This is a genomic window from Streptomyces sp. NPDC000345 (assembly GCF_042898825.1).
GTDB lineage: Bacteria > Actinomycetota > Actinomycetes > Streptomycetales > Streptomycetaceae > Streptomyces.
On the sequence record NZ_JBIAZE010000004.1, the window covers coordinates 1 to 57,671 of the forward strand.

Below are 57,671 nucleotides of genomic sequence, written 5' to 3' on the forward strand. Positions count from 1 at the left end.
GGGGGCGGGGGGGGGCCGCGCGCGGGGCCCGCGCCGGGCGGGGGGGGGCGGCCGGGGGGGGGGGGGGGGGCCGCGGGGGGGGCGGGGGCGGGGGGGGGGGGGCCCCGCCGGCGCCTCGGCCACCGAGCGTACGAAGCTCCGCCGTGAGCGTCGGCCCGGCCCGTCCCGTCAGAGGCTGTGGGCGGTGATGTCGCCGTAGCCGGTGGTCGCGCGGATGGTCAGGCCGGCGTCGGCGCCGTCGGTGTTCTTCAGCGCGTTGTGGATCCGGCCGTAGCCGGTGCCGGCGTCCAGGAAGGCGGAGACTCCGCGGGCGGCGCCGACCGACACCTCGCCGGACTCGGTGCGCAGTACGACCTTGCCGCTCACGGCCTCGGTGATCCGGATGTCGCCCTTCTGGGTGCTGATCTCCGCGGGGCCGCCCAGGCGGCCGACCGAGATGTCACCGGCGAGGACGGAGAGGCGGGCGCTCGCGGTCTCGTCGAGCTTGACCGGGCCCTGGGCGCCCTCGAAGGCGACGTCGCCGAGCCGTCCGACACCGCGGAACTCGGCGCTGGCCGCCTTCGCCTCCACGTGCGAGCCGGCGGGCAGCTGGACGGTCACCTCGACGGATCCGGAGTTGCCGAGGATCCGGTTCTTCGCCGGTGCGCCCTCGATCCGCAGGACTCCGTCGCCGTACTCCACCCTGGTCTGCTCCGCCGCCTTCACGTCGCGGCTGTTGGAGGCGTCCGCGGGCAGGACCTCGACCGCGGTGTCGGCCCGGTCGGCGGCGATGATCCGGATGCGTCCCGCGGGGATGTCGAGGACGGCGGAGACCGGGGCGGGGGTGTCGAACTTCTGCATCGTGCTCTCCCTCGAGTCGTTGTTTCCGATGTAGGAAAAGCTACGTTGCATTTATGAATCCCTCAATGCTGTCGTTGCGCTTGGGGTGAGTATTCCCAGGTGAAGCCCATGAAATCGTTGCAACGAGTTTGGATTCAATGCAACGAAGAAGGAAGGGTCGTTGCAATGAAGTGGGAGTGAACGCTATCGTGGAGGCAGTCGAGGAGAACGAGGGAGTCCACGATGCCGGGAGGCAGGCTCACCCAGCAGGAACGCCAGCAGATCGCGCTGGGGCTGGCCGACGGCCTCGCCTACGCGGAGATCGCCAGACGTCTGGAACGTCCGACCTCGACGATCACCCGGGAGGTGATGCGCAACGGCGGCCCCACCGACTACCGCGCCGATCTGGCCCACCGCGCCACCGAACGCCGCGCCCACCGGCGCAGGCAGGCCGCGCCCCGGGGAACGCAGGCACCCCCGCAGGCCCACGGACGCGACGCCGAGGCCGTGCGTGAGTACGAGGAGATGTTCACCACCCTCCTCATGCAGCAGGGCCTGCCCAGGATGATGTCCCGGGTGCTCACCTGCCTCTACACCACCGACGCGGGCAGCCTCACCGCGTCCGAACTCGTCCGCCGCCTCCAGGTCAGCCCGGCGTCCGTCTCCAAGGCGGTCGCGTTCCTCGAGAGCCAGGGCCTCATCCGCCGGGAGCGCGACGAACGCCGCCGCGAGCGCTACATCGTCGACGACGACGTCTGGTACCAGTCGATGATCGCCGGCGCCCGGTCCAGTGCCCAGCTCTCCGAGGCCGCGCGGCAGGGTGTCGGCGTCCTCGGCCCCGGGACCCCGGCCGCCGCCCGCCTCGAGAACATCGCCCGCTTCGTCGACTTCGTCACCGAGAGCCTGATCCGCGCCGCGGAGCAGGCCCGCGAGGTCCTTCACACGAAAGCCGGAACGCCCCCGGCCGGCGGTGCCGGACCCGGTTCCGGTTCGGACCACGGATAGCCGGCCGTTCCGACGGCTGCGTCCGGTCGTTGCCGTGCGCCGCGGAGAGAGTGCTCTCACATCCTCCGGTGCCCGGCGCAGCGCCGGTGCCGACGCGCCAGGCAGCCGGCCGCCACACCCAGAGCGCCCATCGTCAGGCCCACCCCGAGGGGTTGTGCGAAGTCGGCCGGATCCGTGCTCCCGCCCACCCCGCCCTGGGTGCCGCGGGTCGGCAGCGGGGACATCGTCGAGCTGATGGCGGTCCGGTGGGGCAGCACCTCGCACGCGATGCCGTCGTCGGGCCCCCGGTCCTCGTCCAGCCGGTTCGGATCGCTGAGATCGCGGTTCAGCTCCGCCTGGGCGTCTTCCTGGAAGGCGAAGTCGCTGCAGTCCAGATCGGTCTGGGCGTGCGCGGTGCCCGCAAACGGTCCGACGGCGAGGGCCACCATGACCGCGGCGGCGAATCCGGCATGTATGCGCATGAGCCGTTCCCTTCGAAGCGGTGGCCTCACGGGCCGTCACCGCGACCCTAAGGATCCTCCCGCCGCCCGGCCCTGTTCTGTTACGCCGTACGGAGGACGGGGCGGGGTGGGGCGGGGCGGAAAGCCGACGACTTCCGAAGCCCTGAACAGGGATGGGCGGGCCGGTGTGTCCGGCCCGCCCGCAAAACCGCTCCGGCAGCGGCCGCGGGACAGCCGCGCTGGTGCTGCCGCCCGGCCGGACGCCGTCGCGCCCACCCGTATCCGGACGCCGTCGCGCCCACCCGCCGCCTGAGGGACTACTCGCCCTTCGGCGCCGCCTGCTGCACCACCTCGAAGGACCAGAGGGTGGCCCCCGAAGCGGCGGGCTTCGCCTGCTCGCCCTCCGCGCCGCCTCGGTGCGCCGCCCTCATCGGGCCTTCCAGCCACGCCTGGAACGACTCCTCGTCCCGCCACCGCGTGTAGACGAGGTAGGTGTCGGTGCCCTCGACCGGGCGGAGCAGCTCGAACCACTCGAAGCCGTCGGAGTTCTCGACGGCGTGGGCCCGAGCGGCGAACCGCTTCTCGAGGGTCTCCCGCTGCTCCGCCGGGACGGTCAATACGTTGATCTTGACTACGCTCATGCCCCCATCCTGCCTCCCACGGCCTCCGGGGCGGCGGACCACCCCCACCCCAGCAGCCGGCACCTTTGCCGTGGCGCTACCTCACGGGGGACCGTTCGAGCCGCTCCACCTCCCGGGTGGCCTGCCGGGCGTCCCGCTCCGCGCGGGCGAGCGCCTCGGCGGCGGTGCGGTGGCGCTCCTCGGCCTGCCGCTCATCCCGGGTCGCCGCCCGGAGTGCCTCGCGTGTCCGCCGCAGGCGCTGCTCGGCCTCGTCGACCTCCTGCCGGGCCCGCTCCCTTTCCTCCCGCGCCCGCTCCGCGGAGCCCTCCGCACCGGCGTGTTCCGTGCGACGGTCGTGCAGCTCCCGGGCGGCGGCCTCCGCCGTCCGCCGGGCCCGCGCGAGCCGTTCCCGGTGTTCCCGCCGGCGCCGGGCGAGCTCGTCCTCCTGAGCGGGACGTACGGGCGGCGCGGGCGCCGGCGAACGCGGTGGACCGCGCCGGGCCGCGCTCTGCGGGGCGAGGCCCGACGGGAAGTCCGACGGCGGGGTGAGGGCGCCGTCCAGGCGGCCGGTGGCCCACTGGTCGGCCGCCTCCGGGTCGGCCAGCACGGCCTGCAGGGTGGCCGTGACCTCGCTCTGCACCGCGTCCGACAGACGGTGCCCGGCGTCCAGCGCGAGTTCCGCCGCCTGGCGGGACAGGGCGGCGACGATGTGGCGCCGTTGCGTGGACAGTTCCCTGACCGCGGCCGGGTCCAGTTCCCGGTGGGCCTTGCGCAGCGCCTGCCCGAGCTCCAGGAACTGCCCGCTCTCGCGGGGCCGCGACCGCAGCAGCAGGTTCGCGGCCCAGGCCGCGAGGGTGGGACGGCGGGCGGCATGGATGCGGCGGGCGTCCTCGTCCCGGCCCGCGGTCCTGGCGGCCGCCGCCAGTTCCTCGCGGCGCGCGACGAAATCGGAGGGCGGGGTGGTGAAGAGCCCGTCGAGCACCGCCTCCACGTCGTCCGTCCCGCCGCCACCGCGCGCGCCCTTACGCTGCATGGTCCACAGCCTCCACCGGGCCGCGCCACCGCGCACGCCGGGCTCCGCCCTGGGCGGGCGGCGACACGGCTCGTCCTTGGGCCGGCGACACGGTTCGCCCTGGGCGGGCGGCGACACGGTTCGTCCTGGGCGGGCGGCGACGCCGTTCGCTGGTTCCCGGGGGACGAGTCCGAGGCTCCGGGACGACGCCGAGGCCCGCCGAGGTCCATGTCCCTCCGGCGTCCCGGTGTTACGGCTCTTAGGCGTCCCGGCGTCCCGGCGTCCCGGCGTCCCGGCGTTCCGGCCTCCCGGTCTTCCGGCGTCCTGGCCTCCCGGTCTTCCGGCGTCCCGGCGTCCCGGCGTCCTGGCCTCCCGGCGTCCTGGCCTCCCGGCGTCCTGGCCTCCCGGCCTCCCGGCGTCCTGGCCTCCCGGCGTCCCGGCCTCCCGGTCCTCCGGCCCGCCCATGCCATTCGGGTGTCCGGCGAGAGGCCGTCGCCCGCCCCCGAAACGAACCCGGTTCCTCATCCGAGGCCGCGCGGCGCGGTCCGATGCAGGGTCCCCGAGGGGGCCGGCCGAGCGCGTACCCAGCCGAACAGCATCACCGAGCACCCGGCCGCGAGTGCGCACCAGGTCGAGACGAACTCCAGGCGCCACACAGCCCAGCAGGCCACTGCTCCCCCCGCGACGAGCACCCCCAGCAGCGACAGCCGCCGGTCGCCGGACAGCAGCAGGGAGCCCACGGTGGCCAGGAGGTATCCGATGACGAGCGGCACCGGGTGGGACAGGCCGAACGCGTAACCGACCGTCCGGCCGTGGATGTCGGCCGTCACCGGTCCGGTGGCCAGCGCGTACGCGAGCCCCGCGGCGGTGGCGACGCCCACGGCGAGCGGGACGGCCAGCCGCCGCCGGGCGTGCGGCGGGGCGGCCCACCGCACTCCGGCCGGCACCCACACCGCCAGCAGCGGCAGCGCGATGACGGCCCACACCACGGTGGCTGGCCCGCCGCCCCCACCCGACGCCCAGACCACCGACTCGACGATCTGGTGGGCGCCGAGCAGGAGCGGCAGCGCGGCGAGCGGCAGATCCCGGATCTCGCGCACCCGTGCCACACAGGCCACGCCGACGGCCGCGACACCGGCGCCCGCCACCAGATCGGCCGTCGCACTCCAGCACATCACGCCACCACGGGGTCGGCCTTCACGGGCGTCCACCTTGCCATTCGGCGACGCCCCTCGCGCCCCGGGTTTCCGTCGGCGTGTCTCGCTCTGGCCGTTGAGGCGGCGGGGCGAGGTGGACTGCGTACCGGGGGTGGGCTACACACCGGGGCAGCGGGCGCCCGACCCCTCGAAACGCCGGCCGTCGGCGCCGGTCACGGTCACCGTGACCGTCGCGGGCTCCGCGTCCCGGAGGCCGAGGAGGTACGCCCGGGCGGCGGTGCAGATCACCTGGTCCGCCGCCAGTTCGGTCAACTTCGACGTGTGTGACGGCAATCGGATCGCCACGTGGTCGTCGTGCGCCGTGACCCGCACGACGTCCGGCGAGGGCCCGGAGGGATCGCCGGTGGCCGTCGGGCCGGGGCTGCCGCCGTCCCGTGTCTCCGCGGGCCCGGCGGTCGGGAAGAGGGTGGTCCGCTCCGGCAGCCGCACCAGCCGGGTGGTCAGATGCTTGAGCCGCTCCCGCGCGGTCGGGCCCTGGAGCAGTGCCTCGACGGCCATCCCGACGTCACCGGCCTCGGGGACCGCGCGGGGCACGGCCACCAGCGTCCCGTTGCCCACGAAGTAGAGCGCAGTGGTCGCCGGGATCCCGCTCGCGGGCCCGCCCGCCTCCACCACACCGGTCGCGGGAATGCCGCAGGCGGACAGCGCGAGCGCCGCCGGGACGACCAGCAGCGCGACACGGCGTACGGATCTCATGCGGGGTCCTCCCACGACGGCTCGTCCCGCCGCAGCGGGAGTTCCACGGTGAAGACGGCGCCGCCCGCGGGACGGTTGGCCGCGCGGACGGTGCCACCGTGCATCCGTACGTTCTCCTCGGTGATCGCGAGGCCCAGCCCGCTGCCCTCGGTCCGGGTGCGCGCGCTGTCGGACTTGTAGAAACGCTCGAAGACGTACGGCAGCACGTCGTCCGGGATGCCGGGTCCACTGTCCGCCACCTCGATGACCGCCAGCGGCCGCGCACCGTGCCGGCCCCGCTCCGACAGCGCGACGCTCACCGGACGGGCTCCGTGCCGCAGGGCGTTGCCGACCAGGTTGGCCACGACCACGTCCAGCCGGCGGGGGTCGACCCGCCCGCGGAGTGCGTCGGGCCCGGGCAGCGCGGTCTCCACCAGGTCCGACCAGCCTCGGGAGGAGATCGTGCGCCGGACCGACTCGGCGAGGTCGATCTCGTCCAGGTGCAGGACCGCCGCCCCGGCGTCGAAGCGGGAGATCTCCATCAGGTCCTCGACCAGCCGGGCGAGTTTCACGGTCTCCTCACTGATGAGCCGTACGGCGGTGGCCGTGTCCGGGTCGAGGAGGGCGGCCTCCTCGTCCAGGACGTCGGTGACCGCCGACATGGCGGCCAGCGGGGTGCGCAGCTCGTGGGAGACGTCCGCGGCGAAGCGGCGGGCCCGCGCCTCCATGCCGCGCAGCTCGGCGACGGACTGCTCCAGGGCCGCCGCGGTCTCGTTGAACGTGTGGGACAGATCGGCGAGTTCGTCGGAGCCGTTGACGTCGAGCCGGGTGTCGAGGCGCCCCTCGGCGATGCTGCGGGTCGCCCGGCGCAGTGCGCGGACCGGCCGCAGCACCCCGCGAGCGGCGAACAGGGCGAGCAGCACGGCGACGCCGAGGGCCGGTACGGTCGCCCGTTCGACGGCCGTCACCAGCGCGTCGACGGCCCTCTGCTCGTCGGCCTGCGGCACGGTCAGGAAGACCTGGACGCCGGAGGGCGTGGGAAGCCGGGCGGGGGAGGCGAAGGTGACCGACATGCCGACGACCAGGGAGGTGCGCCCACCGCTGCGCACCCGCTGGAACACGGTGGCCACACTCGAACCGACCGCCTCGCGCACGGCGGGCGTCAGTTCGTCGAAGGGGTCGTCGGGGACCGAGGTCGCGCTGAACCCCCGGTAGGTGACCAGGACGCGCCAGGTGCCCGAGGGTTCGGCGCGGGCCACGTCCGACGCGAACCGCCGCAGCGCCTCCCGGCTCGGGGGGTAGCCGAGTTCGGGGGCGAGCCGGCCGACCTGACCGCGCAGTTGTCCGATCACGGTGTCCTGGCTCTGCTGGAGGACGCCGTTGCGGGCCTCCCGGAAGGTCAGGGCCCCGGTCGTGGTGGTCGCGAGGGCGGCGACCAGCCCGAAGGCCACCAGCAGCCGCATCCGCAGCCCTCGCAGCGCGACCCTCGCCGGCAGCATTCCCTTCGTCGGTCTCCCGTCCGCCGTCCGCCCCGGACGTCTCACCGGGAGGCGAACCGGTAGCCGAAGCCGCGCACGGTCTGGATGTAGCGCGGTTCGCGCGGCGGCTCGCCCATCTTCGCGCGCAGCCGCTTGACGCAGGCGTCCACCAGGCGGGCGTCGCCGTGGTAGCTGTGCTCCCAGACCGCTTCCAGCAACTGCTGTCGGCTGAACACCTGCCCCGGCGAGGCGGAGAGGGTCAGCAGGAGCCGGAGCTCGGACGGGGCGAGCGCGACCGGCGTGCCCCGCACGGTGACGGTCAGCCCGGCCCGGTCGATGGCCAGCTCCCCGTGCGTGTCGATCTTCGGCAGCCCTCCGTCCCCGGCCCCCGCGCCGGCCCGGCGCAGCACGGCCCGGATACGGGCCTCCAGCACCCTGGCCTGCACCGGTTTGACGACGTAGTCGTCGGCGCCCGCCTCCAGGCCGACAACGATGTCCACGTCGTCGCCCCGCGCGGTCGCCATGATGACCGGCAGGGTCTGGTCGACGGAGCGGATGCCGCGGCACACGTCCAGGCCGGTCACGCCGGGCAGCATCAGATCGAGTACCACGACGTCGGGCCGGAAGGACCGCAGCTGTGCCATGCCGTCCTCGCCGGTCGCGGCGGCGGCGACCTCGTGGTTCTGGCGGCGCAGCGCCAGCGCGACCCCTTCCCGGACGGCGCGGTCGTCTTCGATCAGCAGAACTCGTGGCATGGGCTCAGTATCAGGACCGCTCGAACCGGGCCGGGGGTCTGTTACCGGATGATCACAAAGTCACGATGATCATTCGTTATGGTTCCGTGATCGTCCGGGCCAGATCCGATCACATGACGGTCACACTCTGGCTGACCATGACCGCGCACAAAGTACTGTCCTTCACCACCCGCCGCCGTCGGCGCCGCCCCGCGCACGCCTCCGGGCAGCGGCGTGGGAAGGGACCGCTGTGGGCCGGGCTGGCCGCGACGACCGTTCTCGGGGTCGCCGGGTTCGCGGCCGTGGGAGGGGCGCCGCCGTCCGGGAAGGACGCGGGGGCCGAGGCCGGCGCGACCGAGCGCACCGGTCCCACGCCCGGCCGGACCACGCCGCGTCCCAGTGGTTCCCCGACGCCCTCGTCCGGCGCGGCGGGCGCGTCCGGCTCGTCCGGCTCGTCCCCCGGTCCCTCCGGGACCGGCATCTCCCTTCCCGCCACCGGACCGGGCACGTTCGTCACGGCGTCCGGCGGGAGCGAGAAGGCGGGCACGGGCAAGACCCTGCGCTACCGGGTCGACGTCGAGACCGGCCTCGCGCTCTCCGCCGAGGGCGTGGCCGAGGAGGTGGACCGCATCCTGGCCGACCCGCGCGGCTGGACGGCGGACGGCACCTCCGCGTTCCAGCGCGTGCCGGGCGGCACCACCGACTTCGTCGTCCGGGTGGCCACCCCCGGCACCGTGGACAAGATCTGCGCACAGGGCGGCCTCGACACCGGCGGCCGGTTCAACTGCAGCGTGGGCGGCGACGTCATGGTCAACCTCCGGCGCTGGGAGCTGGCGACCCCCGTCTACGCCGAGGACGTCCCCGCCTACCGCGCACTGATCATCAACCACGAGGTCGGACACTTCCTCGGCCACGGCCACGTCGGCTGTCCCGGTGCGGGCGAACCCGCCCCCGCGATGATGCAGCAGATCAAGGGCATGAACGGCTGTGTCCCCAACGTCTGGCCCTACGACTCCGAGGGCAATCTCGTCACCGGCCCCGCCGTGCCCTGACACCGGGGCCCGAGCCCCGCGCGCGGTGCTCACCGCACGGTGAGCGGGGTCTCGGACGCGACGCGGGTCAGTTTCTCCGGGTTGCGGACGTAATAGAGGCCGGTGATGCGGGCGTCCTCGACGTGGAACGCCAGGACGCCGTCGACGTCGCCGTCCAGGCGCATGACGAGCGCCGGGCTGCCGTTGACCACGGTGGGGTCGCTGGTGAGCGTGACCTTCTGCTTGCCGAGGCCGCCGATGATGAAGCGGGCCACCTTGCCGGAGGTGGTGATCGGCCGAGGCGCGGCCTGCTTGACGCCGCCCCCGTCGCTCACCAGGACGACGTGCGGGGCGAGCACGTCGAGGAGGCCCTGAAGGTCCCCGGTCTCGAGCGCGCGGCGGAACGACTCCAGAGCCGCCCGGGTCTCGCTCGCGGAGGCCGTCTTGCGAGGGCGGCGGGCGTCCACGTGCCGGCGGGCGCGGTGGGCGATCTGGCGGACCGCGCCGGGGCTCTTGTCGACGGCGGACGCGATCTCGTCGTAGTCGAGGTCGAAGACCTCACGCAGCACGAACACCGCGCGCTCGGTCGGCGAGAGCGTCTCGAGGACCAGCATGAGCGCCATCGACACACTCTCGGCGAGCTCGACGTCCTCGGCCACGTCCGGCGCGGTGATCAGCGGCTCGGGCAGCCAGGAGCCGACGTAGGCCTCCTTGCGGTGCCGCAGGGTGCGTATCCGGTTCAGCGACTGCCGCGTGGTGATCCGGACCAGGTACGCGCGCGGGTCGCGCACCTGCCCCGGATCGACCTCGACCCACCGCAGCCAGGTCTCCTGCAGCACGTCCTCGGCGTCGGCCGCCGAGCCGAGCATCTCGTAGGCGACGGTGAACAGCAGATTGCGAAGCGCGACGAACGTCTCGGTCGCCGGGTCGGTGCCGTGCTCGCTCATCTCTCGGTCCCTCTTCCTCGTGGTCGGCCCGGGGTGACGCGGATCTTTACCGTCCCACCCGTTCGGCGGCGGCCGGCACCTCGCCGCGCCGGTCCCGCAGCACCAGCCGGCGCTTGTCGTCCTTGCCCCACCATGTGCGTGCTCCGGGCTTGCGCGCCTCGTAGCGCAGCTGCCAGACGGTGCTCCTGCACACGAACTCCTTGAGCCGGGCGCCCGGGCGGCCACCGAGGTGCATCCCTACCGCGACGTCGTCGCGGTGGGCGAACTGGAAGATGCCCGCGCGGCGCCCCAGGCTGATGCACTGGCCGGCGAAGCCCACGCTGACGGGCGCGGGCTGCCTGCCCGCCAGCCGGCTGAGCACGGTCTCGGCGGCCTGCGGGCCCAGCTGGACCGCGGACTGGCAGCCCATCCGGAACGGCAGGTCCGAGGGCGCCGCCGCGTCCCCGGCGGCGACGATGCGCTCGTCGTCCACGCTGGTCAGCGTCTCGTCCGTGAGCAGGCGGCCCAGGGAGTCGGTGCTCAGCCCGCTGCGTGCGGCCAGTTCCGGCACGCCGAACCCGGTGGTCCAGATGGTCACCTGGCTCGGCAGTACCCGGCCGTCGCTGAGCTGCACGCCGTCGCGCGTCACCGCCGTCACCAGGGTGTCGGGGCCCTCGACCACGGTCACCCCCAGCCTGTCCAGCCGCCCGGCGACCGAGCGCCGTCCCCGGGGGTGCAGGTACGGGCCGAGCACGCCGCCGCAGACCAGGGTCACGGCACGGCCCGCCTCCGCCAGCTCGGCGGCGGTCTCGATGCCGGCCGGACCGGCTCCGACCACCGACACCGCGGCCGACGCGGGCGCGGCGTCGAGGACCGGCCGCAGCCGGCGCACCTCCTCCAGGGTGGCGATCGGGTGGGCGAACTCGTCCGCTCCGGGCACCCGGGGGCCGGCGCCGTCGCTGCCCACCGCGTAGATCAGGTAGTCGTAGCCGACCGAGCCGCCCGACGCCAGCGTCACGCGGCGCCCGGCCGCGTCGATCCGGGTCACGGTGTCGACCACCAGCCGGACGCGCTCGCCCAGGACCCTGCCGTAGTCGACGACCGCGTCGTGGGACCCGCCCACCAGCTGGTGCAGGCGGATCCGCTCGACGAAGGTCCGGCGCGGGTTGATCAGCGTCACGCTGACGTCGGCGCGCTGGGTCATACGGTTGGCCGCCATGACCCCGGCGTATCCGCCGCCGATCACGACCACTTCGGTGTTCCCGGCCATGGTGTCTCCTTCGCTTCGAGTGCGCTGCGAGCGGGTTCGGCCTCAAGACACGGCGGAGACGATCGTTGTGACAGCATGTGACGCAGGTCACTCCGCCCTGGCGGGCGGGGACTCGGGGAAGGGGGTGCGCCGGCGGCGGTGGCGCCGGCGAGCCGGGCGGCGCAGGCGCGGGCTCTCCTCGCGGGACACGGCCCGAGTGCGATGATCCCTGTCCGGATGACCTGTCAATGACCTGGTACCGGGAGCAGGCGAGACCCCGTCGGGGCGGGCGCGTCAAAGGGGTGGGTTCAGTGGCAGCATCGGGCAGGCAGCGGCCGACGATGGCGGACGTCGCCGCGAAGGCGGGTGTCTCCCGGGCGCTTGTCTCGATCGTGTTCCGCAACCAGCCGGGAGCGAGCGAGGAGACCCGGCAGCGGGTGCTGCGGGTCGCCGACGAGATCGGCTACCGGCCCGACAGCGCGGCCCGGCTGCTGGCCCGCGGGCGCAGCCGCACCCTCGGCGTGATGTTCACCGTGCACCAGACCTTCCACACCAACCTCATCGAGGGCATCTACCCCGAGGCCGAACGCCTCGGCTACGAGGTCCTGTTGTCGGGCGCGACGCACGGCCGCAGCGAGGAGAAGGCCGTCGAGGCGCTCCTCAGCCACCGCTGCGAGGCGCTGATCCTGCTCGGTTCCTTCGCGCAGCCCGCGTTCCTCGACGAACTCGGGCGCCGCACGGTCGCCGTATCCGTCAGCCGCCGGGTCCCGCACGCCCACGTCGACTTCGTGCACTCAGCCGAAGGCAAGGGCGTACGGCAGGCCATGGATCACCTCGTCGAACTGGGGCACCGCCGGATCGTGCACATCGACGGCGGCAGCGGTCCCGGCTCGGCCGAGCGCCGGCGGGCCTACCGGGCCGCGATGCGCCGCCACGGGCTGGCGGCCGAGGCCCGGGTCGTCCCCGGTGACCACACCGAGGAGTCGGGCATCGAGACCGGCCGTCTGCTCCTGGCGGAACGGGAGAGGGGGCTGCCGGTGCCGACCGCGGTCCTCGCGGGCAACGACCGTTGCGCCATGGGCCTGTTGATGTCCATGACCCGGGCCGGGGTCGAGGTGCCGCGCGACCTGTCCGTCGTCGGCTACGACGACAGTCACCTCTCCCATCTGATGCCGATCGGCCTGACCACCGTCCGCCAGGACGCCGTCCTCATGGCGGAGCACGCCGTGCGGTTCGCGGTGGAGCGGCTGGAGAACCCCGGACTCGAGCCGCGGGAAGCGGTGGTGGAGCCCAAGCTCGTGGTGCGGGGCACCAGTGGGCCGCCGCCCGGAAGCGGCACCTGAGAGGTTCGGCGCCGGGGCGCGGGAGGCAGCCCGGCTTGCGCCGGGCCGCCTACGCCGGGTGTCGGGGCCGAAGCCTGGCGTGCGCCCGCGGCCGGGCCTGCAGCCGGGCTTGCGCCGGGCCGCCTACGCCGGGTGTCGGGGTCGAAGCCTGGCGTGCGCCCGCGGCCGGGCCTGCAGCCGGGCTTGCGCCGGGCCGCCTACGCCGGGTGTCGGGGTCGAAGCCCGACGTGCACCCCCAGCCGGGCCTGCGCCGGACCTGCGCCGGGCCTGCGCCGGGCCTGCGCCGGGTGTCGGGGCCGAAGCCTGGCGTGCACCCGCAGCTGGGCCCGAAGCCAGGCGTGCGCCCGCGGCCGGGCCTGGAGCCGGGCCTGGAGCCGGGCCTGGAGCCGGGCTTGCGCCGGGCCGCCCACGCCGGGCGTCGGGGTCGAAGCCCGGCGTGCGCTCGCAGCCGGGCCTATGCCGGACCTATGCCGGACCTATGCCGGGCCTACGCCGGGCGTCGGGGCCGAAGCCCGGCGTGCACCCGCAGCCGGGGCCGCAGCCGGGTCTGCGCCGGCCCACACCGGGCCAACGCCGGGTCCGCGCCGGGCCCGCACCGGGGCCCCGTACCGGGCCCGCGTCCGTCCGCCCCCGTCTCGCGTGCGGATCATGACGGGGGAGGAACCTGGCGGCCGCTCGCCGGAGACGGACGCGTGTCGCCGGACTTCGGGCCCGGAGCGGCGTCGGCGCTACGAGGGCGGGAGACGGGAGCCTGTCGGCCCGCGAGGGTGGCGCGGTGCCGGGGCTACTGGGGCGGGTCCCCGGCCGCGCCGCCTCGGCTTCGGACGGTTTCCGCCGTGTGCCGCAGTTCGGTGAGCACCGTCCGTACCGCCCGGCGGGCCGCGCGCTCGGGGCGGTGGAGCACGTCGATGTGGCGGTGGGCGTGGATGCCGTCGAGCGGCCGGAGGACCACGGCCGGGTGCGGGCGGGACGTCCAGCGCGGCATCAGGGCCACCCCGCCGCCCGCGGCCACCACCTCCGCGACCACCGCGATCTCGTTGATGCGGTGGGCGATCTCGACCCGGCGCCCGGCGGCGGCGGAGACGGCCTCGATGGTGGCCAGGAGCGGAAAGCCGTCGTGCACCGTGATCCACGGCTGGTCGGCGACATCCCGCGGGGTGAGCCGGGGCTTGGCGGCCAGGGGGTGGTCGACGGGCAGGGCGACGTCGAGGGGTTCCCGCAGCAGGGCGGTGGCCGTCGCGGTCCGGGGCCACGGCGGCGCGTGGTCGAGGCGGTGGGCGATGACGAGGTCGTAGTGGCGGGTCAGGGGCGGGAAGTCGTGCTGCGCCACGTCCTCGTCGTGGAGGGAGAGGACCGGGGACCCCGGCGGGCGCAGGCGCCGCAGCAGAAGGGGGAAGAACGCGGCGGCTCCGCTGTGGAAGGCCGCCACCGACACCGCGCCGTCGGGCCGTTCGACGAACGCGTCGACGGTGTGGCGCGCTCGGGCCAGCGCCGTCTCCACCCCGATCGCCGCGTCCGCCAGGGCCTGCCCGGCGGCCGTGAGGACCAGCCGCCGCCCGTCGCGCTCGGTGAGCGGCACCGGAATCGAACGCTGCAGCAGCCGGAGCTGCTGCGAGATCGCCGAGGGCGTCACCCGCATCGCCTCCGCGACCGCGGTGACACTGCCCAGCTCGCCCAGCTCCCGCAGAACGCGCAGCTGCCTCTCGTCCACCCCGTCAGTGTAGCCTTGCTAAAAGGTTCCTTGAGCAACTCGTCGTTTACTTCAAAGTGCTGGTCGGCAAGGGTGGAACGCATGCCAGCCACCCGCCGTACGGATGTGGTGCTCCTGGCCGTCGCCGTCGTCTGGGGATCCAGTTACCTGACGGCGAAGACGGCCACGGCGACCACACCGGTGTCGATCGTCCTGTTCCTGCGCTACGCCCTCTCCGCCCTCGCCTGCGTCGCGGCCGTCGCCGCTCTCCGCAAGGCCGGTCCCCTCACCTGGGACGAGACCCTCCGCGGCTGCCTGCTCGGTCTCACCCAGGCCGCCGTCCTCGCCCTGGAGACGTACGGCGTCGCCCGCACCAGCGCCGCGAACGCGGGCCTGATCATCAGCCTCACGCTCGTTCTCACGCCGCTGCTGGACCGCGCGGGACGCCCCGGCGGACCGCCGCCGAGGTTCTACCTCGCCGCCGGTCTGTGCGTCGCGGGCGTCGGTCTGCTCGTGTCCGGCAACGGCCTGCGCGCTCCCGGTGCCGGTGATCTGCTGATACTCGCGGCGGCGGTGGTCCGGGCGGGTCATGTGGTGCTCGTCGGGCGGCTCACCGCCGGGCGGACACTGCGCCCGCTGCACCTGACGACCGTGCAGAGCGTCGTCGGTACGGTCCTGTTCCTCCCGTTCGCGGCGGGCGGTCTGCCGGTACTCGCCCGGGCCGGCGCCGTGACCTGGGTCCAGCTCGTGTATCTGGCCCTGTTCTGCGGCCTGTTCGCCTTTCTCGCCCAGACCTGGGCGGTGCAGCGCACCTCCGCGACCCGGGCCAGCCTGCTGCTGGGCACCGAACCGGTCTGGGCCCTCCTGGTCGGCATCGGCTTCGGCGACGAACGGCTCACCGCGCTCTCCGTCCTCGGAGCCGCGCTGATCGTCACCGGGACGTACTGGGGGCAGGCCGTCGAGCGTGGGGCACACCTGCCCCACCCCGTCGACACCGGCCGCCGCCCCGAGCCCGCACCGGCGGCGTCACCCTGAGCGCCGCCTACCCCAGGGCGCGCACCGCGGCGATCCGCTCGTCCAGGAAGCCCCGGCATTCGGCGCGGCGGTCGGCGTCGTAGCCGCGCGGGCCGCACTCCACGACCAGTATCAGGCCCAGGTAGAGGCCGTAGAGCGCCAGCCGGTGACGGAGGGCCGGCGTGAAGTCGAGGCGGCCCCCGGCCTGGAGGTATCCGGCCACGAGATCGCTGTCCGGGCCGGTGTCCCCGCCGAACTCCAGGGAGACCAGCTCGGCGGCCGGGTCGCCCCAGAAGGCCCGCTCGTGGTCGATGATCCCGGTGACCCGGCCGCCCGGACCGTCCGCCGCCGCTCCGTCCGGCTCGGGAACGCCGACGAAGACGTTCCCCGGCCACAGGTCGAAGTGGACCAGACGCGGCTCGGTGACCTCGTCCAGGGCGGTCGCGCCCTCGGCCACCAGGGTCCGTACGACGGCGGGCGCCACACCGAGTTCGGACCGCCAGCGCTCGGCGTCGTCCAGCAGCGCGTCCACCATGGCGGTGAACGCCGTACGCCAGTCGGGAGCGGACAGCGCGGCCTCGGGGGCCGGATATCCGAACCGGCCGTCGCCGGGGGACAGGGTGTGCAGCCGTGCGGTGATCGCGCCCAGCTCACGCCGCAGAACCGACCCGGTGGCAGGGGGAAGACGGTCGGCCACCTTGTCCCACGGCGTACCGTCCAGCACGGACACGGCGAGGAAGTCCTCCCCGGCGTAGAGCAGTTCGGGGGTCGGTACGCCCTTGCCGGCCAGGGGGGCGAGACGCCGGTACACCATCGCCTCGGTCGCCATGATGCCGCGCTCGTACCGCAGCACCGGGGCGTCGGCCGGCGGTGCCAGCTTCACCACGGCCGCGCGCCCGTCCTCGAACCGCACCCGGTAGGCGGTGTTGAACCAGCCGTCGGTCAGCTCCGCCTCGAGACGGCAGCCGACGCCCGTCGCCTCGCGCATCAGATCGTCCAACCCGGCCGCGGACAGGCGGCGTTTGGAGAGACTCTGCATGGGCGGCTCGCTTTCGCGTCATGGCCCCGGGGTCGTTGGGAGCGCTCCCAGGAAGAGGCTAGCAGTCCGCGGGAGCCGTTCAAGGGGCGGTGACGCCACAGAGTGCGCATCGACCTCGTCCGCGCGGACGGGCCCCGCATCGTCTCCCGGTGGACGACACACCGAGCCGCTTCCCGACCGCCCTTCCCGGCCTGCGGGCCAGGACCCGTGCCTCGGGGTTCACCATGTCCTGCGAGGACCGCACCGGCAGCCTCCTGGCCGTGCTCGCGGCCGCCCGGCCCGGCGGGCGGATCCTCGAACTCGGCACCGGGACGGGGCAGGGGACCTCCTGGCGCCTCGGCGGCATGAGCGGCGACACCCGCCTGGTCACCGTCGAACTCGACCCCGCCCTCCAGGCCGTGGCCCGGGAGGAACTGGGCGCCGACGAGCGGGTGACCGTCGTCGAGGGGACGGCGGCACCTGGCTGGAGCAGTACGCCGGCGAGCCCTTCGACCTCGTGTTCGCGGACACCTGGCCGGGAAGGTTCACCCATCTCGACCGGGCGCTGGACCTGGTGGCTCCCGGCGGGACCCATCTGATCGACGACCTCGACCCCAGGCTCGGACGGCCCGGGGAACACAAGGCCTCCGTCGTACGGCTGCCGGCCGAGCCGGAGGAGCGCGGGGACTTCGGTGCGTCCGTATGGCGTGGGCGAGCGGTCTGCTGATGGCGGTGCGTTCCACCCCGGAATGAATCCGCGCGGGACCGCGGGAACCGCCGACGGGGCGTCAGATCGGCGGCCGCGTGGGCCCGCCGAACGCCTCAAGGATCTGCTCGGCGGCCAGCGTCGCCGTCAACCCGCCTTCCCTGACCTGCCGTTCCAGGGCGGGCGCCAGGGACCGTACCCGGGGGTCGGCGTGCAGGCGGCCCAGGAGCTCGTCGTGGACCATGCTCCAGGTCCAGTCGACCTGCTGGTCCCGGCGCTTGGCGGTGAGACGGCCCGTCGAGTCGAGCAGCGAACGGTGCTGTTCGAGGCGCTCCCACACGGTGTCCAGGCCGGTCGACTCCCGTGCGCTGCAACTCAGCACGGGCGGCGTCCAGGCCGGGTCGGGGCCGTGCATCAGCCGCAGTGCGCCGGAGAGTTCACGGGCCGCCGCGCGCGCGTCGCGCTCGTGCGGGCCGTCCGCCTTGTTGACGGCGATCACGTCGGCCAGCTCCAGGACGCCCTTCTTGATGCCCTGGAGCTGGTCGCCCGTGCGGGCGAGGGTGAGCAGCAGGAAGGAGTCGACCATGTTGGCCACGGCCGTCTCGGACTGGCCGACGCCGACCGTCTCGACGAGGATCACGTCGTAGCCGGCCGCCTCCATGACCACGATCGACTCCCGGGTGGCCTTGGCGACCCCGCCGAGCGTGCCCGCGCTGGGGGAGGGGCGGACGAAGGCCGCCGGGTCGACGGCCAGGCGTTCCATCCGGGTCTTGTCGCCCAGGATCGAGCCGCCCGTACGGCTGGAGGACGGGTCGACGGCGAGCACCGCCACCCGGTGTCCGAGCGAGGTCAGCAGCGTGCCGAACGCGTCGATGAACGTCGACTTCCCCACACCCGGCACCCCGCTGACGCCGATCCGCCGGGCCCGGCCGCTGTGAGGCAGCAGCGCGGTCAGCAACTCCTGTGCCAGCGCCCGGTGCTGGGGGCGGGTGGACTCGACGAGGGTGATCGCGCGGGCGACGAGCGCCCGCTTCCCGTCGAGTACGCCCTTCACATACGCGTCGACATCGATCACAGCTCGTGCCCGAGGTCGGCCGACAGCCGTGCCACCAGGTCGTACGCCGCGTCAGGGATCACCGTCCCGGGCGGGAAGACGGCCGCCGCGCCCATCTCCAGCAGGGTCGGCACGTCCTGCGGCGGGATGACCCCGCCGACCACGATCATGATGTCCTCGCGTCCCTCCTCGGCGAGTTGCTCCTTCAGCGCCGGCACGAGGGTGAGGTGGCCGGCGGCCAGGGACGACACCCCGACGATGTGCACGTCCGCCTCTACGGCCTGGCGGGCGACCTCGGCCGGGGTCTGGAACAGGGGGCCGACGTCGACGTCGAAGCCGAGGTCGGCGAATGCGGTGGCGATCACCTTCTGGCCGCGGTCGTGGCCGTCCTGGCCCATCTTGGCGACCAGGATGCGCGGACGGCGCCCCTCGGCCTCGGCGAAGGCGTCCACCAGGGTGCGGGTACGGTCCACGGACGGGGACTCGCCTGCTTCGTTGCGGTACACGCCGGAGATCGTACGGATCTGGCTGGCGTGCCGCCCGTACACCTTCTCCAGGGCGTCGGAGATCTCACCGACGGTGGCCTTGGCGCGGGCGGCGTCCACCGCCAGCTCCAGCAGGTTGCCCTCGCCGTCGGCGGCCCGGGTCAGCGCGTCCAGCGCGTGGCGGCAGGCGCTCTCGTCCCGCTCCTCGCGCAGCCGCCGCAGCTTGGCGATCTGCTGGGCGCGCACCGAGGAGTTGTCGACCTTGAGGACCTCGATCTGCTCGTCGCTGTCCACGCGGTACTTGTTGACGCCGATCACCGGCTGGCGCCCGGAGTCGATCCGCGCCTGGGTGCGGGCGGCGGCCTCCTCGATGCGCAGCTTGGGGATGCCGGCGTCGATGGCGCGGGCCATGCCGCCCGCCTGCTCGACCTCCTGGATGTGCTGCCAGGCGCGCCGGGCCAGGTCGTACGTCAGCTTCTCGACGTACGCGCTGCCGCCCCACGGGTCGATGACCCGGGTGGTGCCGGACTCCTGCTGGATGAGCAGCTGGGTGTTGCGGGCGATGCGGGCGGAGAAGTCGGTGGGCAGGGCGAGGGCCTCGTCGAGGGCGTTGGTGTGCAGCGACTGGGTGTGGCCCTGGGTCGCCGCCATCGCCTCGACGCAGGTGCGCGTGACGTTGTTGAACACGTCCTGCGCGGTCAGCGACCAGCCCGAGGTCTGCGAATGCGTGCGCAGCGACAGCGACTTGGAGTTCTTCGGGTCGAACTGCTTCACCAGCTTCGCCCACAGCAGGCGGGCCGCCCGCAGCTTGGCGATCTCCATGAAGAAGTTCATGCCGATCGCCCAGAAGAACGACAGCCGGGGCGCGAACGCGTCCACGTCCAGGCCCGCCTCCCGGCCCGCCCGGATGTACTCCACGCCGTCGGCGAGGGTGTACGCCAGCTCCAGGTCGGCCGTCGCACCGGCCTCCTGGATGTGATAGCCCGAGATGGAGATGGAGTTGTAGCGGGGCATCCGCTGCGAGGTGTAGGCGAAGATGTCGGAGATGATCCGCATCGACGGCTTCGGCGGATAGATGTAGGTGTTGCGGACCATGAACTCCTTGAGGATGTCGTTCTGGATGGTCCCGGCCAGCTTCTCCGGCGGCACACCCTGTTCCTCCGCCGCCACGATGTACAGCGCCAGCACCGGCAGCACGGCGCCGTTCATCGTCATCGACACGCTCATCCGGTCCAGCGGGATCCCGTCGAACAGCTGGCGCATGTCGTAGATCGAGTCGATCGCCACGCCCGCCATGCCGACGTCACCGGTCACCCGCGGGTGGTCGCTGTCGTAGCCGCGGTGCGTGGGCAGGTCGAAGGCGACCGACAGGCCCTTCTGACCGGCCGCCAGATTGCGGCGGTAGAAGGCGTTGGACTCCTCGGCCGTGGAGAAGCCCGCGTACTGGCGGATCGTCCAGGGCTGGTTGACGTACATCGTCGGGTACGGGCCGCGCAGATACGGGGCGATGCCCGGATGCGTGCCCAGGAAGTCCAGGCCCTCCAGGTCCTGCCCGGTGTACAGCGGCTTGACCGCGATGCCCTCCGGCGTGTCCCAGAGCAGGTCGTCCCCGCCGGCCGCCTTCTTCACGGCCGTACGCCACTCGTCGGTGCCGCCCGCGGCGGCCGGGGTCCCCAGCTCGATCCCGGAGAAGTCGGGGATTCCCATCAGGACACTCCCATGCGGTCGAGGGTGGCGGACAGCACGGCGACGGCGTCGCAGCCCGCGAAGACGTAGCCGTCGACATCCGGGTACTGCCCGGGACGCCCGGCGAGGAACACATGCGCGGCACCGGCCGCCTTCAGCCGCGCGGCCTCTGCCGCGGCCCGCTCCTCGTACAGCGCGTCACTGGAGCACAGACAGGCCTCCGAGGCACCGCTCTCCTCGAACGTGCCCTCGGTGACGGGCTCGATGCCGCCCGCCTGGAAGAGGTTCGAGGCGAAGGTCAGCCGCGCGGTGTGCGCGGCGGCCGGGCCCAGCGCGGTCAGGTGGATGCGCGGCCGTGAACCGGTCGCGGCCAGGTGGGCGTCGGACCGCGCCCGCAGCGCCTCGAACGCCTCGTCGCGGCGCACGCGCGGCAGACCGCCGGACCGCGGCTCGGGCGCGGCCTCGCGGACCACCGGCTTCTCGGCGAGGAAGGGGAACTCGCTGACACCGGTGACGGGTTCGCGCCGCTTGGCGAGTCCGGTGCTGCGCGCCTGCCAGGTGTCGGCCAGCCGCCGGCCGAGCTCGCCGGAGCGCAGAGCGGCCGCCTGCCCGCCGCTGCCCTCGATCCACTGGAAGAACTCCCAGCCCGCCCGGGCGAGTTCGTCCGTCAGCCGCTCCACGTACCAGGAGCCGCCCGCCGGGTCGATCACCCGTGCCAGATGCGACTCCTCGATGAGGATCGTCGAGGTGTTGCGGGCGATGCGCCGGGCGAACGCGTCCGGCAGCCCGAGCGCGTCGTCGAAGGGCAGCACGGTGACCGAGTCCGCCCCGCCCGCCCCCGCGGCCAGCGTGGCGACGGTCGCGCGCAGCATGTTCACCCACGGGTCGCGGCGCGACATCATCACCGGGGAGGTCACGACGTGCTGGATCTGTGCGCCCGCGTCGGGCGCCCCGCACACCTCGGCGACCCGCGCCCACAGCCGGCGCGCGGCGCGCAGCTTGGCGATCGTGAGGAACTGGTCGGCGGTGGCCGCGTAGCGGAACTCCAGCTGCGCGCAGGCCTGTTCGACGCTCAGGCCGGCCTCGGTCAGCGCCCGCAGATACGCCACCCCGGTCGCGAGCGAGGCACCCAGCTCCTGAGCGGCCGAGCCGCCCGCCTCGTGGTACGGCAGCGCGTCCACCGTCAGCGCCCGCAGCCCCGGGTACGCCTCGGCGCACAGCCGGGCGAGACCGGCCGCCGGCGCGAAGTCGCCGGGCCGCCCGGTACGGGCCTCGTCACCGAGCGGATCCGCGCCCAGGTTGCCGCGCGCCGCGTCCCCGGCGACGCCCCGCTCCTCGTACAGCCGCAGCAACTCCCGTGCGGCGGGCTCGACATCGCGGCCGGCGTCGAGGACGACCGGGGCGAGGTCGAGGTACACCCCTTCGAGGACCTGGCCGAGCGACGACACCGGGATGCCCGCCTCGCCGACGACCAGCCAGAGGGAGGTGACGCCGTTCTCCAGGTCGGCGAGCACAGCGCCGTGGTCGGCTGCCGAGTGCCGCTGCCGTACGTCCCACCCCCCGACGGTGTTGCCCTCCGGCCTGCTGCCGCGGACAAAGGGGGCGAACCCGGGGAGACCCGGCTCGGGCGCGGTGTCGTGCGCGGTGTACAGAGGCCGGGTGCGCAGCCCGTCCTCCAGCGCGGTGGACAGGGCTTCCTCGGCCTGAGCGCCCTCGACGTCCTTGCCCGACTTGCGCAGCACGCCCGCGACCAGGCGCTGCCACTGCTCGTGGGTGGAGTCAGGGAACTCGGCGGCCAGCTCAAGCCCGTCGTCAGGCAGGACCGTCATGCTCGGATGTTAGGCCAGAGGCACAAAGGGGCAGCAGGGGGCACGGCTGTGACCTTGCCCTCTCCTTGGCTGTGACCCCGTTCACCGGGCGTCCAACGCACCCGCGGCGGGCCGTTCGCCGGGCTCGTCGCCGCCGGTCACCGCCCCCGGCCGTTACGCCGTTCGGCTCCGCTGCGGGGGCCCGCCCCGGCCCTGACTGCGACCTTGGCCCGTAGGGGATCTCCGGCCCGGACGATCGCCGTGACCTGCCCGCCGCAAGGATCAGGGGTGAGTGGTGAGTGACAGTCCGCAGGCCACGCTGACCGGCCAGCTCCGGTCCGGCCCCGACAAGGTTCTCCGCTCCGCGGGGCGGTCCCGGGGCGGGCTGGGACTCGCGGCCGTGGCCGGCGCCTTCACCCTGGCCCAGCTCCTCCTCGTACCACCGTGGATGGGCCTCGGCTGGGACGAGTCGGTCTACGTCAGCCAGGTCTCCTCGCACGCCCCGGCCGCGTTCTTCAGCGCCCCGCGCGCCCGTGGCGTCCCGCTGCTCGTGGCGCCGGTCGCCGTCTGGTCCTCGTCCACCGCGCTGCTGCGGCTCTACCTGGCCGTCCTGTCCGGCCTCGGGCTCTTCCTCGCCCTCCGCGCCTGGCGGGGCGTCCTCCGCGTCCGCGTGCTCGCGACCGCGGGCGCCCTGTTCGCCACCCTGTGGGTGACGCTGTTCTACGGCCCGCAGGCCATGCCCAACTACTGGGTCGCGGTCGGCGCCCTGGCCGGCACGGGGTACTTCCTGCGCGCCGGGGCGGGCGGCCGCGACCGCACCGCCCTGTGGGGGCTGGCCCTGAGCGCCGCTCTCATGGCCTGGATGCGCCCCGTGGACGCGGTCTGGGCGGCGCTGCCCCTGCTCGTCCTGCTGCTGGGCGTACGGCGGTGGCGGCGCCCCGCGCCGCTGATGGCGCTGGCCGGCGGTCTCGCCGCCGGGGCGGCCGAGTGGGTGATCGAGGCGTACGTCTCCTACGGCGGCCTCGCGCAGCGCCTGTCCGACGCGTCCCGCATCCAGGGCGGCCTCGGCTGGCACGTCGCCGTCGCCGACCAGCTGCGCGGGCTGGCCGGACGGACGCTGTGCCGCCCGTGCACCGGCGCCCTGCCCCCCGCCGTGGTGACCCTGTGGTGGTACACCCTGCCGGTGCTCGCCGTCGGCGCGGCCGTCGTCGCCGTCCGCGCCCGGCGCCCCGCCGCCACACTGGTGCCGCTGGCGTGCGCCGGCTCGGCGGCCGTCCCCTACCTCTTCCTGATCGGCTACGCGGCCCCCCGATTCCTGCTGCCCGCCTACGCGCTGCTCGCCGTGCCCGTCGCCGGCCTCCTGGTGCACCTGGTCGGGGCGCCGGGGCGGATCCGGCGGCCGCTGACCGTGGCCCTGGTGACCGTCGCCCTGGCCGGGCACCTGGCCGTGCAGTTCGCGGTGCTGGAGCACACCGTGCGGCGCACCACCGTCTCCCACCGCGAGTGGGCCCGCACCGCCGCCGCGCTGCACCGGCTGGGCGTGCGCCCGCCCTGTCTGCTCACCGGGCACGCCTACGTCCCGATCGCCTACTACGCGGGCTGCTCGTCGGCGGCCATCGGCGGCCACGACGCCAACACCACCGCGGCCGCCCTCCACCGCTCCGCCCGGAGCCTGCCCGTCGCCGCGCTCGTACCACCGGGCGGCGCCCCGCCCGGCTACGCCCGGTCGTGGACCCCGGCCGACGCGGGCGAGCTGCGCGTGTACCTGGCCCCGCCTCCGGCGCGGCCGGAGCGGGAGGATCGTGGCCGGGCCGGCGAGCAGCCGGGCCGCGGGCTCAGCGCACCGGGAAACCGAAGGAGTAGCCCTGCTCCTTGAGCCGGGGCAGGAGCCTGCGCAGGGCCTCGACGGTCTGGGAACGGTCGCCGCCCGCGTCGTGGAAGAGGAGCGTCGGCCCGTTGGCGAGCTCACGCTCGACGGTGGCGACGATGGCGTCGGCGCCGGGACGCTCGAAGTCCTTGGAGTCCACGTTCCAGCCCAGCGGGCGCATGCCCCGGGAGGCGGCGAGCTGACGGCTGTAGGGGGTGAAGGCACCGCCGGGGGCCCGGTAGTACATCGGCCGCACGCCCCCGGACGCCTCGGTGATCATGCGCTCGGCGTCCAGGATCTGCTGCGACTGGTAGGCCTGGGACTTGGTGTCCATGGTGGTGTCGTGCGCGACGGAGTGGTCGCACAGCCGGTGCCCGGCCGCCACCACCTGCTTGACCAGGTCCGGGTGGGCCTGAGCCTGCGTCCCCACCATGCAGAACGTGGCCCGCACCCCGTTCTCCCGGAGCACCTGCAGCATCTGCGGGGTCCAGACGGGGTCGGGCCCGTCGTCGATGGTGATGTTGACGCCCCGTGACCCCTGGTCCGAGGCGTGCGCGATGCTCACCGCGACCGGGGCCATGTCGGCGCTCCCCGGCGTGGCGGAACTCGCCGCCTGCGGGGACCGGCCGCCCACGGCACCGGCCTGCGCGGTCCACACCGACGCGCCCGCCGCCAGAGCCGTCACCCCGACCGCCGCCACGACCACCCTGCCGTACCAGCCCCGCCCGCCGTGCCGCGCCATGTCCGCCCCGCTTCCCGCTGTTCTCGTCGTCTTCCGCGCACCTGGCAGGACGAGGAAGGACGGTCACGGGATGCGTCTGTTACCGATCACGGACGATTCCCCCGTGATTCGCGGACAACCCACCGGCGGACCGGCCCGGAACACTCCTCCGGCCCCGTCACGCCTCCTCGGGCGACTACTCATCGTACGATGTGATCACATTCCGTGATTCCGGGGTGTGGTGTGTCCGGTCGACGGTCTGCCCGCTGCTGCCCGTGGAGGCGATTCATGGCATCTCTGCCGCGTCGTGGTGTGTTGAAGGGCCTGCCGCTCGCGGCCGGAGCAGCCATGACCGCCTGGGCGGCGAACGCGCGCGCGACGACACCCACCGCGGCGGCCGCGGCCGCCTTCCCGCAGCCCGTGACCCGCACGGCCCGGCCGCGCCCGAGGAGGCTGAAGACCCAGCTGACGGTCCGCTTCACCGAGCAGAAACTGCCCGGCGTGGGCACCGTTCGCACCCGCACCTACGAGGGATCCGTCCCGGGGCCGACCCTGCGGGTGCGTCCCGGGGACTCCCTGGAGATCACGCACGTCAACGCGCTGCCCCCGAACACCGGGCCGCAGCACCACGGCGCCGCCCTCAACGTCCCGCACGGCTTCAACACCGTCAACCTGCATCTGCACGGCATGCACGTCGACCCCACGGGCGAGGCGGACAACGTCTTCCGCTCCTTCGAGCCCTCCGACACGCCCGGCCGGACCAAGACCTACCGCAGCGTCGTCGACGTGCCGGCCAACCATCCCGCCGGCACGTTCTGGTACCACCCGCACCACCACGGGGCCACCGCGACCCAGCTGCTCAACGGGCTGGCCGGCGTGCTCATCGTCGAGGGCGACATCGACGAGGTCCCCGAGGTCGCCGCGGCCAAGGACATCGTCGTCTGCATCAACGAACTCAAACTGTCCGGCGGCAGGGTCCCCGACCTGACCTCGGAGGACATCTACGAGCGCATCCCCTCGACGTTCCTCGTCAACGGCGCGGCCGGCCCCGTCCTGACCATCGCCCCGGGGGAGGTCCAGCGCTGGCGGCTGGTCAACGCCGGTGCGCTCACCACGCTCTACCTGAGGCTGGACGGGCAGAAGATGCACCAGATCGCCTGCGACGGCATCACCTTCATGAAACCCGCCGCCGTCACCGCCCTGCAACTGCCGGTCGGCGGCCGGGCGGACCTGCTGATCCGCGGCGGCGAGCCCGGTGTCTACCGGCTGACCGCGGGCGGTGTCCCCAAGCCCCTGATGACGCTGAAGGTCACCGGCACCCCCCGCCCCATGAAGCTGCCCACCCGCCTGCCCGGCCGGCCCCCCACCCTGCCCGAACCCACCCGTACCCGCGCGCTGATCCTGCGCAGTTACGAGAACGTCTTCTCAGGGAACTTCCCCCACGCCTACCGCATGCTGGGCGAGGGCGAGACACCGCACGCCGATCCCGGGGCCGGGCGCGGCGACCTCGCCTGGGGCCGCTTCCGGCCCGACTACGTCAACCACCGCGTCCGCCTGGGCCAGGTGGAGGAATGGACCGTCACCAACGACTCCCGCCGGCACGCCCATCACCCTCTCCACCTGCACACCAACCACTTCCTCCTCACCGCCGTCAACAACCGCCCCCTGGCCACCCCGGTCTGGCACGACACCGTGGGCCTGCCGCCCCACGGCTCGATCACCCTCCGGCTGCGCGCCACGGACTTCGTGGGCCGCGCGATGGTGCACTGCCACCAGTCCCAGCACGAGGACGAGGGCATGATGCAGATCCTCGACTACGTGCGCTGAGCCCTCCCGGTGGGCAGCCCCCGTGTGCCGCACACGCCGGCGACTCCCGGTCACGGTGGCCGGGAGTCGCCGACGACGGGTGAGAGGGCCTACTCGACCTTGACCCAGTCCAGGGTGCGTTCCACCGCGCGCTTCCAGCCGTCGTAGCCCTCCGCGCGCTGTTCCTCGGACCACTGGGGCTCCCAGCGCTTGGACTCCTGCCAGTGGGTGCGCAGTTCGTCCGTGTCCCGCCAGAAGCCGGTGGCCAGGCCCGCCGCGTAGGCGGCGCCGAGCGCGGTGGTCTCGGCCACGACCGGACGGCTCACCGGGACGCCGAGGACGTCGGCCTGGATCTGCATGCACAGGTCGTTGGCGGTGACGCCGCCGTCCACCTTGAGCACGTCGAGATGGACCCCGGAGTCCTGCTCCATGGCCTCGACGACATCGCGGCTCTGGTAGCAGATGGCCTCCAGGGTGGCCCGCGCCAGGTGTCCGTTGTCGTTGTAACGGGCGAGCCCGACGATCGCGCCGCGGGCGTCGGAGCGCCAGTACGGAGCGAACAGGCCCGAGAAGGCGGGGACGAAGTACATGCCGCCGTTGTCCTCGACGGTACGGGCCAGGGTCTCGCTCTCGGGCGCACTGCTGATGATCTTCATCTGGTCGCGCAGCCACTGCACCGCCGACCCGGTGACGGCGATGGAGCCCTCCAGGGCGTAGATCGCCGGGCTGTCGCCGAACTGGTAGGCCACCGTGGTGAGCAGTCCGTTCTGCGAACGCACCAGCTCGGTACCGGTGTTGAGCACCAGGAAGTTACCGGTGCCGTAGGTGTTCTTCGCCTCGCCCGGCGCGTAGCAGACCTGCCCCACGGTGGCCGCCTGCTGGTCGCCGAGCACCCCGGCGATGGGGATGGCCTCGCGCAGCGGCCGGGAGGTACGGGTCGTGCCGTACGCCTCCGCGTGCGACGAGGGGTTGATCTTGGGCAGCATCGCCCGGGGGATGTTGAAGAAACCCAGCAGCTCGTCGTCCCAGTCGAGGGTTTCCAGGTCCATCAGCATGGTGCGGCTGGCGTTGGTCACGTCGGTGGCGTGGATGCCGCCGTCGGGACCGCCGGTCAGGTTCCACAGGACCCAGGCGTCGGTGTTGCCGAACAGGGCGTGGCCCTGCTCCGCCGCCTCGCGGACGCCGTCGACGTTCTCCAGGATCCACTGGATCTTTCCGCCGGAGAAGTACGTCGCCGGCGGCAGCCCCGCCTTGCGGCGGATGACGTCGCCCTTGCCCTCGCGGTCGAGGGCGGCGGCGATGGAGTCGGTGCGGGTGTCCTGCCAGACGATGGCGTTGTAGTACGGCCGGCCGTTGCGCGGGTCCCACACCACGGTGGTCTCCCGCTGGTTGGTGATGCCGATCGCCGCCAGGTCGGTGGGGGACAGGTTCCCGTGCCGCAGGGCGTTCTGGATCACGGAGTTGGTGCGCTCCCAGATCTCCACCGGGTCGTGCTCGACCCATCCCGTTCTCGGGAGGATCTGCTCGTGCTCCAGCTGGTGCTTCGCCACCTCGTTGCCGTTGTGGTCGAAGATCATGAAACGGGTACTGGTGGTGCCTTGGTCCACCGCGCCCACGAAGTCCGCCATGAGATGCCGCCTCTTTGGTGGGTGTCGGGCCCGCGTGCCAGGCCCCGGGTGTCAGTCCTTGCCCTCGGGGGCCGGGACGCGACCGGGAGGCTCCGGCTCGGCCGTCGGGAGGAACCGTCCGACGAAGAACTTGTACAGGAACGCGCCGATCAGGCCGCCCACGAGCGGACCGACGATCGGCACCCAGAAGTACAAGTTGTCGTACTGATCTCTCCAGGCTGTGCCGTACCCCGTGATGAAGCTGGCCAGCCGGGGGCCGAAGTCACGTGCCGGGTTGATCGCGTAACCCGCGTCGGTTCCCCAGGCCATACCGATGCCCACCACGATCAGGCCGACGATGAACGGGGCCAGATTCGCGCCGGGCGGGTTGTTCAGCAGGTCCGTGACGGCCAGCACCAGCATCAGCAGGATGGCGGTGCCGATGACCTGGTCACGGAACGCGCCCCACTCGTGGACCGGCAGATTGGTGTTGCCGTTGGCGGGGAGCGTGGAGAACACGCCCTGCGACTTGATGGTGTGGCCGGGGTCGAACTTGCCCAGCGCTTCGGTGTAGTTCCAGCGGACGATGAGGGCCCCCACGAAGGCGCCGGCCGTCTGGGCCAGCGCGTAGGGCGCCACCTTGCTCCACGGGAACCCCTTGAACGCGGCCAGCGCGAGGGTCACCGCGGGGTTGATGTGCGCACCGCTCATCCGTGCCGCGACGTAGACACCCAGGGTGACGCCGATGCCCCACGCCCAGGCGATGCTGTCGTGGTTCCCCAGGCCGCCCGGAGGTGTGGTGAGTCCTCCACCGGCCACGACCTGGGCCACCACGCCGCAGCCGAAGAGGATGAGAACCATGGTTCCGGCGAATTCGGCCGACAGTTCGCCGACCAAACCCGACCTTTTCAGCCGCTCAGCCATAGCAGCTCGATTCCGCCGGCTCAGGACCGGCCGTAGATTGCCCGAGTCCTCACGGCATCAGAATAGGACGATCAAGCGCATATCGCACTTACAGAACATTTACCTGCGGTGACTGGTTTTCGCTGCCGTGGACGTCGCGATTCCGGATTCGGGGGACTCCCGGGGATCCTGTGCAGAGGATTTGGTTGAACTCTGTAGTTCGTAGGGAGAGGAATCGCGCGTGAGTGAACCGACTGGCCACGTCTGCCCGGAGTGCGGGACCCCCAGGGCGGCGGACGGCGGTCCGGCCTGCTCCTGCGCCCGCAGAGCGGCCGACGCCCACCTGGAGGCGCGCGCGGCGGAGACCGCGGCCGCCGAGGACTTCGACCCGCTGCGCATACGGCCGTTCGCGGAACCGGCCGTCGCCCCGGCGGGCGCCGACGGCGACTTACCCGCACCGCTCCCGGCAGGCGGCTCCGACGAGATGTCCCCGCCCGAGCCCGGTGTCCTCGCCCCCGGGGCCGGGCAGTCCCCGCCGGCCCCGGCCCCGGCCCCGGCCCCGGCCCCGGCCGAGGGCGACCGGGCCGCGCGGCGCCGCCCCCGGCACGTCGTGCTGACCGCCGGCGCGGGCGCCGCCGCGGCCGTGGTGGTGACGGGCGGCGTCCTGGCCGCGCTCTTCACCTACCAGAGCCCCGCACGGGACGGCGCCGGACCCGGCGACCTCCGGGCGAGCGTGCCGGCCGGAGGCGCCGGGACCGGGGCGTCCCTGGCCGGGCCGTCCGGGCCGGCGTCCCCGGCGCGACCGTCCGGAAGTCCCACGTCCTCGCCGAGCGCCACCCCCTCCGGCAGCCCGGCCACCCCGACCGGATCCCCCGGAGCGACCGCCTCCGCGACCGGGTCCGGTGCCACCGCCACGGCCACCGCCGCTCCCGCACCGTCGTCGACCGGCGGCCGGGCCCCCGTCCTCCGCCTCGGCGACAGCGGACCGGAGGTCACCGAACTCCAGCTCCGTCTGCGGCAGGCCGGTTTCTACGGTGGGGAGGCCGACGGCGACTTCGACAGCGACGTCGAGAACGCCGTCCGCGGCTACCAGCTCGCGCGGCTCGTCCTGGCCGACGAGCCGGGCGCCTACGGGAAGGCGACCCGGAAGTCCCTCGAAGCCGAGACCTCTGAGCCGTGATCTCTGAGCCGTGATCTCTGAGCCGTGATCTCTGAGCCGTGATCTCGAAGCCGTGACCGGCGGGCCGCCCGGCCGGTGTCGCGGGACGGGCGGAGCCGGGGCGCGGGAAGCGGTCGGCGGCGCACCCGCTCGATCCGGCATCGACGTCGTGGTCCGTGAGCCGTCGTCACCCGGGCGAAGCCCGTCCTCGCCGAACAGCGGGTCCACGAGCCGGCGGCGGACGGGTTCCGGGTGGCCGCCGCTGGCGTGGGCGAGCCGGACGAGGCTCGCCCCACGGCTCCCTTCCAGGGCACTTCCATGGCGTCGCCGCGGTGTCCGGGACACGGAGGGGCAAGGCGGCGTGCGGTGTCCGGGGAGCGGGATCAGCCCGCGGCCGGGGTCAGTTCGGCCAGCAGCAGCGTGCGGTCGTCGGTGCCGGCCGCACCCGACGGCAGGTGCAGCAGCCGTTCGCACAGAGCGGGCAGTGCGCCCGGGTCGCCGGGATCGGCGGGCTCCGACGCGTCCTCGTCCAGGGCGCGCGCGAGCCGGCCTATCTCCTGGTCGATGTCGGCGTCCCGCGACTCGACCAGCCCGTCGCTGTAGAGCGCGAGCAGCGCCGGTTCCGGCAGGGTCAGCACCGTCGGCTCGTAGCTGCCCGCCCCCAGGCCGAGCGGCAGGCCCGCGCCGGTCAGGGCGACCGGTGAGGTGCGGCCGTCCGGGCCGCGCAGCAGCGGGGGAGGGTGGCCCGCTCCCACCAGGGCGCAGGTGCGCTCCCGCGCGTCCCACTCGGCGTACACGCAGGTCGCGAACGAGGCCCCCGGGGTCTCGCTGGCGAGCGCGTCGAGCCGCCGGATGACTTCGGCCGCGGGGATGTCGAGCCCGGCCAGCGTGCGCAGGGCGGTGCGCAGCTGGATCATCGCCACGGCGGACTCCGGGCCGTGCCCCATGGCGTCCCCGACGATCAGACCCACCCGGTCGCCGGGCCGGCGCAGCACGTCGTACCAGTCGCCGCCGACCACGCTGCCCTTCCCGGCCGGGAGACAGCCGTGCGCTATGCGACAGCCCTCGAACTTCTGCGCGGGGCCCGGCGGCAGACTGTCCCGGATGGCCAGCGCGGTGCGGCGCTCGCGCTCGTAGCGGCGAGCGTTGTCCAGGGCCACACAGGCCCGGGCGGCCAGCGCCTCCACGGCGGCCACGTCGGCCGGCCGGAACGGTGTCCGCCCCGCCCCGCGGGTGCACGTCAGGAAGCCGATCGCAACGCCCCGCAGCCGCAGCGGGACCACGAGGAAGGACGCGACGCACCGCAGATCGCCGGCGCGTGCCTCGCCGCCGCCGGAGGCGACGAGCCGCTCGGCCATGTACGGGTCCACCTTGTCGAGCACCTGAGCGTGCCCCGCCGCCAGCGCCCGCGCGTAGGGGGTGTCGCGGGGGAAGGACACCATCTCGCCGACCGGCAGCACCCCTTCCCAGTCCTCGGCCGCCCCGGGCCCCACCCGCAGCGCCAGCCGGCGCGCCTCGACACGGGGCGGATCCGCGGCGGTGTGCGCGTCCTCCTCGCGGCGCCAGCGCTCCAGCAGGTACACCGACGCCGCGTCGCAGAACCCGGGCGTCAGCGCGTGCACGACATGGCTGCCGGTCAGCCGCAGATCGAGTTCCGAGCCGATGACGTCGGCCGCGGGGGAGAACGCCGACCGGCGGGGCGAGGGCAGGGGGTCGGGTGAGTCGGAGCCGCGGCTGCGCGGGTCGTTCCGCAGGGTCGTGCCTTTCCGGGGGGACGGCCGCGCGGCGGGGACAACGGAACACCACGCGTAGTCGGCCACTATATGATGGCGCGTCAAGTTGTGAGGCCGGGAAGGAAGTTGTGATCAAGCGGGAGAGGAGCGCTCACTCCTCGCCGCGCCACTCCCGGTACGCGGCCACCGCGGTCGGCAGCGTCGGGAAGATCCGCTCCTCGCCGACGGACTCCGTCAGTCCGTAGGCGTCCAGGTCGTCCCGCAGATCCTGCTTCACCCGCGCGAGGGCGAACACCACGTCACGCCGGGCGAGTTCGCGGCGCAGCTCGTCGACCGCGTCGAGCGCGGTGATGTCGACCTCCACATTCGCCTCGGCGTTCAGGACGAACCACCGCACCGGGTCCGGCTGCGTGTCGACCGCGGACAGCGCACGGCGCCGGAAGTCCTCCGCGTTGGCGAAGAACAGCGGCGAGTCGTACCGGTACACCAGCAGCCCCGGGATCGTGTGGGCCTGCGGATAGTCGTCGACGTCGTGCATCCCGGCCAGACCCGGCACCAGCCCCTGGACGGCGTCGTGCGGGCGGGCCACCCGGGTCAGCAGCTCCGCCACCGACAGGCCGACGGCGACCAGCACCCCGTACAGGATGTCCAGGGCCAGGACCCCGGCCAGGCAGCCGAGGGCGAGCAGCAGCTCGCGGCGGCGGAAGGAGGCCAGCCGGCGGAAGCCCGCCAGGTCGATCATGCGGACGGCGGCGTACACGACGAGCGCGCCGAGGACCGCCGACGGCGTATGGGCCAGCAGCGGGCCGAGGAACAGCAGCACGGCCAGCACGACCACACCCGCGACCAGCGAGTACGCCTGGCTGCGGGCCCCCGCCGAGGACGCGAGGGCGGTGCGGCTGGCGCTGCTGCTGACCGGGAAGCCGTGCAGCGCGCCCGCGCCCAGGTTGGCCGCGCCCAGCGCCAGGAACTCCTGGTCGGCGTCGAGCTGCGGGCCCTCGGCCTCCCGTCCGGCGAACGCGCGTGCGGTGAGGACGAAGTCGGTGTAGGCGACCAGCAGCACGCCCACCGCGGGCAGCACCAGCCGCGGCAGGTCCGACAGGTCCGGCACGGCCGCCCCGGGCAGGCCGGAGGGGATGTCGCCGATCACCTTGAGGCCGTAGCGGTCGTCGAGGCCGAAGGCGGCCACCACGGCGGTGGCGAGCGCCACGGCCAGCAGCGGCCCGGGCACCTTCGGCAGCCACCGCTGCACGGCGAACAACAGCGCGAGTGTGACGACGGAGAACAGCAGGGTGGCCGGGTGAACGTCCGTCAGGTGCCGCAGAAAGGACCACAGCTGCGCAAAGAAGCCCGAACCGGAGGTGTCCACCCCGGTCAGCTTGGGCAGCTGGTCCACCATCATGATCAGCGCCACGCCCGTCAGATAGCCGATGAGGACGGGCCGGGACAGCAGGTCCGCGACGAAGCCCAGCCGCAGCGCCCACGCCGCCAGACACAGCAGACCCACCGTGACGGCCAGCGCGGCCGCCAGGCCGGCGTAGCGCGCCGGATCACCGGCGGCGAGCGGGCCCACCACGGTGGCCGTCATCAGGGCGGTCGTCGACTCCGGGCCCACCGACAGCAGACGGGAGGACCCGAACAGCGCGTACAGGCCCAGCGCCGGCAGGATCGCCCACAGTCCGGCCACCGGCGGCAGCCCGGCCACCCCCGCGTACGCCATGACCTGCGGCACCAGATACGCGGCCACGGTCACCCCGGCGAGCAGGTCGCCGCGCAGCCAGGCACGGCGGTAGTGGGCCAGCACGGTGAGCCCGGGCAGCGGGCGCAGCCGCGACGGGGCGTGCGACATGGACCTCCTTCTGCGGACGCCGTCGGCATCCGCCCTGGGCGCGGCGCTCCCGGATCTGCCCGGTGCCCTGGTCCGTCCGGGGCACCGTGCCCTTCGCCGCTGCCGTTCTCCACCGTCCCGCCCGCCCGGACGTACCTCGGGTGACGACGATGATAGACGGAGCGGTCACCGCGCCGGGACGCGCGCCCGTCAGGCCCAGCAGCCGTTGACGGTCGCCGCCAGGCCGTCCATGGCGTCCTTGATGTCGTTCGGGGCGGCGGTGGAGCCGTTCTCGATGAAGGAGAACACCTTCCACTTGCCGTCCTTGCCCTGGGTGAGGCCGCTCAGCGCGATGGCCCCGGTGAGGGTGCCGGTCTTGGCGTGCACCTTGCCGACGGCGCACCGGGAGTTCACGTCGTCGAAGCGGCCCCACTCCGGGCCGAGGGTGCTGCCGGCCTCGCCGGACACGGGCAGACCGTCGAGGACGGAGCCGAGGGTGCGGGCGTGCCGCTCCTCCGTGAGCAGTTCGAGGATCTGCGCGAGGGTGGCCGCGGGGATGCGGTCGGCTCGGGACAGGCCACTGCCGTCGTACATCTCGAAGCGGGTGAGGGAGACGCCGTAGCGCCGGCTCAGCACCTGGCGCACCACCTCCGTGCCGCCCTCGAAGGTGGCCGGGCGGCCCGCGCCGAGGGCGGTCATCCGCAGCAGGGTCTCGGCGATGTCGTTGTCGCTCTTCTTGAGCATCGTGCGGACGGCGTCCGACAGCGGCGCCGACCGGTGCCGGGCGACCGGTACGTCGTGCGGGCCCGCCGTGGCGCGGGTGACGTCCCCGGCGACGGTGACGCCGTTCGCGGTGAGCTGCCCGGCGAAGACCTGCCCGGCGTCGAGCGAGGTGTCCTGCACTCCGTGCCCGTCGACGACCAGGGCGCGCACCGGGGCGACGGAATCGGGGTAGTAGTCCGTGTTCCAGCCGTCGGCCAGGGTCGGCTCGGGGAAGAGACTGTCGTCCACGGCGACCTTCACCGAGGCAAGCCCCGCCGCCCTGAGCCCGTCGGCCGCGGCCTTCGCCAGCTCGGCGAGGTCGGCGGTGGTCAGGGTCCGGTCGCCGCCGCCGACGAGGGTCAGCGTGCCGTCGCCGTACACGACCTTCGTGGTGAACCGGTGGTCCGGGCCGAGGACGGTGAGCGCGGCGGTCGCCGTGGCGAGCTTGACGTTGGAGGCCGGCATCAGCGCGGTGGCGCCGTCGTGGTCCCACAGGGTGGCGTCCGACTCGGCGTCGAGGACCACACCGCTCACCTGGGAGCCCAGCCTCTGGTCGACGACCCGGCTCTCCAGGTTGGTGACCATGTGCTGGTCGTCCGGGCCGGGTTCCGCGGTGTCCTTGGCCGTCGTGCCGATGCCCTTGTCGACGGCGAAGGCCGAGGGGCCCGACAGCGCCACCGAGGCGACGGGCACGGCCAGGGCGAGCACGAGCGCGCGCCGCACACCCCCGCCGCTCTGCCTCACCCGGCGATGCCGGCGCCGCCCGCCGGGAACGAGGGACGGGGCGGGGCTTTCCGCGTTCATGTCACTCATGGGGGTTTCGAACATGGGGAGTTCATGACTTTCGGTGGGGGGTTGCGCAGAAGAACGCGGCGGCACTTTATCACCGGTCACAAGCGCTCCACAGGCAACACATGTGTCTGCGCCGGGAATTGAATGCTTTTCAGCGAGCCGCAATTCACGCCCCGTCCGCGGCGTGAATTCCCGGTGCGGATCACATGACAGGGTGATCGCGTTTCTCCGCCCGGGCGCGGCATGCTGAGGGCATGCACACGCTGGGCGTCGATCTCTCCGCCCGTCCTCGCCGTACCGCCGCCGTCGTCGTCGACTGGTCGGCGGAGCGGGCCGTCGTCCGGACCCCGCTCCTCCGATGCGGCGACGAGCAGTTGCTGCACCTGCTCACCGCGCTCGGCGCCAAGGACCGGGCCGGTGTGGACTGCCCGTTCGGCTGGCCCGCCGCCTTCGTCGAGGCCGTGTCCGCCCATGCCGGGCGCAGCCCCCGGTGGCCGGGCCGCGACGCCCGGGGCGACGACGACCTGTTGGCCCTGCGCTACCGGCGCACCGACCTGTTCGCCGCACGTCATGCGCCCAGACCCCCGCTGTCGGTCTCCTTCGACAAGCTCGGTGCGGTGGCGGCCCGCTGGGCCCGGCTGCAGGCGCTGCTCGCCGGGCTCGGCCGGCCCGTCGACCGCGGCGGGGCCGGCCCGATCGCCGAGGTGTACCCCGCCGCCGCCCGCCACCAGTGGGGCCTTCCGCTCGGCACGGTGGACGAGTTGACGGCCGCGGCGCCCTGGCTGGAGGTTCCCGACGACGCCCGGCGCGTCTGTGCCGCCAGCCGGGACGCCTATGACGCGCTGGTCTGCGCGCTGGTGGCGCGGGCGGTCGAACTGCGAATGACCACCGCGCCCGGGCCCGAGGACGCCGAGGCCGCCCGGGTGGAGGGGTGGATCCACATTCCCGCCCCCGGCACGCTGGAGCGGCTGCGGCCCGCGGGGTGGACCGGTGCCGGGGCGCCGGGGTAGTCCGCACGGGTGGGCGCCTTTTCCGCCGGAGCCCGCTTTCATACCCCCAGGGGTATGATGTCGTCCATGGGGACGACACGGGACCGCCGGCAGCGGGGACTCTCTCCGCCCGCGGACCCGTGTGCCGCCGCCGTGCGGCGCCCCTCCGCCTCCCCGGCCGGACGGGCCGGCCCGGGCCGCCCGTCCTCTCCCGGAGCGTGGACCGTCGCTCCGTCCTGCTCGCCGGCCTGGGCGCCGCCGGCGCGGAGGCGCTCGCCGCGTGCAGCGGCACGGGCCGCTCCGGCAGCGGCAGCGGCCGGGTCGTAGGCGAGCTGGATGCGCTGGAGCGTGCGCCTGCACGCGTACCGGTGGACCTCACCGTCGGCGTCGGTGTAGCGGTACACCGTCTTCTTGCCCTCCTTGCCGACGGCCTCGGCGAGCACCGTGATGCCGCGCCGGCCCAGCACGATCCGGCGGAGGGCCTCCGCGACGCCCGAGACGAGCAGGACGGCGCCGGCCCCGAGCGGCAGGATGCCGACGATCACCCCCAGGACCCGCGTGCCGTGGGTGAGGGCCACCCACACCGCGTATCCGACGTAGGCGAGCGCGAGGACGGCGAGCAACGCCATGATCCCGTGGAGGAACCGGTCGGGCGGCGTCCGCGTGTCGGTGAACCGCGCGCCGCCCGCCGGGTCCCGTTCCTCGGGCAGTACGGCGGTCAGGGCGGCGGCGAACGCGGCGGTGGCCGTCGGGTTGGCGCCCTCGACGCGGTGCGCCGTGCCGTCGGTGAGCACGATCTCCACGACCCGCGCCCCGGCGGCCCGGACCTCCCGCACCGCCGCGAGCGGGATGTCGACCCGGCGTCCGGAGCGGGTGATGTGGACGGCGTCGGAGTCGAAGCCCGCTGATACGCCTCGGCCGTCGAGTATCTGGGACATGCAGGGAAGACCACCGGAACGGCCGGAACGTTGCCCCCGTGCGGCCGAACGGCCGAGATTCGCCTCCCCGGAACGATACGGCGTACCGTACAGTGACCCGTATGCCCCGCCGTTCCCCCGCCCTGGACCGTGCGACACCGGACCGGATCGCCGAGACCGCGCTTGTCCTGATCGACGAGAGCGGCCCGGAAGCGCTGACGTTCCGGGCCCTGGCCGCGCGCCTGGACATCTCCCTGGCCTCCCTCCAGCGCCGCTGCACCGATCTGGCCGGGCTGCTCGACCTGTGCCTGGACCATCTGGCCGCCCGTCTGCCCGACCCCGCGCCGGGCACCGACTGGGCGACGGCCACCGAGGCCCGGTTCAGCGCGTTGTACCGGCTGCTCGTGGCGCACCCGGGCCTGCTCGTGCTGCGCGGAGCCCGCCCCTGGCTCGGCGTGAACCTGCTCGCCCGGCTCGTGGAGCCGCAGCTCGCCGACAGCCTCGCGGCCGGTCTGACGGCCGAGGAGGCGATCGCCGCCTACCGCCGGATGTACCTGCTGACCCTCGGCAGCGCCAGCTTCGTCGACCACCGCGACCCCGGGTCCGCCCAGGCACTCACCCGCACCGCGCTGGCCGCGCTCGACCCTGCGGACTTCCCGGTGCTGACGGGCCATCTGACCGCCGTCGTGCCCGCCGTGACCCGGCACGACGTCTTCTACGGCGCCCTGCGCCAGCTGATCCGGGCCGCTGACCCCGCGGCCGCCGCCGACACCCCCTGAGGACCCCATGACCACGCCCGCCCGCATCTTCAGCAGCGACAACACCGCCGGCGCCTCCCCGGAGATCGTCGAGGCCGTGACCCGGGCCGCCACCGGCCAGGCCCGTCCGTACGGCGCGGACGACCTCACCGCCGACGTCCGGCGCCGGCTGGGCGAGATATTCGAACGCGACGTCGACGTCCTGCTCGTCTCCACCGGCTCCGCCGCCAACGCCCTGTCCCTGGCCGCACTGACCCCGCCCTGGGGCAGCGTGCTGTGCCACCGGGACAGCCACATCAACAACGACGAGTGCGGAGCCCCCGAGTTCTACACCGCGGGTGCCAAGCTGGTCCCCCTCGGCGGCGACGACGCGAAGATCGACCCCGGCGAACTGCGGGCGGCCGTACGGCACAAGGCCGGGGACGTGCACAGCGTGGAGCCCTCGGTGGTGAGCCTGACCCAGGCGACCGAGACCGGGGCCGTGTACACCCTCGACGAGATCCGGACCCTGGGCTCCCTCACCCGGGACGCGGGTCTGCGGCTGCACATGGACGGGGCCCGGTTCGCCGGTGCCGTCGCCGCGCTCGGCTGCACCCCCGCCGAGCTGACCTGGCGGGCCGGCGTCGACCTGCTGTCCTTCGGCGCGACCAAGAACGGGACGATGACCGCCGACGCGATCGTGGTCTTCGACCGCTCCCTCACCCCCGAACTCACCTTCCGCACCAAGCGGGCGGGCCAGCTCGCCGCCAAGATGCGCTTCCACGCGGCCCAGTTGGACGCCTATCTGACCGACGGCCTGTGGCTGCGCAACGCGACGCACGCCAACGCCATGGCGGCCCGCCTCCAGGACGGGCTGAAGGCGCTGCCCGGGGTGGACCTGCTCGGCGTCCCCGACGCGAACGTCGTCTTCTGCCGTCTGCCCCAGCCGGTCACCGAGGCACTCCTGGCCGACGGCTACGTCTTCTACCACGACCGCTGGGAGCCGGGCGTCGCCCGCTTCGTCACCTCCTTCGCGACCACCGAGCAGGACGTCGACGGCCTGCTGCACGCCGTCCGCCGGCACACCGGCTGAGCGGCGGGTCAGCCGACGACCCGGCCCAGTTCGATCCGGGCGATGTCCGGGGCGGCGCCGTCCGCGTTCCCGAAGGCGATCGTGTTGTGGCCCTCTTCCAGGTCGACGGGGACGGCCAGCGTCCAGAAGTCGTCCGGGCTCCAGGTGTTCTTGAAGGTCACCCGGAGCGGATCGCGGGCGCCCACCGTGATGTCCGCCGTGCGGGAGACGATGTCGGTGTTGTAGGCGTGGCCGTTGTCGCGCCGGTCGTCGTGCGCGTAGTGGACGACCAGCAGATGGCGGCCCGCCCTGGGCGCGTCCACGGTGAACCGCGCGGTTCCGGAGGGGCCGTTGCCGAGCCCCGTGACGCGGCGTCCGCCACGGGCGTGGACGCACTCCACCAGCCGCGCCCCGCCCGTGAGGGCCGCGTCGGCGGCCCCGTACGAGAGGGTGCCGGCCGCCGAGCCGTCGCCGGAGACGTCCAGGGAACGTACGCGGGCGTGCCCGGCCGTGACAGTGAGACGGTTGTTGCCCGCCGCGAGGTACAGCCGCAGGGGCCGGCCGGGCTCCGCCGTCACCGTCTCGCCGTGCAGGGCGAGTTCCACGGCCGCCGAGGCCCGCGCCACGACCGCGAAGTAGCCGTCGCGCGGGGCGTACACGTCGAAGACCGCCCGGTCGCCTCCGCGCAGCGACAGGGCGCCCGTGCCGGCCCCGGCCGACGAGGAGTAGTCGTACGACGGCTCGCCGCCGACGTCCGCCAGCGTCGCCTCGTACACGGCGGACGGGGCACCGGTACGCGCGGTCAGGTCGAGGCGGTCGAGGGTGACCTCGCCGTCGCCCTTGGCGAGGGTGAGGACGTGCGGACCGGCCGACAGCTCGACCCGGAGGTCCTTCCTGCCGGTGTGCGCCCGGTTCTGGGTGGACGGGCAGACGACCGTGACCGGGGCGCCGCCGTCGACCGACAGCCGCTGGGTGGCGGGGCCGCCGGACCCGTTGCCGTACAGGATCGCCAGGTCGTAGCCGCCGTCCGCGGGGACCGACACCGTGAAGTCGACCTTGCTGGACAGGGAGTCGAGCGAGCCGACGGTCTTCGTCCCGGAGGCCGCGTAGCCGTTGGGGTCGCTCACCGTGCCCTGGGTGCGGACCCGCCCGCCGGTGACGGCCGCGTCCTGGGCCTCGTACGACGCCGACCACGGGACCGGGACGGGGGCCGGGGTGCCCCGTCCGGCCGGGGTGAGGACGATCCGGTACGCCGACATCCGGCGCAGGCCGCGCAGCGGGACGGTCACCGAACCGTCGCCGGCCACCCGCACCCTGGTCCGGGCCAGGACACGCGGCGCCGGGTGCGCCCCCTCGTACCCGGACCAGGCGGCCTCGGCGACGGTCGCGACGACCGTACGGCCGAAGACGGCCGGGGGGACGTTCCGTACGACGACGTCGGCGTCCCCGGCCGAACCGCCGAGCAGCACCTGGGCCTGGCGGCGGGCGGGGTCGAGGCAGGCGAGGCCCTGGAGGGTGTCGACGGTGTGCGGCTGCGGCGGCGTGACCCGGACGGTGTCGCCGGTCAGGCCGGCGTACCAGCGGAAGAACCACCAGCCGCCGTTGGGGACACCGCCCCGCGCCACGTTGCCGCTGAGGTCGCCCGCGGCGTCCCAGTAGGCCTGGTTGGCGTACACCTTGTTCCTCTCGAACATCGAGACCCACTGCACGAGTTGGCCCGGTACGGAGAGGTCACGGCGGTTGGCGTACTCGTCGATGCCGACGGTCAGCGGCGCGATGCCCAGGTCCCGCTCGATCGCCCGGTACGCGTCGTAGTGGGCCTGGAAGTCCCGCAGGGACGAGGAGTCCAGCTCGTGCCAGGTCACCACCTGCGGCAGCACGTCCTCGCGCCGGGCGAAGGCGAGGAAATCGGTCAGCAGCCGTGCGTGGAAGGCGGCTTCGTTGGGACCGGCGATCCTCGCGTCCGGATCGATCGCGCGGATGCGTCGGCACACCGTCTTCCAGTCCCGCAGGAACCGGTCCCGGCCGGCCTCGTACTCCGCCCGGTCGGCGACGTCGAGGTGGTACCAGATCTGGTCGGGCTCGTTGAACGGGACGTGGACGAAGCGGTCGCGGTCCGCACGCGCCGCCACCTCCCGGACGACCGCGTCCACCCGGGGCAGATAGTCGTCGATGCCCAGGTCCTCGTACGGCCATGCGGCGTGGACGTCCTGCAGCAGCACGTAGATCTCGCCGCCGCCGTTGCGGAAGAACGACGCCGCGACGGTGAGCGCGTCGCCGTTGGGGTGCTGGGCGCCGCCCTCCGGTTTCTGGGTGATCGTCGTGATCTTCAGGGGTGCGAGGACGGCGTCGGAGGGGACGCCGTCGTCGCTGAGCCCGTACAGCGCGCCGTTGGCGCCGTGCAGCACCGGACCCTCGGAGTCGGCGAGGTCGACGGTGAGGCGTTGCGGGACGCGCCGCCCGCGGGCCGGCGCGAGGGCGGTGGCGCTGCGCCGGAAGTCCAGCCCGGTGACGGCGGCGAGCACGCGCTCCCGGGTGGCCGGGCGGACGCCGGGGTGGCCGTTGATCACTCGGGAGACGGTCCGGCAGGAGACTCCGGCGGCGGTCGCGACATCGTGGAGGCTCGCGGAGCGCTTCCTGTGACCGGTCACATCCATGCCGGGATTGTTGCCGCTCCCATGGGGGCCGTCAAGGGAGCGGATCCGGGCGGCCTGGCCGAACGGCGGCTGCCTTCAGGGCGCTCGGCGGCCGCCGGGGCCGGCGGGAAGGCGCCGCGCCCCGTCTCGGCCGGGGCCGCCGGTGCGGCGGTCCGGTGCGGAGACGGGGCGCGGACGGGGAGGACGGGGACGGGGTGCAGACGCGGCGGACGGGGACGGGCCTCGGGTGACACTGCCGGATGCGCCGGCCGCGCCGCCGGTCAGGCGGCGGCGCGGGCGCGGACGGGTGGTTCACCAGGTGTGGGCCACGTCCACCACCAGGTGGCCGTCGAGCTGCAGCACCCGGAAGGGCAGCCGGGCACGTACCCCGAGCCCGAACTGCGACTGCCCCTCGAAGCTGCCCGCGAACTTCGCGTCCCGGAAGGTGCGGTACCCGGTGAGGTTCACACCGGGCAGGGGCTGACCCGCGCGGCCGGGGTACGTGGGAGTGCCGGTCTCGGGGTTGTAGGCCGGCGCCCTCACGATCACCTCGAGGATGGCGCCGCCGGCGACCGGGATCGGGTCGCCCGTCGGGTCCTGGATGAGCTGGTCGACGTAGCGCACGGTGTACCCGAGCTGGTCGGCGTCCGCGCCCGGGACGTCGACGACGAACCGGTCGTAACAGTCGTGGCGGCCGGTCCGGGCGTTCGTGATGTATTCGCCCGACGTGCTGGACCAGTCCGTCTTGTCGAGACTGCCCCAGCCGGTGGGACAGGCGGCCGCCGCCCGCGGGGCGGCGGCCGGCGCGGCCACGGCGGGTACCGCGGCCGCGCCCAGCGTGGCGGTCAGGAGAGCGGCGGTCACCAAGACCGTCCTGTTTCGCACCATCTTGTTCCCCCAAGACTGTGAGTGTCTGTTACTAGGGAGGACATTCTGGTTGAGCGGAAGGTTGCACTCGCTGCACCGGAAAGTGGGGAAAATGGACTTTCCGGCCTACGACAGGCTCGTCGTGGTGTAGGCGCACTCCGTGTAGATGTAGCCGGACTCCAGCTTGGCCGTGTCGGAGGCCGGCGTGGAGAGGCTGTCGCCGTTCGGCTTGTGCACGAAGTACGTCGTGCCCACCGGCAGGCTGATCGTCCGCTCCGGGTAGTTCTTGTTCGCGTTGCACGGCTTGAAGCCCGGGCTGATCGTGCTGGCGAAGGAGTACGCCTTGCAGCTGCCGCAGGCCTTGAGGGTGAAGCTGCCGGTCACCGGGCCCGTGTACATGACGGTGATGTCGTCGGGGCTGTCGTTCTGGACCGTCACCGAGATGCTGCCGCCGGTGCGCGTCGTGGGCAGCTTCTTGCCGGCGGCCGGGACCGTCTGGGCGACCTCCGCCGCGATCGCGATCTTCTTCGCCAGGGCGGCGTTCTTGGCGGACTTGTGGCCGGAGACGTACTCCTCCATGGTCGTCTGCGCGGACTCGAAGTCGCCGTCCCTGTACTGGTCGACACCGCAGTTGTACGTGCCCGAGCCGGCGCTGCTCGCCGCCCGGTCGGCGTCCTTGGTCAGCGCGTCGGCGACGCTCGCGTCCTCGGCCGTGATGTTCTCGATCTGGCCGCTGAGGCTCTTGAGCTGCTCGACCACCGTGCACGGGTCGCTGCCGCCGAGGCCCTTGACCTTGGCGGAGACCGCCGAGCCCACCGCCGGTTCGACCTTCGTGGCCTGCTCCGAGTCGGGGAACGTGGTGAGCAGCTGACCGAACTGCGAGGCCCAGGTGGACTGTCCGCTCGCGAGGCCGTCCGACGCGCACTCGTACAGCGAGGTGGCCAGGCGGTCGTCGGGCCAGTCCTTCAGGCCGCTCAGATCGGTCTCGGGCATCTTCTTCGGGACCGTGCGCAGATAGTCGAGCGGGGCGACCGCCTCGCAGTAGTCGCCCTTCTCGTACGCCGCGCCCACGGTCGCGTAGTACGTCTTCATCCGGGCCGGCACCTTCGCGGCCGCCCGCGAGTCCGGATGGTCGGCGCTCAGGTCCTCGTAGACCTCCAGCGCCTCGCGGTAGTCGGACTGGGCCGAGGTGAACGCCCTGCGGCCCGCAGCCTCCACCAGGCGGTCGGCCTCGTCGAGGCGGTCGAGGAGCATCTGCTGCGTCGCCTCGTCCCGTGCGCCGTCGTACGCCACGACGCCGCCGGCCGGGGCGACGAGCAGGACCAGTCCGAGCACGAGCGCGAGCGGCGCGGACGGGGGCCACGCCAGACGGGTGCGCAGACCCACGACGGCGCCGTGCGCCGCCACGCCGATCAGGAACGCGACGTAGAGGACCAGCGCGAACACCGGGACGCCGTCCGGGTCGGCGGGCAGCGCCACGAACAGCAGGACGGCGGTCGCGGCGAGGCAGAGCAGCATCAGGATCCAGCGGCGCACCAGCGCGTAGCCGAGGCCGAGGCCGCTGAGGTTGAGCACCGCCACCGCGACCGCGCGCACCCCGTCCGCCGGAGCGGGCGGCGGTGCCGCCGGCATCGGCGGGACGACGAATCCCTGGTCGTATCTGCCGTACTGGTCCCCGGACATGGCGGCCTCCCCCGTCAACTGCGCCCATGTATCTCTGATTTGTCAGTCTATCGGGCGAAGAAGAGCCGCCGACAGGGCGAGGGGGGTTCTCGGGTGCCGTCGGGCGCGGTCGAGCCGGACGACGGCCCGCTCGGGAGGCGGAACTCAGCCGTCGGCGACGTTCGCCGTGATCAGCCGGAGGAGTTGCTTGGCGAGGGCGTCCTGTTCCGGTGTGAGGCCCATGGCGTCGCCGATGGCGAGGGGCACGGTGGCCGCGCGGTCGCGGAGGCGGGCGCCCGCGTCGGTGAGGCGCAGGGCGACCGAGCGTTCGTCGTCGGTGCGGCGCTCGCGGTGCAGGAGGCCGTTCGCCTCCAGGCGCTTGAGGAGGGGGGAGAGGGTGCTGGACTCCAGCTGGAGCGCGGCGCCCAGTTCGCGGACGGAGAGGGAGTCCTGCTCCCACAGCACCAGCATCACCAGGTACTGCGGGTAGGTGAGGCCCAGCTCGTCGAGCAGCGGTCGGTAGCGGGCCGTGACGGCGCGGGAGGCGGCGTACAGGGCGAAGCAGAGCTGGTCGTCCAGAAGCAGCGATCCGTAGGTCGGTGCGGCGGCGGCTTGCTCCACTGCGCGGCTCCTGGTGTCTGCGCTGGCCATCGGGGTCACCACCCTATCGTTCGAGTCCTCCCGATCGTATCGCTCCCCAATGGATCGATGGCTAATTAGTTGCGCGCGATCTAGTAGTGCGCTACCGTTCTGTCCGTGCCGCGAGGTGACCGCGAACCCGCCGTGTCCGTTCGCGTCGGCATCCCGCACGCGTCGCTGGTGAACAGCCAGGACGTCTGATTCGTAACGCCGGGTCGGGGAGAAGGACGGGGAGGGATGACGTGCCGCCGGAGTCGGTGCGGTTCACGGTGCTGGGTGCCCTTCGGGTGCGCCGGGGGAAGACGGAGCTGGACGCCGGCGGGCCGCAGGAGCGCGCCTTCCTGGCTCTGCTGCTGGTCAAGGCGGGACAACCGGTCGCGGTGAGCGAGATCGTGGACGTGCTGTGGGCCACGGATCCGCCGCGCAGCGCGGTCAACGTCGTCCGCCGGCACGTGGGGTCGCTGCGCCGCCTCCTGGAACCCGGGCTCGCCGCCCGCGCCGAGGGCCGATGGCTGGTGCGGGACGCGGGCGGATACCGGTTGGTGACCGACGGGGACTCCACGGACCTCCTGAGGTTCCGCGCGCTGCGCGAGGCGGCTCGCGACGAGGCCGGCACCGCACCCGCACGAGCGGTCGAACTCCTCACCGAGGCCCTGGCGTTGTGGAGCGGTCCGGTCGCCGCCGGCATTCCCGCGCACGCCCGTGCGTACCCCGCGTTCGACGCGGTGGAACGCGAGCGGCTCACGGTCGCACGCGAAGCGGCCGACGCCGCCCTGCGTGCCGGGCTGCCGGAGACGGTCCTGCCGTGCCTGCGCCGGGCCGCCGCCGAACACCCGCTGGACGAACCCGTCCACGCCGCGCTGCTCCGCGTGCTCTCCGCGGCCGGCCACCGCGCCGAGGCGCTGGCCCTGTACGACACCGTACGGGCGCGGCTCGGCGGGGAACTGGGGATCGACCCCGGCCCGGAACTGAGGGACGCGCATGACGCGGTGAGGCGGGAACAGCAGCCTCAGGCGGACCATGACGACCTGTCGGATAACGACCGGCAGGACACCGCCCTTCCCTGCGTCGTCCCCTCCCAACTGCCGCACGACCTGCCGATGTTCACCGGCCGACGGGCCGAACTCGACACGGCGCTCGTGCTCTTCGACGCACAACTGCCGCACCCCGGGACCGCGGTGATCGGCGCCGTCGGCGGAATGGCGGGCGTCGGCAAGACCAGCCTCGCGGTGCACTGGGCGCACCGGGTCGCCGACCGGTTCCCCGACGGGCAGCTCTACGTGAACCTGCGCGGCTTCGACCCGTCCGGCGCGGTGATGGACCCCGCGGAGGCCGTCCGCGGGTTCCTGGACGCGCTCGGTGTGCCCTCCGACCGCGTCCCGCACGGCGCGGACGCGCAAGCCGCCCTCTACCGGAGCGTGCTCGCCGGACGCCGGGTCCTCGTCCTGCTCGACAACGCCCGCGACACGGAACAGATCAAGCCCCTGCTGCCCGGCGCGCCCGGCTGCCTCACCATCGTCACCAGCCGGGACGAACTGCCCGGCCTGGTCGCCGCCCACGGCGCGCGCTCCGTGACCCTGCGCCCCTTCGACGAGGACCAGACACGGGCCTTCCTCGTCCGCCGGCTGGGCGCCGAGCGGGTCGCGGCCGAACCAGGGGCCGCGGACGAGATCGGCGCCCTGTGCGCCGGGCTGCCCCTCGCCCTCGCCTGTGTCGCCGCCCGCGCCGCCGCCCACCCGCACTTCCTCCTCTCGGCCGTCGCCGCCGAACTGCGCGAGGCCCACGGCAGCCTCGACGCCTTCGCCCGTGCCGACGCGTCCGTCGACGTGAGCACGGTGTTCTCCTGGTCCACCCGTGCCGTGTCCCCCGACGCCGCCCGGCTCTTCCGGCTGCTGGCCCTGCACCCGGGCCCCGACCTCGCCCTCCCCGCCGCGGCCGCCCTCGCCGGCCTTCCGGCCCGGCGGACCCGCCGCCTGCTGACCGAGCTGACCGGCCTGCACCTGGTCACCGAGCACAGCCCCGCCCGCTACACCTTCCACGACCTGCTGCGCGCCCACGCCGGTGAACTCGTCCACGAACGCGAGACCGCGACGGACCGGCGGGCCGCGCTCGACCGGCTCCACCACCACTACCTGCACACCGCGTACGCCGCCGACCGCCTCCTCGCCCCCAACGCCGACCCCCTGCCCCCGCCGCCCGCACCCGAGGGCGCCCAGCCCGCACCGCTCGCCGACGACGAGCGTGCCCTGGCCTGGCTCACCGCCGAACACGCCGTGCTGCTCGCCGTCGTCGCCACGGCCGCCGCCTCCGGCCAACCGGCGCGGGAACGTCTCGCCTGCCATCTGGCCTGGTCCCTGGAGCCGTTCTTCGACCGGCGCGGACACTGGCACGACGGGCTCACCGCGCAGCGCACCGCGCTCGACGCGGCCCGGCGGCTCGCCGACCCCGTCCTCGTCGCCCGCGGACTGCGCGGACTGGGCCGCATCGAGGGCCGCCTCGGTCTGCACACCCGCGCCGTCCCCCGCCTGGAACGGGCCCTGAGCCTGTTCACCGAGCTGGGCGACGACACCGGCCGCGCCCACACCCACCGCAGCCTCGGCTGGGAGTGCGACCAGCAGGGCGACCTGCCCGGCGCCCTGCGGCACAACCAGCTCGCCCTCGGCCTGTTCCGCGCCCTCGACGACCACGCCGCCCAGGCCAGCGTCCTGAACTCCGTCGGCTGGTACCACGCCCTGCTCGGCGAGTACCGGGAGGCCCTGACGCACTGCTTCGAGGCGCTGCGCATGCTCCAGGAACTCGGCGACCGCTACGGCCAGGCCGTCACCTGGGACAGCATCGCCTACGCCCACCAGCGCCTCGGCCGCCACCCGCACGCCCTGCTCGGCTACCGCAACGCCCTCGCCCTGCTGCGAGACCTGGGCGTGCCGTACGTGGAGGCCGAGATCCTGACCCGGGTCGGCGACACCCACCTCGCCATGGGCGACGAGACCGCCGCCCGCGCCGCCTGGGAGGAGGCGCTGACCCTCCTCAGGGCGCTGAACCATCCCGACGCCGAGCGGATGGCGGCACGGCTGAACGACGACGAGGAGGGCCGGGCGGGTGTCTGCTGACGTGGCGGGAGCGGCCGGGCGGGCGGCTTCCGACGGGGTGGGTGGGCCTGAGTGGGGGACTGCCGAGGTGGTGGGCGGGGCTGAGTGGGGGACTGCCGGCGTGGCGGGTGGGGATGAATGGGGTGCCGGGGCCATGGGAGCGGCTGAGCCGGGGCCTGCCGGCGCCGTGGGAACGGTTTCGGGGCGCGCAGAGGCGATGCGGTTCGAGGTGCTCGGGCCGGTGCGGGTGTGGCGCGGGGAGCGGGAACTCGACCTCGGGTTCCCCCAGCAACGCGCCCTGTTCGCCCTGCTCCTCGCCCACGCCGGCCGGGCCGTGCCGACCGGTGAGATCCTCGACGTCCTGTGGGCCGAACGGCCGCCCGCCAGCGCGCCCCAAGTGATCCGCCGTTACGCCGGCGCCCTCCGCCGCCTGCTGGAACCCGGACTGCCGCCGCGCGCACCCGGCCGGCGCCTGCTGCGCCGGGCCGACGGCTACCTCCTGGACGCGACCACGGACGAGGTCGACCTTCTGCGGTTCCGTGAACTCACCCGGCAGGGCAGGCGGGCGGCCGCCACCGGGCGGGCCGAGGCCGCGTCCCGCCACTTCGGCCGGGCGCTGGGGGAGTGGCGGGGCCCGGTGGTCATGGGCCTCCCGGAATCCGTGCGCGCCCACGTCCGGTTCACGGCCGTGCAGCGTGAACTCCTGGACACCGCAGGCATGGCGGCCGACGCCGCGCTCCTGGCCGGCCACGCCGAACAGGTCCTCCCCGCCCTGCGCCGGGCCACCGCCCACGAACCCCTCGACGAGCCCCTGCACGCCCGTCTCGTCCTCGCCCTCGCCGCGTGCGGCCTCCAGGCGGAGGCCCTCAGGGCCTACGACGACATCCGCCGCCGCCTCGCCGCCGACCTCTCCGTCACCCCCGGCCCGGAACTGACCGCGGCCCATACGCGGGTGCTGCGGCAGGAGGTGCGAGGAGCCGGGGGTGGGGGAGGGGCGGCCGGGGCTCCCGCGCCGGTGGAGTCCGTCCTGCCCGGATTCCTCGCCCCGGCCGCTCGACTGCCTCCCGGTCCCGGCGTCCTCGTGGGGCGGGAGGCCGAGACGCGGAGACTGTCGGCCCTCGGCCGCGAGGCGGGTGTGGTGGTCGTCGGCGGGATGGCGGGGGTGGGGAAGAGCGCCCTGGTGGCGCGCTGGGCGCAGCGGGCCGCCGCCCGGTTTCCCGACGGACGGCTGTACGTGGAACTGGGGGGCTTCGCCGTGGGCCGGGCGACCGTGGAACCCGTGGAGGCCCTGAGGCTCATGCTCGCCGCGCTCGGGGTGTCCGCGCGGCGCATGCCGGACGGGGCGGCCGCCCGGGCCGGGCTGTACCGCACACTGCTGGCCGGGCGGCGCGTCCTCGTGGTACTGGACGACGCCCTCGACACCGAACAGCTGCGCCCGCTGCTGCCGGCCGCCCCCGGCTGCCTCACCGTGGTCACCAGCCGCAACGCCCTGCCCGGCCTGGTCGCCGAGGGGGCCCGGCCGTTGCGTCTGGAGCCGCCGTCCGCCGAGGACGCGCTCGCGCTCCTCACCCGCCGTGCCGGCCCCGGTCGGGCGGCCGCCGAACCCACGGCCGCCGACGAGATCGTCGCCCACTGCGGGCGGCTCCCCCTGGCCCTCGCGCTCGTCGCCGACCGTGCCGCCGCCCATCCCCGCCTCCCCCTCGCGGCCGTCGCCGCCGAACTGCGCGCGCGCCACGGCAGCCTCGAAGCCCTGCCCGCCCTGCGCCCGGCCCTCCTCGGCTCCTGCCGACGCCTGCCGGACGACAGCGCGCGCCTGTTCCGGCAGCTGTCCCGGCACCCCGGAGCCCTCATCACCCCGGAGACGGTCGCGTCCCTCACCGGGCTGCCGGCCCGTCGGTCCCGGCTCCTCCTCGGCCACCTCGCCGAGTCGCACCTCCTCGCCGAGCCCGCACCGGGCCGCTACACCCTGCACCGCCTGCTCCGCGCCCTCGCGACCGAACTCGCCGAGACGGACGAACGCCGCACAGCGGACTGACCGGTGAACCGAGGGGTGCGGAGGCTCCGTCACCGCGTTGTCACTCTTTTTGCACATCCTCCGGCCTACGGTCCGGGCACCCGACCCCCTCGGAGGCAACGGCGGAATGCCCACCACCAGTCCCACCACCACCAAGGCCCTCACGAATTCCATCCGTACGCCCCTGGGCGTCGAGATCCTCACCGGCGAGCACGGCGGCGAGACCCCCGCGCGGCTGCCGGGGCAGGGCCGCCCGCACCCCGCCCGCCGGCTGCGCGCGCGGGACGGCGGCGAGTACCTCTTCGTCGGCCTGGGCGGCGGCACCAACCCACCCGACCCCCGGCCCCTCACCCTCCACCTCGCCCCCGGCGACCTCTGCTTCTACGACGTCCGGCACGTCCCCGCCCTCGACTTCCCCGAGCGGTTCCGGGCGACGGTCTTCCTCGTCCCGGGCGACCTGCTGGGGCTCGCCGACGCCGACGCGGGACGCATCGCGCGCACGCCGGTCGCCCGCTCCTCCCGCCTGGGCATGCTCCTGTCGCCCCTGCTGTCCGAGCTCGCCCGTGCCACGGCCGAGGCCCGCCCGCAGGTCGGCGAGATGCTCGCCTGGAACGCCGTGAACCTCCTGGCCACGCTCGTGACCGAGCAGCTCGGCGGGCAGTCGCCGGACCCCGCGGGTGCCCGCTCGCCGCTGCTGGCGCGGGTCCTGGACCACATCGAACTGCATCTGACCGACCCGGACCTGTCCCCGGAGGTCATCGCCCGCGCCCACCACATCTCCGTGCGCTACCTGCACAAGCTGTTCAAGGACGAGGGGACCACGGTCGGCCGCTGGATCCTGCGCCGCCGCCTGGACGAATGCCGGCGCGACCTGATCCGCCACGGCCGCGGCAGCCGGACCATCGCGGCGGTGGCGGCCCGCTGGGGCTTCCTCAGCGCCCCCCACTTCAGCCGGGTCTTCCGGGCCGCCTACGGCATGTCCCCCCGCGAGTGGCGCGACAGCGCCGGAGGTGCCGCGAGGGCCGGGCGGGGCTGAGCCCACCCGGCCCCCGGACGGAAACCCCCGGCCTCCGCACAAGCCCGACGCACGGTGACCGTGGGTTCTCCCGGCGCACCGAATGAGTCCGCGCCGTGCACCGCGCGCCGTGCGCTGAGAGGACATCACCGGTGCACGCGCGGGCAATTCCCGCACGCCCGGCCGATTTAGCGTGCGGGAGCAGGACAACGCACACCGACAACACCAGGAGATCCCCATGTCCGACGTCGTCGAGCCGGTCGTGCCGGTACTCGAGCCCGAGGCCGCGGCGTTCGCCGAGGCGACCGCGAATCCGCCGTATCTGTTCGATCTGGGTCCGGTGGAGGGCCGTAAGGCGGTCGACGAGGTGCAGTCCGGTGACATCGCCAAGCCGGCGGTGGACGAGGAGTGGGTCACGGTGGAGGGTGGTCCCACCGGGAGCGTCCGGGTCCGTGTGGTGAAGCCGGCGGGTGCCGGGGGCACTCTTCCGGTGATCCTTTACATCCATGGGGCGGGCTGGGTGTTCGGCAACGCGCACACCCATGACCGGCTGGTGCGGGAGCTGGCGGCCGGTGCCGGGGCGGCCGTGGTGTTCCCGGAGTACGACCTGTCGCCCGAGGCCCGGTACCCGGTCGCGATCGAGCAGAACTACGCGGTCGCCCGGTGGATCGTGGAGCAGGGCGCGTCGAAGGGCCTGGACGGTGCGCGGCTGGCGGTGGCCGGTGACTCCGTCGGCGGCAACATGACCGCGGCCCTCACGCTGATGGCCAAGGAGCGTGGCGGCATCCCGCTGGTGCAGCAGGTGCTGTTCTACCCGGTGACGGACGCGGCGTTCGACACGCCGTCCTACCGTCAGTTCGCCGAGGGGTACTTCCTGCGCCGGGACGCGATGCAGTGGTTCTGGGACCAGTACACGAGCGAGGACGCCGAGCGCGCCGAGATCACCGCGTCCCCGTTGCGGGCCACGACCGAGCAGCTCACCGGTCTGCCCCCGGCCCTGATCATCACCGGTGAGGCCGACGTCCTGCGGGACGAGGGCGAGGCGTACGCCAACAAGCTGCGCGAGGCCGGTGTCCCGGTCACCGCCGTCCGGTTCCAGGGCATCATCCACGACTTCGTGATGCTCAACGCCCTGCGCCCGACGCACGCCGCCGAGGCCGCCATCACCCTCGCCGTCGGCACCCTGCGCGACGCCCTGCACGTCTGACCTTCGGAAGAGAGCACAGTCATGACCACCACGCCCACCGTCGTGCTCGTCCACGGCGCCTTCGCCGACGCCACCAGCTGGACCGGTGTCATCACGGAACTGCAGGCCCACGGCATCCCCGTGATCGCCCCGCCCAACCCGCTGCGCGGCCTCGCCTCCGACGCGGCCTACGTCGCCTCGGTCGCCTCCCAGATCGACGGCCCGGTGATCCTCGTCGGCCACTCCTACGGCGGTGCCCTCATCACGGTCGCCGGTGTCACGGAGAACGTCGTCGGCCTCGTCTACGTCGCCGCCTACGCCCTGGAGGAGGGCGAGAGCCTCGGCGAGCTGCAGGGCCGCTTCCCGCTGTCGCCGCTGGTCAGCAATCTCAAGCAGTGGACGTACCCGACTCCGGCGGGCGAGCCGGCCGTCGAGGTCACCATCGCCGAGGACGCCTTCCCCTCGGTGTTCGCCGCCGACGTGCCCGCGGAGGTCACCAAGGTGCTCGCCGCGGCCCAGCGTCCGCTGGCCGCCGCCGCGTTCGAGGAGAAGGCAGCCGCCGCGGCCTGGCGGACCAAGCCGTCCTGGGCACTGATCGCCGGCGCGGACGAGGCCATCAACCCCGAGGTGGAGCGGTTCGGCGCCCAGCGCGCCGGGGCGACGACCGTCGAGCTGGAGGGTGCCTCGCACGCCGTCGCCGTCTCGCGGCCCAAGGAGGTCGCGGAGCTGATCCGCGACGCGGTGCGCGCGACGGCCTGACGCCCCCCGACAGCCGCGCGGACGTCTCCCGACCGTGCACGTCCGCGCGGCGTCGGCCGCGGAGCCCTACCAGCGGTCGCCGGCGTTCAACTGCCCAACGGGCACAGGTGGCTTACCCGCGGTACCCCAGTTATCAGGTCAAGCGTCCCGGACTCTTGACTCGGAAAGCGTCACTCGCGATCCTCGTCGCACTGACTTGCGTAGGTCATGACAATCTCAAGGGCGGTCAACAGCGCCCGCGTCGACCGCGCCGACCCGCCGACCGAGGGACGTGGGCTGTGACCATGACCGGACGCCTGTACCGCAGACGCAAAGACGTCACCGTCGTCGCGCTGCTCCTTCTCGTACTGGCCACGATCCTCGGCCCCGCGCAGAGTTCGGCGGCCGGCACCGACTGGTGGACGCCGACCTCCCGGCCGTCCCCCGACTCCCGGATCAACGTGACCGGCGAGCCCTTCACCGGCACCGACTCGGCCGGAGAGGTGCGCGGGTTCGTCGACGCGCACAACCACCTGTTCTCCAACGAGGCCTTCGGCGGCCGGCTGATCTGCGGCAAGGTGTTCTCGGAGGCAGGCGTCGCCGACGCCCTCAAGGACTGTCCCGAGCACTACCCCGACGGCACGCTCGCGATCTTCGACTACATCACCCACGGCGGGGACGGAAAGCACGACCCGGTCGGCTGGCCGACCTTCGCGGACTGGCCGGCGTACGACTCGATGACCCACCAGGCGAACTACTACGCCTGGGTGGAGCGCGCATGGCGCGGCGGGCAGCGGGTCCTCGTCAACGACCTCGTCACCAACGGCATGATCTGCTCGGTCTACTTCTTCAAGGACCGCAGCTGCGACGAGATGACCTCGATCCGGCTGCAGGCCAAGCTGACGTACGACCTCCAGGCCTACATCGACAAGATGTACGGCGGCACCGGCAAGGGCTGGTTCCGGATCGTCACCGACAGCGCCCAGGCCCGGGAAGTCGTCAAGGCGGGCAAGCTGGCCGTCGTCCTCGGCGTCGAGACCTCCGAGCCGTTCGGCTGCAAGCAGATCCTGGACATCGCGCAGTGCAGCAAGTCCGACATCGACAAGGGCCTCGACGAGCTGTACGCGCTGGGCGTGCGCAGCATGTTCCTGTGCCACAAGTTCGACAACGCCCTGTGCGGCGTGCGCTTCGACGAGGGCGGCCTCGGCACCGCCATCAACGTCGGCCAGTTCCTGTCCACCGGCACCTTCTGGCAGACCGAGAAGTGCACCACCGCGATGCACGACAACCCCATCGGCACCGCCGCCTCCCAGGCGGAGGCCGAACTCCCGGCCGGCACCGAGGTGCCGGAGTACGACGCGGACGCCCAGTGCAACGTGCGCGGGCTGACGTCCCTCGGCGAGTACGCCGTGCGCGGCATGATGAAGCGCAAGATGATGCTCGAGATCGACCACATGAGCGTCAAGGCCGTCGGCCAGGCGCTCGACGTCTTCGAGGCCGCGGACTACCCCGGCGTGCTCTCCTCGCACAGCTGGATGGACCTCAACTGGACCGAGCGGGTCTACTCCCTCGGCGGCTTCGTCGCCCAGTACATGCACGGCTCGGAGGGCTTCGCCGCCGAGGCCAAGCGCACGGACGCGCTGCGCGACAAGTACGACGTGGGCTACGGATTCGGCACCGACTTCAACGGCATCGGAGACCACCCCGCCCCGCGCGGCGCCGACGCCTCCAACAAGGTGACGTACCCCTTCAAGAGCGTCGACGGCGGCTCCGTCATCGACCGGCAGACGGTCGGCTCGCGCACCTTCGACCTCAACACCGACGGCGGGGCCAACGTCGGCCTGGTCCCCGACTGGATCGAGGACATCCGGCTCGTCGGCGGCCAGGACGTGGTGAACGACCTCTTCCGCGGTGCCGAGTCCTACCTCGGCACCTGGGGGTCGACCGAGCAGCACCAGGCGTCGGTCAACCTCGCCAAGGGGCGTACGGCCACCGCCAGTTCGTCCGAGTCCAACCCGTTCACCAGCTACCAGCCGGGCCGCGCCGCCGACGGCGACGACGGCACCCGCTGGGCCAGCGACTGGAGCGACGACCAGTACTGGCAGGTCGACCTGGGCTCCACCAACCTGGTCTCGCGGGTCACCCTCGACTGGGAGCGCGCCTACGGCACGTCGTACCGCATCGAACTCTCCACCGACGGCACGACCTGGACGACCGCCTGGTCCACCACCTCCGGCGACGGCGGCCTCGACACGGCCAGGTTCAGCGGCACACCGGCCCGCTACGTCCGCGTCCACGGCCTGGACCGCGGCACCGACTGGGGATACTCGCTCTACGAAGTGGGCGTCCACAGCGCCTAGCCGCAGTACGACACGCGGGGGACACGGATGGCACGGATGCCGTCGGCCGAACGGCGCCGGCAGCTGACGGAAGCGGCGATCAGGGCGATGGCCCGGGACGGCGTCCCCAGGACGACCACCCGGTCCATCGCCGCCGAAGCCGGCGTGTCCCTGAGCGTCTTCCACTACTGCTTCGACTCCAAGCAGGCCCTGGTCGAGTCCGTCATCACGACGCTCACCGCCCACTCGGTGAGCGTCGTGAAAGAGGCGATCCTGCCCAGGGCCACCCTGGAGGAGACGGTCCGGGCCGGTTTCCAGGCGTACTGGGACCACGTCCGCGCCCACCCCGACGAGCACATGCTGACCTACGAACTCACCCAGTACGCCCTGCGCCAGCCCGGGTTCGAGCATCTGGCGCGCCGGCAGTACGAGCTCTACGAGGAGGCGTACGCCGAGCTGACGGAGGAGCTGTGCCGGAACATGGACCTCCGGCTCGGCGTCCCCGTGTCCGTCCTGGCCCGCTATCTGGCCGCCATGACCGACGGGCTCACCCTCAACTACCTGGTCCTCGGCGACGCGGCCGCCTGGACGGACATCCTCGACACGGTCACCGCGCACATCGCCGGGCTGGTGCGGACCACCACCTGAGGCCCGCCCCGGCCGCCCGTAGGGCAGGGCGGGGGCGGGAAGGGCGCACCCCTTGCCTCGGGCGGGCGCCCGGCGCACGCTGGTCGTATGCCTGGGCAGGACGGCCCCACGCTCATCACGTCCGTGCAGCGGGCCTTCCGCCTGCTGGAGGCGGTGGGCGCGCACCAGAACGGCGCACCGGCGAAGCAGCTGGCGCGCGAGACCGGGCTGCCCCTGGCCACCGCCTACCACCTGCTGCGGACACTGGTCCACGACGGATACGTGCGCAAACTGGAGGACGGCGGCTTCATCCTGGGCGAGAGGCTGAACACGCTGCACACGTCGGGCCGGGGACAGGCGCTGCTCAGCCGGGTCCGGCCCACGCTGGCCGCGCTGCGGGACGAGCTGGCGACCGCCGCCTACCTCACCTTCTACGAGGACGGCGAGATCCGGGTCGCCGAGATCGTCGACGGCCCCCGGGCGCCCCGCGTCGATCTCTGGGTGGGGTTCGAGGACGCCGGACACGCCACCGCCCTGGGCAAGTCCGTGCTGCGGGAACTGGACGACGAGGCCCGCAAGGACTATCTGTCCCGCCACCACCTCGCCGACCTCACGCCCCGGACCATCACCAGCCCCCCGGAACTGCTCCGCCGGCTCGACTCCTCGCCCGTGGCCCCGGCCGTCACGGACCTGGAGGAGTACGCCCTCGGCACGGTGTGCGTCGCCGTACCCGTCTACAGCGGGGACACCCTCGGCTCCCTCGGCGTCTCGCTGCCGGCGGACCGGCTTCCCCGGCTCGAGGAGATCCGGGCACGACTGATCCCGACCGCGAACCGGGTGACCAGGGGTCTCTCGCTCACTATCTGAAATCCCGCTCCTTGCGGGGCACGGGTCGAACCCGTTTTCCTGGATGAAACGGACATTCCCCTGCACATCCCCGATCCACAGACGAGGAATGCAACGCGACATGAACCAGGCCCGACACCGTGGTGCCGTCCACGGGCCGACGCACCTGTTCAGGCCCGTGGTGGCAGGACCGCTCCTGCCCGTGCTGATCGTTCTGGTCGTGGTCCTCGTCGACCTGGCCGGCGGAGCCGGGATGATCTGGCTGCCGCTGCTCGCGGCCGGACCCGCGCTGTCCGCCAGCACCAACGGGCCGCGCGGTGTCCTGTACGTCGGTCTGTTCGCCGCCCTGCTCGGGGGGCTGCTCGGCATCCGGGACGGCGTCCCGGCCCATGAGCTGATGGCCGTCCTGTCCGCCCTGGCGGCCGTGACCCTCGCGAGCGGTCTGGCCAGCGCGCTGCGCGGCCGCCGGGAGCGGGTGCTCGCGGCGGTCCGCTCGGTCGCCGAGGCCGCCCAGCACGCGCTCCTCAAGCCCGTGCCGGAGATCGTCGGCCCGTTCCAGACGGCCGTCCGCTACAGCGCCGCCGCGGCCGAGGCCCGGATCGGCGGGGATCTGTACGCCCTGGTGGACACGCCGTACGGGGTCCGGCTGATCGTCGGCGACGTGCGCGGCAAGGGCCTGCCGGCCGTCTCGACCGCCGCGCTGGTGCTCGGTGTGTTCCGGGAGGCCGCCTACGACGAACCCGATCTCCTGACCGTCGTCGACCGCATCGAGCGCAGCCTGGCGCGCAACCTCGGCGCGGACGACTTCGTGACCGCCGTGGTCGCCGGCTACCCGCGGGCCGGGCAGCTGGAAGTGGTGAACTGCGGACACGCCCCGCCGCTGCTGGTCCGGGCGGCCTCCGCGGCCGTCACGGCGGTCGAGTCCCCCCGTCCCGCGCCGCCCCTGGGCCTGCGCGCCCTCACGGACGAGACGCCCGGCCTCCAGGTGCTGCCCTTCGCCGACGGCGACCAGCTGCTGCTCTACACCGACGGGGTGACCGAGGCCCGCGACCACGGGCGGGCGTTCTACCCGCTCGCCGAGGGTCTGGCACGCCATGTGTCCGACGAACC

Annotated in this window: 46 protein-coding genes (1 of these 46 running past the window's edge); 20 read left to right on the plus strand and 26 right to left on the minus strand. The window is 73.6% G+C overall.

The window, feature by feature from the left end:
- Positions 1-168: 168 nt before the first annotated feature.
- Complete coding sequence (locus tag ACFY30_RS10370) at positions 169-840, minus strand: DUF4097 family beta strand repeat-containing protein (protein WP_390844746.1); 672 nt, start codon at positions 838-840, stop codon at positions 169-171.
- A 222-nt stretch (positions 841-1,062) separates the two neighbouring features.
- Between ACFY30_RS10370 and ACFY30_RS10375 the strand changes: the two genes are divergently transcribed.
- The gene (locus ACFY30_RS10375) at positions 1,063-1,824 is read left to right on the plus strand and encodes a helix-turn-helix domain-containing protein (RefSeq protein WP_390844747.1); all 762 of its coding nucleotides are present in this window, start codon (positions 1,063-1,065) and stop codon (positions 1,822-1,824) included.
- A 56-nt stretch (positions 1,825-1,880) separates the two neighbouring features.
- Here ACFY30_RS10375 and ACFY30_RS10380 read toward each other — a convergent pair whose 3' ends face one another.
- The 7 genes from ACFY30_RS10380 to ACFY30_RS10410 form a co-directional block, all read right to left on the minus strand.
- Positions 1,881-2,285 carry a hypothetical protein gene (locus tag ACFY30_RS10380; RefSeq protein WP_390844748.1) on the minus strand — a complete coding sequence of 135 codons (405 nt, stop codon included), beginning with the start codon at positions 2,283-2,285 and terminating at the stop codon, positions 1,881-1,883.
- Positions 2,286-2,581: 296 nt separating this feature from the next.
- On the minus strand, positions 2,582-2,905 hold the full coding sequence (locus tag ACFY30_RS10385) for an antibiotic biosynthesis monooxygenase family protein (protein ID WP_390844749.1): 324 nt from the start codon (positions 2,903-2,905) through the stop codon (positions 2,582-2,584).
- Between the two features lie 76 nt (positions 2,906-2,981).
- A complete protein-coding gene (locus ACFY30_RS10390) occupies positions 2,982-3,917 on the minus strand; it encodes a hypothetical protein (RefSeq protein ID WP_390844750.1) in 936 nt (311 codons plus the stop codon).
- A 500-nt stretch (positions 3,918-4,417) separates the two neighbouring features.
- Positions 4,418-5,071, minus strand: a complete 654-nt coding sequence (locus tag ACFY30_RS10395; protein WP_390844751.1) for a DUF6629 family protein — start codon at positions 5,069-5,071, stop codon at positions 4,418-4,420.
- A 138-nt stretch (positions 5,072-5,209) separates the two neighbouring features.
- Complete coding sequence (locus ACFY30_RS10400) at positions 5,210-5,809, minus strand: hypothetical protein (protein WP_390844752.1); 600 nt, start codon at positions 5,807-5,809, stop codon at positions 5,210-5,212.
- Entirely contained in the window at positions 5,806-7,287 is a 1,482-nt protein-coding gene (locus tag ACFY30_RS10405) for an ATP-binding protein (protein WP_390844753.1), read from the minus strand. The genes ACFY30_RS10400 and ACFY30_RS10405 overlap by 4 nt, the downstream gene beginning before the upstream one ends.
- A gap of 41 nt (positions 7,288-7,328) precedes the next feature.
- Entirely contained in the window at positions 7,329-8,021 is a 693-nt protein-coding gene (locus tag ACFY30_RS10410) for a response regulator (protein ID WP_390844754.1), read from the minus strand.
- Between the two features lie 113 nt (positions 8,022-8,134).
- Between ACFY30_RS10410 and ACFY30_RS10415 the strand changes: the two genes are divergently transcribed.
- Positions 8,135-9,052: a DUF3152 domain-containing protein gene (locus ACFY30_RS10415; protein WP_390844755.1), complete on the plus strand. Its 918-nt coding sequence runs from the start codon at positions 8,135-8,137 to the stop codon at positions 9,050-9,052.
- A 29-nt stretch (positions 9,053-9,081) separates the two neighbouring features.
- Here the strand turns inward: ACFY30_RS10415 and ACFY30_RS10420 are convergent, their stop codons facing one another.
- Both ACFY30_RS10420 and ACFY30_RS10425 read right to left on the minus strand, forming a co-directional pair.
- Positions 9,082-9,978 (minus strand): RNA polymerase sigma-70 factor, encoded by an 897-nt coding sequence (locus ACFY30_RS10420; RefSeq protein ID WP_390844756.1) that lies wholly within the window; start codon positions 9,976-9,978, stop codon positions 9,082-9,084.
- A 46-nt stretch (positions 9,979-10,024) separates the two neighbouring features.
- A complete protein-coding gene (locus ACFY30_RS10425) occupies positions 10,025-11,227 on the minus strand; it encodes an NAD(P)/FAD-dependent oxidoreductase (RefSeq protein ID WP_390844757.1) in 1,203 nt (400 codons plus the stop codon).
- Between the two features lie 320 nt (positions 11,228-11,547).
- Here ACFY30_RS10425 and ACFY30_RS10430 point away from each other — a divergent pair, with 320 nt between their 5' ends.
- Positions 11,548-12,549, plus strand: coding sequence for a LacI family DNA-binding transcriptional regulator (locus ACFY30_RS10430; RefSeq protein WP_390845267.1), 1,002 nt, complete (start codon positions 11,548-11,550; stop codon positions 12,547-12,549).
- Between the two features lie 784 nt (positions 12,550-13,333).
- On the opposite strand, the gene ACFY30_RS10435 is transcribed toward ACFY30_RS10430, so the two are convergent.
- Entirely contained in the window at positions 13,334-14,260 is a 927-nt protein-coding gene (locus ACFY30_RS10435) for a LysR family transcriptional regulator (protein WP_390844758.1), read from the minus strand.
- A gap of 81 nt (positions 14,261-14,341) precedes the next feature.
- On the opposite strand from ACFY30_RS10435, the gene ACFY30_RS10440 reads away from it, so the two are divergent.
- Complete coding sequence (locus ACFY30_RS10440) at positions 14,342-15,274, plus strand: DMT family transporter (protein WP_390844759.1); 933 nt, start codon at positions 14,342-14,344, stop codon at positions 15,272-15,274.
- 7 nt (positions 15,275-15,281) lie between these two features.
- Here the strand turns inward: ACFY30_RS10440 and ACFY30_RS10445 are convergent, their stop codons facing one another.
- Positions 15,282-16,292 carry a phosphotransferase family protein gene (locus ACFY30_RS10445; RefSeq protein ID WP_390844760.1) on the minus strand — a complete coding sequence of 337 codons (1,011 nt, stop codon included), beginning with the start codon at positions 16,290-16,292 and terminating at the stop codon, positions 15,282-15,284.
- Between the two features lie 149 nt (positions 16,293-16,441).
- Between ACFY30_RS10445 and ACFY30_RS10450 the strand changes: the two genes are divergently transcribed.
- Positions 16,442-16,870, plus strand: a complete 429-nt coding sequence (locus ACFY30_RS10450; RefSeq protein WP_390844761.1) for an O-methyltransferase — start codon at positions 16,442-16,444, stop codon at positions 16,868-16,870.
- Between the two features lie 189 nt (positions 16,871-17,059).
- On the opposite strand, the gene meaB is transcribed toward ACFY30_RS10450, so the two are convergent.
- From meaB to ACFY30_RS10465, 3 genes are read right to left on the minus strand one after another with little or no spacing between them, the layout of a single operon-like run.
- Complete coding sequence (meaB, locus tag ACFY30_RS10455) at positions 17,060-18,052, minus strand: methylmalonyl Co-A mutase-associated GTPase MeaB (RefSeq protein WP_390844762.1); 993 nt, start codon at positions 18,050-18,052, stop codon at positions 17,060-17,062.
- Complete coding sequence (gene scpA, locus ACFY30_RS10460; RefSeq protein WP_390844763.1) at positions 18,049-20,223, minus strand: methylmalonyl-CoA mutase; 2,175 nt, start codon at positions 20,221-20,223, stop codon at positions 18,049-18,051. Before scpA ends, meaB begins: the two co-directional genes overlap by 4 nt.
- On the minus strand, positions 20,223-22,031 hold the full coding sequence (locus tag ACFY30_RS10465) for a methylmalonyl-CoA mutase family protein (RefSeq protein ID WP_390844764.1): 1,809 nt from the start codon (positions 22,029-22,031) through the stop codon (positions 20,223-20,225). Before ACFY30_RS10465 ends, scpA begins: the two co-directional genes overlap by 1 nt.
- A gap of 274 nt (positions 22,032-22,305) precedes the next feature.
- Between ACFY30_RS10465 and ACFY30_RS10470 the strand changes: the two genes are divergently transcribed.
- Complete coding sequence (locus ACFY30_RS10470) at positions 22,306-23,886, plus strand: hypothetical protein (RefSeq protein WP_390844765.1); 1,581 nt, start codon at positions 22,306-22,308, stop codon at positions 23,884-23,886.
- Here ACFY30_RS10470 and ACFY30_RS10475 read toward each other — a convergent pair.
- Positions 23,846-24,619 (minus strand): polysaccharide deacetylase family protein, encoded by a 774-nt coding sequence (locus ACFY30_RS10475; protein WP_390844766.1) that lies wholly within the window; start codon positions 24,617-24,619, stop codon positions 23,846-23,848. The two genes, ACFY30_RS10470 and ACFY30_RS10475, sit on opposite strands and share 41 nt — an antisense overlap.
- A 267-nt stretch (positions 24,620-24,886) precedes the next feature.
- Here ACFY30_RS10475 and ACFY30_RS10480 point away from each other — a divergent pair, with 267 nt between their 5' ends.
- Positions 24,887-26,425, plus strand: coding sequence for a multicopper oxidase family protein (locus tag ACFY30_RS10480; RefSeq protein ID WP_390844767.1), 1,539 nt, complete (start codon positions 24,887-24,889; stop codon positions 26,423-26,425).
- Positions 26,426-26,514: 89 nt separating this feature from the next.
- Here the strand turns inward: ACFY30_RS10480 and glpK are convergent, their stop codons facing one another.
- Positions 26,515-28,032, minus strand: a complete 1,518-nt coding sequence (gene glpK, locus ACFY30_RS10485; RefSeq protein WP_390844768.1) for a glycerol kinase GlpK — start codon at positions 28,030-28,032, stop codon at positions 26,515-26,517.
- Positions 28,033-28,083: 51 nt separating this feature from the next.
- Positions 28,084-28,935 carry an MIP/aquaporin family protein gene (locus ACFY30_RS10490; protein ID WP_390844769.1) on the minus strand — a complete coding sequence of 284 codons (852 nt, stop codon included), beginning with the start codon at positions 28,933-28,935 and terminating at the stop codon, positions 28,084-28,086.
- Positions 28,936-29,155: 220 nt separating this feature from the next.
- Between ACFY30_RS10490 and ACFY30_RS10495 the strand changes: the two genes are divergently transcribed.
- Positions 29,156-30,094 (plus strand): peptidoglycan-binding protein, encoded by a 939-nt coding sequence (locus ACFY30_RS10495; RefSeq protein ID WP_390844770.1) that lies wholly within the window; start codon positions 29,156-29,158, stop codon positions 30,092-30,094.
- Positions 30,095-30,456: 362 nt separating this feature from the next.
- Here the strand turns inward: ACFY30_RS10495 and ACFY30_RS10500 are convergent, their stop codons facing one another.
- From ACFY30_RS10500 to dacB, 3 genes are all read right to left on the minus strand, one after another.
- Entirely contained in the window at positions 30,457-31,893 is a 1,437-nt protein-coding gene (locus tag ACFY30_RS10500; protein ID WP_390844771.1) for a PP2C family protein-serine/threonine phosphatase, read from the minus strand.
- A gap of 64 nt (positions 31,894-31,957) precedes the next feature.
- On the minus strand, positions 31,958-33,655 hold the full coding sequence (locus ACFY30_RS10505) for a SulP family inorganic anion transporter (protein ID WP_390844772.1): 1,698 nt from the start codon (positions 33,653-33,655) through the stop codon (positions 31,958-31,960).
- A gap of 189 nt (positions 33,656-33,844) precedes the next feature.
- Entirely contained in the window at positions 33,845-35,209 is a 1,365-nt protein-coding gene (dacB, locus tag ACFY30_RS10510) for a D-alanyl-D-alanine carboxypeptidase/D-alanyl-D-alanine-endopeptidase (protein ID WP_390844773.1), read from the minus strand.
- Positions 35,210-35,442: 233 nt separating this feature from the next.
- Between dacB and ACFY30_RS10515 the strand changes: the two genes are divergently transcribed.
- Positions 35,443-36,198 carry a DUF429 domain-containing protein gene (locus ACFY30_RS10515; protein ID WP_390844774.1) on the plus strand — a complete coding sequence of 252 codons (756 nt, stop codon included), beginning with the start codon at positions 35,443-35,445 and terminating at the stop codon, positions 36,196-36,198.
- A 38-nt stretch (positions 36,199-36,236) separates the two neighbouring features.
- Here the strand turns inward: ACFY30_RS10515 and ACFY30_RS10520 are convergent, their stop codons facing one another.
- Positions 36,237-37,115: a hypothetical protein gene (locus ACFY30_RS10520; RefSeq protein WP_390844775.1), complete on the minus strand. Its 879-nt coding sequence runs from the start codon at positions 37,113-37,115 to the stop codon at positions 36,237-36,239.
- A gap of 101 nt (positions 37,116-37,216) precedes the next feature.
- On the opposite strand from ACFY30_RS10520, the gene ACFY30_RS10525 reads away from it, so the two are divergent.
- A complete protein-coding gene (locus ACFY30_RS10525) occupies positions 37,217-37,873 on the plus strand; it encodes a TetR/AcrR family transcriptional regulator (RefSeq protein ID WP_390844776.1) in 657 nt (218 codons plus the stop codon).
- 7 nt (positions 37,874-37,880) lie between these two features.
- On the plus strand, positions 37,881-38,924 hold the full coding sequence (locus ACFY30_RS10530) for a threonine aldolase family protein (protein ID WP_390844777.1): 1,044 nt from the start codon (positions 37,881-37,883) through the stop codon (positions 38,922-38,924).
- A gap of 8 nt (positions 38,925-38,932) precedes the next feature.
- Here ACFY30_RS10530 and ACFY30_RS10535 read toward each other — a convergent pair whose 3' ends face one another.
- The 4 genes from ACFY30_RS10535 to ACFY30_RS10550 form a co-directional block, all read right to left on the minus strand.
- Complete coding sequence (locus ACFY30_RS10535; protein WP_390844778.1) at positions 38,933-41,560, minus strand: LacI family DNA-binding transcriptional regulator; 2,628 nt, start codon at positions 41,558-41,560, stop codon at positions 38,933-38,935.
- Positions 41,561-41,851: 291 nt separating this feature from the next.
- Entirely contained in the window at positions 41,852-42,427 is a 576-nt protein-coding gene (locus tag ACFY30_RS10540; protein WP_390844779.1) for a hypothetical protein, read from the minus strand.
- A 105-nt stretch (positions 42,428-42,532) separates the two neighbouring features.
- Positions 42,533-44,089 (minus strand): tol-pal system YbgF family protein, encoded by a 1,557-nt coding sequence (locus tag ACFY30_RS10545; protein WP_390844780.1) that lies wholly within the window; start codon positions 44,087-44,089, stop codon positions 42,533-42,535.
- 144 nt (positions 44,090-44,233) lie between these two features.
- Positions 44,234-44,689 carry a MarR family winged helix-turn-helix transcriptional regulator gene (locus ACFY30_RS10550; protein ID WP_390844781.1) on the minus strand — a complete coding sequence of 152 codons (456 nt, stop codon included), beginning with the start codon at positions 44,687-44,689 and terminating at the stop codon, positions 44,234-44,236.
- A 260-nt stretch (positions 44,690-44,949) separates the two neighbouring features.
- On the opposite strand from ACFY30_RS10550, the gene ACFY30_RS10555 reads away from it, so the two are divergent.
- The 9 genes from ACFY30_RS10555 to ACFY30_RS10595 form a co-directional block, all read left to right on the plus strand.
- Positions 44,950-47,817, plus strand: coding sequence for a BTAD domain-containing putative transcriptional regulator (locus ACFY30_RS10555; RefSeq protein ID WP_390844782.1), 2,868 nt, complete (start codon positions 44,950-44,952; stop codon positions 47,815-47,817).
- Between the two features lie 196 nt (positions 47,818-48,013).
- Positions 48,014-49,831: a BTAD domain-containing putative transcriptional regulator gene (locus tag ACFY30_RS10560; RefSeq protein WP_390844783.1), complete on the plus strand. Its 1,818-nt coding sequence runs from the start codon at positions 48,014-48,016 to the stop codon at positions 49,829-49,831.
- Between the two features lie 106 nt (positions 49,832-49,937).
- Positions 49,938-50,846, plus strand: coding sequence for a helix-turn-helix domain-containing protein (locus ACFY30_RS10565; protein WP_390844784.1), 909 nt, complete (start codon positions 49,938-49,940; stop codon positions 50,844-50,846).
- 217 nt (positions 50,847-51,063) lie between these two features.
- The gene (locus ACFY30_RS10570; protein WP_390844785.1) at positions 51,064-52,032 is read left to right on the plus strand and encodes an alpha/beta hydrolase; all 969 of its coding nucleotides are present in this window, start codon (positions 51,064-51,066) and stop codon (positions 52,030-52,032) included.
- Between the two features lie 21 nt (positions 52,033-52,053).
- Positions 52,054-52,770 carry an alpha/beta fold hydrolase gene (locus tag ACFY30_RS10575; protein ID WP_390844786.1) on the plus strand — a complete coding sequence of 239 codons (717 nt, stop codon included), beginning with the start codon at positions 52,054-52,056 and terminating at the stop codon, positions 52,768-52,770.
- A gap of 284 nt (positions 52,771-53,054) precedes the next feature.
- Positions 53,055-55,109, plus strand: coding sequence for a discoidin domain-containing protein (locus ACFY30_RS10580; RefSeq protein ID WP_390844787.1), 2,055 nt, complete (start codon positions 53,055-53,057; stop codon positions 55,107-55,109).
- A 27-nt stretch (positions 55,110-55,136) separates the two neighbouring features.
- Entirely contained in the window at positions 55,137-55,736 is a 600-nt protein-coding gene (locus ACFY30_RS10585; protein ID WP_390844789.1) for a TetR/AcrR family transcriptional regulator, read from the plus strand.
- 87 nt (positions 55,737-55,823) lie between these two features.
- Positions 55,824-56,582 carry an IclR family transcriptional regulator gene (locus tag ACFY30_RS10590; RefSeq protein WP_390844790.1) on the plus strand — a complete coding sequence of 253 codons (759 nt, stop codon included), beginning with the start codon at positions 55,824-55,826 and terminating at the stop codon, positions 56,580-56,582.
- A gap of 100 nt (positions 56,583-56,682) precedes the next feature.
- Positions 56,683-57,671: the 5' portion of a PP2C family protein-serine/threonine phosphatase gene (locus tag ACFY30_RS10595; protein ID WP_390844791.1), read on the plus strand. The gene runs 163 nt beyond the window's last position; 989 of the gene's 1,152 nt are visible here — the first part of the coding sequence; the start codon lies at positions 56,683-56,685; its stop codon lies off the right edge, out of view.

Coding starts and splice junctions, on each gene's coding strand:
- ACFY30_RS10385 (WP_390844749.1), bottom strand. CDS start 2,905: ATGAGCGTAGTCAAGATCAACGTATTGACCGTCCCGGCGGAGCAGCGG.
- ACFY30_RS10415 (WP_390844755.1), top strand. CDS start 8,135: ATGACGGTCACACTCTGGCTGACCATGACCGCGCACAAAGTACTGTCC.
- ACFY30_RS10410 (WP_390844754.1), bottom strand. CDS start 8,021: ATGCCACGAGTTCTGCTGATCGAAGACGACCGCGCCGTCCGGGAAGGG.
- ACFY30_RS10475 (WP_390844766.1), bottom strand. CDS start 24,619: ATGGCGCGGCACGGCGGGCGGGGCTGGTACGGCAGGGTGGTCGTGGCG.
- ACFY30_RS10490 (WP_390844769.1), bottom strand. CDS start 28,935: ATGGCTGAGCGGCTGAAAAGGTCGGGTTTGGTCGGCGAACTGTCGGCC.
- ACFY30_RS10515 (WP_390844774.1), top strand. CDS start 35,443: ATGCACACGCTGGGCGTCGATCTCTCCGCCCGTCCTCGCCGTACCGCC.
- ACFY30_RS10425 (WP_390844757.1), bottom strand. CDS start 11,227: ATGGCCGGGAACACCGAAGTGGTCGTGATCGGCGGCGGATACGCCGGG.
- ACFY30_RS10465 (WP_390844764.1), bottom strand. CDS start 22,031: ATGACGGTCCTGCCTGACGACGGGCTTGAGCTGGCCGCCGAGTTCCCT.
- ACFY30_RS10505 (WP_390844772.1), bottom strand. CDS start 33,655: ATGTCGCACGCCCCGTCGCGGCTGCGCCCGCTGCCCGGGCTCACCGTG.
- dacB (WP_390844773.1), bottom strand. CDS start 35,209: ATGAGTGACATGAACGCGGAAAGCCCCGCCCCGTCCCTCGTTCCCGGC.
- ACFY30_RS10430 (WP_390845267.1), top strand. CDS start 11,548: ATGGCGGACGTCGCCGCGAAGGCGGGTGTCTCCCGGGCGCTTGTCTCG.
- ACFY30_RS10445 (WP_390844760.1), bottom strand. CDS start 16,292: ATGCAGAGTCTCTCCAAACGCCGCCTGTCCGCGGCCGGGTTGGACGAT.
- ACFY30_RS10545 (WP_390844780.1), bottom strand. CDS start 44,089: ATGTCCGGGGACCAGTACGGCAGATACGACCAGGGATTCGTCGTCCCG.
- ACFY30_RS10540 (WP_390844779.1), bottom strand. CDS start 42,427: ATGGTGCGAAACAGGACGGTCTTGGTGACCGCCGCTCTCCTGACCGCC.
- ACFY30_RS10565 (WP_390844784.1), top strand. CDS start 49,938: ATGCCCACCACCAGTCCCACCACCACCAAGGCCCTCACGAATTCCATC.
- ACFY30_RS10590 (WP_390844790.1), top strand. CDS start 55,824: ATGCCTGGGCAGGACGGCCCCACGCTCATCACGTCCGTGCAGCGGGCC.
- ACFY30_RS10440 (WP_390844759.1), top strand. CDS start 14,342: ATGCCAGCCACCCGCCGTACGGATGTGGTGCTCCTGGCCGTCGCCGTC.
- ACFY30_RS10575 (WP_390844786.1), top strand. CDS start 52,054: ATGACCACCACGCCCACCGTCGTGCTCGTCCACGGCGCCTTCGCCGAC.
- ACFY30_RS10530 (WP_390844777.1), top strand. CDS start 37,881: ATGACCACGCCCGCCCGCATCTTCAGCAGCGACAACACCGCCGGCGCC.
- scpA (WP_390844763.1), bottom strand. CDS start 20,223: ATGGGAATCCCCGACTTCTCCGGGATCGAGCTGGGGACCCCGGCCGCC.
- ACFY30_RS10525 (WP_390844776.1), top strand. CDS start 37,217: ATGCCCCGCCGTTCCCCCGCCCTGGACCGTGCGACACCGGACCGGATC.
- ACFY30_RS10405 (WP_390844753.1), bottom strand. CDS start 7,287: ATGCTGCCGGCGAGGGTCGCGCTGCGAGGGCTGCGGATGCGGCTGCTG.
- ACFY30_RS10585 (WP_390844789.1), top strand. CDS start 55,137: ATGGCACGGATGCCGTCGGCCGAACGGCGCCGGCAGCTGACGGAAGCG.
- ACFY30_RS10580 (WP_390844787.1), top strand. CDS start 53,055: ATGACCGGACGCCTGTACCGCAGACGCAAAGACGTCACCGTCGTCGCG.
- ACFY30_RS10570 (WP_390844785.1), top strand. CDS start 51,064: ATGTCCGACGTCGTCGAGCCGGTCGTGCCGGTACTCGAGCCCGAGGCC.
- ACFY30_RS10395 (WP_390844751.1), bottom strand. CDS start 5,071: ATGTGCTGGAGTGCGACGGCCGATCTGGTGGCGGGCGCCGGTGTCGCG.
- glpK (WP_390844768.1), bottom strand. CDS start 28,032: ATGGCGGACTTCGTGGGCGCGGTGGACCAAGGCACCACCAGTACCCGT.
- ACFY30_RS10480 (WP_390844767.1), top strand. CDS start 24,887: ATGGCATCTCTGCCGCGTCGTGGTGTGTTGAAGGGCCTGCCGCTCGCG.
- ACFY30_RS10420 (WP_390844756.1), bottom strand. CDS start 9,978: ATGAGCGAGCACGGCACCGACCCGGCGACCGAGACGTTCGTCGCGCTT.
- ACFY30_RS10390 (WP_390844750.1), bottom strand. CDS start 3,917: ATGCAGCGTAAGGGCGCGCGCGGTGGCGGCGGGACGGACGACGTGGAG.
- ACFY30_RS10520 (WP_390844775.1), bottom strand. CDS start 37,115: ATGTCCCAGATACTCGACGGCCGAGGCGTATCAGCGGGCTTCGACTCC.
- ACFY30_RS10370 (WP_390844746.1), bottom strand. CDS start 840: ATGCAGAAGTTCGACACCCCCGCCCCGGTCTCCGCCGTCCTCGACATC.
- ACFY30_RS10375 (WP_390844747.1), top strand. CDS start 1,063: ATGCCGGGAGGCAGGCTCACCCAGCAGGAACGCCAGCAGATCGCGCTG.
- ACFY30_RS10380 (WP_390844748.1), bottom strand. CDS start 2,285: ATGCGCATACATGCCGGATTCGCCGCCGCGGTCATGGTGGCCCTCGCC.
- ACFY30_RS10560 (WP_390844783.1), top strand. CDS start 48,014: ATGCGGTTCGAGGTGCTCGGGCCGGTGCGGGTGTGGCGCGGGGAGCGG.
- ACFY30_RS10400 (WP_390844752.1), bottom strand. CDS start 5,809: ATGAGATCCGTACGCCGTGTCGCGCTGCTGGTCGTCCCGGCGGCGCTC.
- ACFY30_RS10535 (WP_390844778.1), bottom strand. CDS start 41,560: ATGGATGTGACCGGTCACAGGAAGCGCTCCGCGAGCCTCCACGATGTC.